General features: G+C 63.5%; 51 protein-coding genes and 1 pseudogene (2 of these 52 cut by a window edge). 22 read left to right on the top strand and 30 right to left on the bottom strand.

All coding sequences use genetic code 11. The features are described from left to right. Together LOY54_RS03530 and glyA are read left to right on the top strand one after the other, a co-directional pair. Positions 1-586: the 3' portion of an EAL domain-containing protein gene (locus LOY54_RS03530; RefSeq protein ID WP_093387881.1), read on the top strand. 3,245 nt of this gene lie to the left of the window's left edge; only the last 586 of its 3,831 coding nucleotides appear in the window; its start codon lies off the left edge, out of view; its stop codon occupies positions 584-586. A 161-nt stretch (positions 587-747) separates the two neighbouring features. Beyond that, complete coding sequence (glyA, locus tag LOY54_RS03525; protein WP_093387878.1) at positions 748-2,001, top strand: serine hydroxymethyltransferase; 1,254 nt, start codon at positions 748-750, stop codon at positions 1,999-2,001. A gap of 119 nt (positions 2,002-2,120) precedes the next feature. Here glyA and yjiA read toward each other — a convergent pair whose 3' ends face one another. The 3 genes from yjiA to LOY54_RS03510 form a co-directional block, all read right to left on the bottom strand. Beyond that, entirely contained in the window at positions 2,121-3,077 is a 957-nt protein-coding gene (gene yjiA / locus LOY54_RS03520; RefSeq protein WP_093387875.1) for a GTPase, read from the bottom strand. Positions 3,078-3,167: 90 nt separating this feature from the next. Further along, positions 3,168-3,365, bottom strand: coding sequence for a YbdD/YjiX family protein (locus LOY54_RS03515; RefSeq protein ID WP_010226397.1), 198 nt, complete (start codon positions 3,363-3,365; stop codon positions 3,168-3,170). Positions 3,366-3,383: 18 nt separating this feature from the next. Then, the gene (locus LOY54_RS03510; protein WP_258609311.1) at positions 3,384-5,450 is read right to left on the bottom strand and encodes a carbon starvation CstA family protein; all 2,067 of its coding nucleotides are present in this window, start codon (positions 5,448-5,450) and stop codon (positions 3,384-3,386) included. Between the two features lie 182 nt (positions 5,451-5,632). Here LOY54_RS03510 and LOY54_RS03505 point away from each other — a divergent pair, with 182 nt between their 5' ends. After that, the gene (locus LOY54_RS03505; RefSeq protein WP_258609309.1) at positions 5,633-5,998 is read left to right on the top strand and encodes a PilZ domain-containing protein; all 366 of its coding nucleotides are present in this window, start codon (positions 5,633-5,635) and stop codon (positions 5,996-5,998) included. Between the two features lie 262 nt (positions 5,999-6,260). Next, a complete protein-coding gene (locus LOY54_RS03500) occupies positions 6,261-7,781 on the top strand; it encodes a nucleobase:cation symporter-2 family protein (protein ID WP_045195912.1) in 1,521 nt (506 codons plus the stop codon). A 54-nt stretch (positions 7,782-7,835) separates the two neighbouring features. On the opposite strand, the gene LOY54_RS03495 is transcribed toward LOY54_RS03500, so the two are convergent. The 9 genes from LOY54_RS03495 to radA all read right to left on the bottom strand — a co-directional run bounded on the left by LOY54_RS03495 (position 7,836) and on the right by radA (position 19,586). Beyond that, on the bottom strand, positions 7,836-9,161 hold the full coding sequence (locus LOY54_RS03495; RefSeq protein ID WP_258609301.1) for a TolC family outer membrane protein: 1,326 nt from the start codon (positions 9,159-9,161) through the stop codon (positions 7,836-7,838). A 5-nt stretch (positions 9,162-9,166) separates the two neighbouring features. Beyond that, positions 9,167-10,501: an HlyD family type I secretion periplasmic adaptor subunit gene (locus LOY54_RS03490; protein WP_258609292.1), complete on the bottom strand. Its 1,335-nt coding sequence runs from the start codon at positions 10,499-10,501 to the stop codon at positions 9,167-9,169. Positions 10,502-10,503: 2 nt separating this feature from the next. Beyond that, a complete protein-coding gene (locus LOY54_RS03485; protein ID WP_258609290.1) occupies positions 10,504-12,279 on the bottom strand; it encodes a type I secretion system permease/ATPase in 1,776 nt (591 codons plus the stop codon). 160 nt (positions 12,280-12,439) lie between these two features. Next, positions 12,440-13,057 (bottom strand): heme acquisition protein HasA, encoded by a 618-nt coding sequence (locus LOY54_RS03480; RefSeq protein ID WP_045195906.1) that lies wholly within the window; start codon positions 13,055-13,057, stop codon positions 12,440-12,442. An 82-nt stretch (positions 13,058-13,139) separates the two neighbouring features. Then, on the bottom strand, positions 13,140-15,830 hold the full coding sequence (locus LOY54_RS03475; protein ID WP_408980578.1) for a TonB-dependent hemoglobin/transferrin/lactoferrin family receptor: 2,691 nt from the start codon (positions 15,828-15,830) through the stop codon (positions 13,140-13,142). Between the two features lie 178 nt (positions 15,831-16,008). Next, the gene (locus LOY54_RS03470) at positions 16,009-16,467 is read right to left on the bottom strand and encodes a hypothetical protein (protein ID WP_258609288.1); all 459 of its coding nucleotides are present in this window, start codon (positions 16,465-16,467) and stop codon (positions 16,009-16,011) included. Positions 16,468-16,542: 75 nt separating this feature from the next. Further along, positions 16,543-17,541: a FecR domain-containing protein gene (locus LOY54_RS03465; protein WP_258609286.1), complete on the bottom strand. Its 999-nt coding sequence runs from the start codon at positions 17,539-17,541 to the stop codon at positions 16,543-16,545. Positions 17,542-17,609: 68 nt separating this feature from the next. Continuing rightward, entirely contained in the window at positions 17,610-18,113 is a 504-nt protein-coding gene (locus LOY54_RS03460; protein WP_045195901.1) for an RNA polymerase sigma factor, read from the bottom strand. A 105-nt stretch (positions 18,114-18,218) separates the two neighbouring features. Next, the gene (gene radA, locus LOY54_RS03455; RefSeq protein ID WP_045195900.1) at positions 18,219-19,586 is read right to left on the bottom strand and encodes a DNA repair protein RadA; all 1,368 of its coding nucleotides are present in this window, start codon (positions 19,584-19,586) and stop codon (positions 18,219-18,221) included. A 175-nt stretch (positions 19,587-19,761) separates the two neighbouring features. On the opposite strand from radA, the gene mscL reads away from it, so the two are divergent. Further along, on the top strand, positions 19,762-20,175 hold the full coding sequence (gene mscL, locus LOY54_RS03450) for a large-conductance mechanosensitive channel protein MscL (RefSeq protein WP_213602487.1): 414 nt from the start codon (positions 19,762-19,764) through the stop codon (positions 20,173-20,175). A gap of 48 nt (positions 20,176-20,223) precedes the next feature. Here the strand turns inward: mscL and LOY54_RS03445 are convergent, their stop codons facing one another. Next, positions 20,224-21,000, bottom strand: a complete 777-nt coding sequence (locus tag LOY54_RS03445; RefSeq protein ID WP_093387852.1) for a ferredoxin--NADP reductase — start codon at positions 20,998-21,000, stop codon at positions 20,224-20,226. A 344-nt stretch (positions 21,001-21,344) separates the two neighbouring features. Here LOY54_RS03445 and LOY54_RS03440 point away from each other — a divergent pair, with 344 nt between their 5' ends. Both LOY54_RS03440 and LOY54_RS03435 read left to right on the top strand, forming a co-directional pair. Continuing rightward, complete coding sequence (locus tag LOY54_RS03440; protein ID WP_258609284.1) at positions 21,345-22,049, top strand: autoinducer binding domain-containing protein; 705 nt, start codon at positions 21,345-21,347, stop codon at positions 22,047-22,049. 94 nt (positions 22,050-22,143) lie between these two features. Continuing rightward, positions 22,144-23,268 (top strand): methyltransferase, encoded by a 1,125-nt coding sequence (locus LOY54_RS03435; protein ID WP_258609282.1) that lies wholly within the window; start codon positions 22,144-22,146, stop codon positions 23,266-23,268. Between the two features lie 120 nt (positions 23,269-23,388). On the opposite strand, the gene LOY54_RS03430 is transcribed toward LOY54_RS03435, so the two are convergent. The 3 genes from LOY54_RS03430 to LOY54_RS03420 are packed head-to-tail and all read right to left on the bottom strand — an operon-like array spanning position 23,389 to position 26,007. Then, positions 23,389-23,544, bottom strand: coding sequence for a DUF2474 domain-containing protein (locus LOY54_RS03430; protein WP_258609274.1), 156 nt, complete (start codon positions 23,542-23,544; stop codon positions 23,389-23,391). Between the two features lie 12 nt (positions 23,545-23,556). Next, entirely contained in the window at positions 23,557-24,564 is a 1,008-nt protein-coding gene (gene cydB, locus LOY54_RS03425) for a cytochrome d ubiquinol oxidase subunit II (protein ID WP_045195891.1), read from the bottom strand. Between the two features lie 3 nt (positions 24,565-24,567). After that, positions 24,568-26,007 (bottom strand): cytochrome ubiquinol oxidase subunit I, encoded by a 1,440-nt coding sequence (locus LOY54_RS03420; RefSeq protein ID WP_045195889.1) that lies wholly within the window; start codon positions 26,005-26,007, stop codon positions 24,568-24,570. 361 nt (positions 26,008-26,368) lie between these two features. Between LOY54_RS03420 and LOY54_RS03415 the strand changes: the two genes are divergently transcribed. After that, a complete protein-coding gene (locus tag LOY54_RS03415) occupies positions 26,369-27,586 on the top strand; it encodes an MFS transporter (protein WP_045195887.1) in 1,218 nt (405 codons plus the stop codon). A gap of 32 nt (positions 27,587-27,618) precedes the next feature. Here the strand turns inward: LOY54_RS03415 and LOY54_RS03410 are convergent, their stop codons facing one another. Both LOY54_RS03410 and LOY54_RS03405 read right to left on the bottom strand, forming a co-directional pair. After that, on the bottom strand, positions 27,619-28,167 hold the full coding sequence (locus LOY54_RS03410; protein WP_258609272.1) for a DJ-1 family glyoxalase III: 549 nt from the start codon (positions 28,165-28,167) through the stop codon (positions 27,619-27,621). A 38-nt stretch (positions 28,168-28,205) separates the two neighbouring features. Continuing rightward, complete coding sequence (locus tag LOY54_RS03405) at positions 28,206-28,685, bottom strand: N-acetyltransferase (RefSeq protein WP_258596351.1); 480 nt, start codon at positions 28,683-28,685, stop codon at positions 28,206-28,208. Positions 28,686-28,893: 208 nt separating this feature from the next. On the opposite strand from LOY54_RS03405, the gene LOY54_RS03400 reads away from it, so the two are divergent. Beyond that, positions 28,894-30,189, top strand: a complete 1,296-nt coding sequence (locus LOY54_RS03400; protein ID WP_045195880.1) for an NCS2 family permease — start codon at positions 28,894-28,896, stop codon at positions 30,187-30,189. Further along, entirely contained in the window at positions 30,186-31,271 is a 1,086-nt protein-coding gene (gene trmA / locus LOY54_RS03395) for a tRNA (uridine(54)-C5)-methyltransferase TrmA (RefSeq protein ID WP_258609270.1), read from the top strand. The genes LOY54_RS03400 and trmA overlap by 4 nt, the downstream gene beginning before the upstream one ends. 41 nt (positions 31,272-31,312) lie before the next feature. Here trmA and LOY54_RS03390 read toward each other — a convergent pair whose 3' ends face one another. Continuing rightward, positions 31,313-32,485 (bottom strand): alkaline phosphatase family protein, encoded by a 1,173-nt coding sequence (locus LOY54_RS03390; protein ID WP_258609268.1) that lies wholly within the window; start codon positions 32,483-32,485, stop codon positions 31,313-31,315. Positions 32,486-32,656: 171 nt separating this feature from the next. Between LOY54_RS03390 and LOY54_RS03385 the strand changes: the two genes are divergently transcribed. Next, positions 32,657-33,517, top strand: a complete 861-nt coding sequence (locus tag LOY54_RS03385; RefSeq protein ID WP_408980554.1) for a shikimate dehydrogenase — start codon at positions 32,657-32,659, stop codon at positions 33,515-33,517. Between the two features lie 59 nt (positions 33,518-33,576). Here LOY54_RS03385 and LOY54_RS03380 read toward each other — a convergent pair whose 3' ends face one another. Together LOY54_RS03380 and quiC are read right to left on the bottom strand one after the other, a co-directional pair. Continuing rightward, positions 33,577-34,245 carry a TetR/AcrR family transcriptional regulator gene (locus tag LOY54_RS03380; protein WP_045195875.1) on the bottom strand — a complete coding sequence of 223 codons (669 nt, stop codon included), beginning with the start codon at positions 34,243-34,245 and terminating at the stop codon, positions 33,577-33,579. Positions 34,246-34,322: 77 nt separating this feature from the next. After that, complete coding sequence (gene quiC / locus LOY54_RS03375) at positions 34,323-36,233, bottom strand: 3-dehydroshikimate dehydratase QuiC (protein ID WP_093387831.1); 1,911 nt, start codon at positions 36,231-36,233, stop codon at positions 34,323-34,325. A gap of 209 nt (positions 36,234-36,442) precedes the next feature. Between quiC and LOY54_RS03370 the strand changes: the two genes are divergently transcribed. Then, positions 36,443-37,783, top strand: a complete 1,341-nt coding sequence (locus LOY54_RS03370; protein ID WP_408980553.1) for an MFS transporter — start codon at positions 36,443-36,445, stop codon at positions 37,781-37,783. Here the strand turns inward: LOY54_RS03370 and LOY54_RS03365 are convergent. From LOY54_RS03365 to LOY54_RS03355, 3 genes are all read right to left on the bottom strand, one after another. Continuing rightward, complete coding sequence (locus LOY54_RS03365; protein WP_258609266.1) at positions 37,780-38,658, bottom strand: DMT family transporter; 879 nt, start codon at positions 38,656-38,658, stop codon at positions 37,780-37,782. The genes LOY54_RS03370 and LOY54_RS03365 overlap by 4 nt on opposite strands. A gap of 18 nt (positions 38,659-38,676) precedes the next feature. Next, positions 38,677-39,483 carry a sugar phosphate isomerase/epimerase gene (locus LOY54_RS03360; protein WP_195885636.1) on the bottom strand — a complete coding sequence of 269 codons (807 nt, stop codon included), beginning with the start codon at positions 39,481-39,483 and terminating at the stop codon, positions 38,677-38,679. A gap of 111 nt (positions 39,484-39,594) precedes the next feature. Beyond that, positions 39,595-40,371: an IclR family transcriptional regulator gene (locus LOY54_RS03355; RefSeq protein ID WP_045195862.1), complete on the bottom strand. Its 777-nt coding sequence runs from the start codon at positions 40,369-40,371 to the stop codon at positions 39,595-39,597. Between the two features lie 172 nt (positions 40,372-40,543). Here LOY54_RS03355 and LOY54_RS03350 point away from each other — a divergent pair, with 172 nt between their 5' ends. Then, a complete protein-coding gene (locus LOY54_RS03350; RefSeq protein ID WP_258609264.1) occupies positions 40,544-42,256 on the top strand; it encodes an FAD-dependent oxidoreductase in 1,713 nt (570 codons plus the stop codon). Positions 42,257-42,324: 68 nt separating this feature from the next. On the opposite strand, the gene pcaG is transcribed toward LOY54_RS03350, so the two are convergent. Beyond that, the gene (gene pcaG / locus LOY54_RS03345; protein ID WP_258609262.1) at positions 42,325-42,930 is read right to left on the bottom strand and encodes a protocatechuate 3,4-dioxygenase subunit alpha; all 606 of its coding nucleotides are present in this window, start codon (positions 42,928-42,930) and stop codon (positions 42,325-42,327) included. Positions 42,931-42,941: 11 nt separating this feature from the next. Beyond that, positions 42,942-43,661 (bottom strand): protocatechuate 3,4-dioxygenase subunit beta, encoded by a 720-nt coding sequence (gene pcaH, locus LOY54_RS03340; RefSeq protein ID WP_258609260.1) that lies wholly within the window; start codon positions 43,659-43,661, stop codon positions 42,942-42,944. Between the two features lie 200 nt (positions 43,662-43,861). Here pcaH and LOY54_RS03335 point away from each other — a divergent pair, with 200 nt between their 5' ends. From LOY54_RS03335 to LOY54_RS27530, 3 genes and pseudogenes are all read left to right on the top strand, one after another. Further along, positions 43,862-44,746 (top strand): neutral zinc metallopeptidase, encoded by an 885-nt coding sequence (locus LOY54_RS03335; RefSeq protein ID WP_045195853.1) that lies wholly within the window; start codon positions 43,862-43,864, stop codon positions 44,744-44,746. Between the two features lie 198 nt (positions 44,747-44,944). Beyond that, positions 44,945-46,009: pseudogene (locus LOY54_RS27535) on the top strand (methyl-accepting chemotaxis protein); the annotation flags it as partial. Then, positions 46,001-46,864, top strand: coding sequence for a methyl-accepting chemotaxis protein (locus tag LOY54_RS27530; RefSeq protein WP_371128692.1), 864 nt, complete (start codon positions 46,001-46,003; stop codon positions 46,862-46,864). The pseudogene LOY54_RS27535 and the gene LOY54_RS27530, both read left to right, overlap by 9 nt. A 69-nt stretch (positions 46,865-46,933) precedes the next feature. Here the strand turns inward: LOY54_RS27530 and ggt are convergent, their stop codons facing one another. The 3 genes from ggt to LOY54_RS03315 form a co-directional block, all read right to left on the bottom strand. Then, positions 46,934-48,601 carry a gamma-glutamyltransferase gene (ggt, locus tag LOY54_RS03325; RefSeq protein ID WP_093387817.1) on the bottom strand — a complete coding sequence of 556 codons (1,668 nt, stop codon included), beginning with the start codon at positions 48,599-48,601 and terminating at the stop codon, positions 46,934-46,936. Between the two features lie 117 nt (positions 48,602-48,718). After that, positions 48,719-49,615: a LysR family transcriptional regulator gene (locus tag LOY54_RS03320; protein WP_045195847.1), complete on the bottom strand. Its 897-nt coding sequence runs from the start codon at positions 49,613-49,615 to the stop codon at positions 48,719-48,721. Positions 49,616-49,682: 67 nt separating this feature from the next. Then, positions 49,683-50,273, bottom strand: a complete 591-nt coding sequence (locus tag LOY54_RS03315; protein ID WP_045195845.1) for an NAD(P)H-dependent oxidoreductase — start codon at positions 50,271-50,273, stop codon at positions 49,683-49,685. A gap of 191 nt (positions 50,274-50,464) precedes the next feature. Here LOY54_RS03315 and LOY54_RS03310 point away from each other — a divergent pair, with 191 nt between their 5' ends. Then, positions 50,465-50,779 carry a putative quinol monooxygenase gene (locus tag LOY54_RS03310; protein WP_093387814.1) on the top strand — a complete coding sequence of 105 codons (315 nt, stop codon included), beginning with the start codon at positions 50,465-50,467 and terminating at the stop codon, positions 50,777-50,779. Here the strand turns inward: LOY54_RS03310 and LOY54_RS03305 are convergent. Then, the gene (locus tag LOY54_RS03305; protein WP_258609257.1) at positions 50,769-51,533 is read right to left on the bottom strand and encodes a sulfite exporter TauE/SafE family protein; all 765 of its coding nucleotides are present in this window, start codon (positions 51,531-51,533) and stop codon (positions 50,769-50,771) included. The genes LOY54_RS03310 and LOY54_RS03305 overlap by 11 nt on opposite strands. 77 nt (positions 51,534-51,610) lie before the next feature. Between LOY54_RS03305 and LOY54_RS03300 the strand changes: the two genes are divergently transcribed. The 5 genes in view from LOY54_RS03300 to LOY54_RS03280 are tightly spaced (at most 47 nt apart) and all read left to right on the top strand, a layout consistent with a single transcriptional unit that may run on beyond the window. After that, the gene (locus LOY54_RS03300) at positions 51,611-52,543 is read left to right on the top strand and encodes a LysR substrate-binding domain-containing protein (RefSeq protein WP_258609255.1); all 933 of its coding nucleotides are present in this window, start codon (positions 51,611-51,613) and stop codon (positions 52,541-52,543) included. Between the two features lie 47 nt (positions 52,544-52,590). After that, positions 52,591-53,196 carry a CDP-alcohol phosphatidyltransferase family protein gene (locus LOY54_RS03295; RefSeq protein WP_258609253.1) on the top strand — a complete coding sequence of 202 codons (606 nt, stop codon included), beginning with the start codon at positions 52,591-52,593 and terminating at the stop codon, positions 53,194-53,196. Positions 53,197-53,226: 30 nt separating this feature from the next. Continuing rightward, positions 53,227-54,981 (top strand): bifunctional alpha/beta hydrolase/class I SAM-dependent methyltransferase, encoded by a 1,755-nt coding sequence (locus tag LOY54_RS03290; RefSeq protein WP_045195835.1) that lies wholly within the window; start codon positions 53,227-53,229, stop codon positions 54,979-54,981. Beyond that, positions 54,981-56,300 (top strand): phosphatase PAP2/dual specificity phosphatase family protein, encoded by a 1,320-nt coding sequence (locus LOY54_RS03285; RefSeq protein ID WP_258609251.1) that lies wholly within the window; start codon positions 54,981-54,983, stop codon positions 56,298-56,300. The genes LOY54_RS03290 and LOY54_RS03285 overlap by 1 nt, the downstream gene beginning before the upstream one ends. After that, positions 56,297-56,447: the 5' portion of a hypothetical protein gene (locus LOY54_RS03280; protein ID WP_258609249.1), read on the top strand. Its footprint extends 308 nt past the window's final position; only the first 151 of its 459 coding nucleotides appear in the window; it begins with the start codon at positions 56,297-56,299; its stop codon lies off the right edge, out of view. The genes LOY54_RS03285 and LOY54_RS03280 overlap by 4 nt, the downstream gene beginning before the upstream one ends.

Here is a 56,447-nt window from a genome sequence, read left to right as displayed (position 1 = left end):
TGTCGGCGACTGGGTACTCAAGGAAGCCAGCCGCCAGCTCAAGGCCTGGCACCAGGCCAAGGTGCGGGTGCCAAAGGTGTCGGTGAACATTTCGGCGCGGCAATTCTCCGACGGTCAACTGGGCGAGCGCATCGCCACCATCCTCAAGGAAACCGGCCTGCCGCCGGCATGCCTGGAGCTGGAGCTGACCGAAAGTATCCTGATGCGCGAGGTCAACGAGGCCATGGTGATCCTCGACAGCCTGAAGAACCTCGGCCTGAGCATCGCCGTTGACGACTTCGGCACCGGCTATTCGTCGCTCAACTACCTCAAGCAGTTCCCCATCGACGTGCTGAAGATCGACCGCACCTTCGTCGACGGCCTGCCTGAGGGCGAGCAGGATGCACAGATCGCCCGGGCGATCATCGCCATGGCCCACAGCCTGAACCTGGCGGTGATCGCCGAGGGCGTCGAGACCCACGAACAGCTGGAGTTCCTGCGTGAACACGGCTGTGACGAAGTGCAGGGCTACCTGTTCGGGCGACCGATGCCGGCGCATCAGTTCGAGGCGCAGTTCAGCAACGAAACCCTGTTCATGTTCGAATAGCCCCATCGCGGGTCTGTGGGAGCGGGCTTGACCCGCGATGAATTCACCACCGATCCCTGAATGAGCCCCACTTGTCTGCGACATGATGCCCTTTCATATGCCAGACAAAAGCTGATGAGGTAGAATGCCCGCCTATTTCAGCACGATCCTTGAGGACCGCCATGTTCAGCCGTGATTTGACCATTGCCAAGTACGACGCCGATCTCTTTGCCGCCATGGAGCAAGAAGCTCAGCGCCAGGAAGAACATATCGAGCTGATCGCCTCGGAAAACTACACAAGCCCCGCTGTCATGGAAGCCCAGGGCTCGGTGCTGACCAACAAGTACGCCGAAGGCTACCCAGGCAAGCGCTACTACGGCGGTTGCGAATACGTCGACGTGGTCGAGCAACTGGCCATCGACCGTGCCAAGGAGCTGTTCGGCGCCGATTACGCCAACGTCCAGCCGCACGCTGGCTCGCAAGCCAACAGCGCCGTCTACCTGGCCCTGCTGTCGGCCGGCGACACCATCCTGGGCATGAGCCTGGCCCACGGCGGTCACCTGACCCACGGCGCCAACGTCAGCTCCTCGGGCAAGCTGTACAACGCCATCCAGTACGGCATCGACGCCAACGGCCTGATCGACTACGACGAAGTCGAGCGCCTGGCGGTCGAGCACAAGCCGAAGATGATCGTTGCCGGTTTCTCGGCCTACTCGCAGATCCTCGACTTCCCACGCTTCCGTGAAATCGCCGACAAGGTCGGTGCCTACCTGTTCGTCGACATGGCCCACGTTGCCGGCCTGGTCGCTGCAGGCGTGTACCCGAACCCGGTGCCATTCGCCGACGTGGTCACCACCACTACCCACAAGACCCTGCGCGGTCCACGTGGCGGCCTGATCCTCGCGCGTGCCAACGCCGAGATCGAGAAGAAGCTCAACTCCGCAGTATTCCCGGGCGCCCAGGGCGGCCCGCTGGAGCACGTGATCGCCGCCAAGGCCATCTGCTTCAAGGAAGCGCTGCAGCCTGAGTTCAAGACCTACCAGCAACAAGTGGTGAAGAACGCCCAGGCCATGGCCGGTGTGTTCATCGAGCGCGGTTTTGACGTGGTCTCCGGCGGTACCCAGAACCACCTGTTCCTGCTGTCGCTGATCAAGCAGGAAATCTCCGGTAAAGACGCCGACGCCGCCCTGGGTCGCGCCTTCATCACCGTCAACAAGAACTCGGTACCGAACGACCCACGTTCGCCGTTCGTCACCTCCGGCCTGCGCTTCGGCACCCCGGCTGTGACCACTCGTGGCTTCAAAGAGGCCGAGTGTAAAGAACTGGCAGGCTGGATCTGCGACATCCTCGCCGACCTGAACAACGAAGCGGTGATCGACGCCGTTCGCGAGAAGGTCAAGGCCATCTGCGCCAAGCTGCCGGTATACGGCAACTAAGCTCAGTTGTGATGTGAAAAAGCCCGGCTCTAGAGCCGGGCTTTTTTGTACCTGTAGGAGCGGGCTTGCCCCGCGATGCAATAGTGATCGCACCATCGCATCGCGGGGCAAGCCCGCTCCTACAGAGTCAAAGCCTCAAACCCTTCGCGAATCTTCGCCTCCGGCAAATCGTCGGCAATGAACACCATCACACTCTCGCGCACTTCCCCCTCTGCCCACTCGGTATCCCAATCAAAGCCATAAAGCTTGAGCACCCCCTGGAACACCAGGCGCCGATCTTCGCCGGCAATGTTCAGCACGCCTTTGTAGCGAAGCAGTTGCTTGCCGTGCTCTTCAAGCAACTGGTTCATGAACTCGCTGAGGCGGTCGATATCCAGCGGCAGGTCGGTGCGCAGGACCATGCTGGAGATCCGGTCGACACTCGGCGCCGCTACTACCGGGCGCACGTTCAGACTGGCATTGAGGTTGAAACCCCTCACATCGAGCAACTCGGCCAGATCGATCTTGCCGTGTTCCACCACCCGGATCGGCGCACGGCGGTTGATCCGCCCCAGGCGCTCGCTCAGGGCCTGGAAGCTGGCGGCGTCGACCAGATCGGTCTTGCTCACCAGCAGGCGGTCGGCAAAACCGACCTGGGCCTGGGCAATGGCCTGGGTCAGGTGCTGATCGGCGTGCGCGGCATCCACCAGGGTGATGATGCCGTCGAGGATGTAGCGCTCGCGCAGCTCTTCATCGATGAAGAAGGTTTGCGCCACCGGCGCCGGGTCGGCCAGGCCCGTGCATTCGATCACCAGCCGGTCAAAGGCGATCTCGCCGCTGTCCAGGCGCTCGAGCAGCAGGAACAGCGCCTTGGTCAGGTCGGTGTGGATACTGCAGCACACGCAGCCGTTGGCCAGGGTCATGACCTGCACCGGCTCATCGCCGAGCAGTTGGGTATCGATGCCGGCATCGCTGAATTCGTTTTCGATCACGGCAATCTTCAGGCCGTGCTCGGCCTTGAGCAGGTGGCGCAGCAAGGTGGTCTTGCCGGCGCCGAGAAAGCCGCTGAGCACGGTAACGGGAATTGGAGGTAACAAACCGAATACTCCTGAACGCTGAAAATGACTGTGGGAGCCCGGCGCGAACCGGGCTCCCACAGCTTTGTCACTGGCCTTGCATGCCGCTTTTCAACAGCACTTTGGCCCACCCTTGCCGCCGTAACGTGCCTCCTGGCGTTCGCGGAAGAACTCCTCGTAGGTCATTACCGGCTTGTCCGGGTGCTTGGTCTGCATATGCTCGACGTAGTTGTCGTAGTCGGGCATGCCGACCATCAGGCGGGCTGCCTGCCCCAGGTACTTACCCAGTCGACCGAGATCGTTGAACATCACTGCATTCCTCTTGGGTTACGCATCCGGCAGGGCCTGGAACGGGGACTCTTTGTCAGTCCGCTCTTTTTTGCCCAGGGCAGCGATGCCGACCTTGAGGGCGAAGAACAGAATGCTGAAGACCACGAACAGGAACAGGCCGGTCAGGGCCGCGTTGGTGTAGGCGTTGAAGATCACGTGCTGCATCTGGCCGATGTCCTTGGCCGGGGCCAGCACCTGGCCGGCGTCGAGCGCGGCGCTGTACTTGTTGGCCAGGGCCAGGAAGCCAACCGCCGGGTTCGGGTCGAACAGCTTGATGAAGCCGGCGGTGGTGGTGCAGATCAGCAGCCATACCGCAGGCAGCAGGGTGACCCAGATGTAGCGCTGGCGCTTCATTTTGATCAGCACCACCGTGCCGAGCATCAGGGCGATACCGGCGAGCATCTGGTTGGAGATGCCGAACAGCGGCCACAAGGTGTTGATACCACCTAGCGGATCGATCACGCCCTGGTACAGCAGGTAACCCCAGAGCGCCACGCAACCGGCGGTGGCGAGCAGGTTGGCGCCCAACGATTCGGTGCGTTTGAGCGCAGGCACGAAGCTGCCCAGCAGGTCCTGGAGCATGAAGCGCCCGGCACGGGTACCGGCGTCCACCGCGGTGAGGATGAACAGCGCCTCGAACAGGATCGCGAAGTGGTACCAGAAGGCCATGGTGTTTTCACCCGGCAGCACCTGGTGAAGGATCTGCGCGATACCCACTGCCAGGGTCGGCGCACCGCCGGCACGGGCCAGGATGGTGTGCTCGCCGATGTCCTTGGCGACTGCTTCGAGGGCATCAGGGGTGATGGCAAAGCCCCAGCTGCTGACGGTTTGCGCTACCGAGACGACATCAGAGCCGACCACCGCGGCCGGGCTGTTCATGGCGAAGTACACGCCTGGCTCGATCACCGAAGCGGCAACCATGGCCATGATCGCCACGAACGACTCCATGAGCATGCCGCCGTAGCCGATGTAGCGGGCGTTGACTTCGTTATCCAGCAGCTTGGGCGTGGTCCCTGAGGAAATCAGCGCATGGAAGCCCGATACCGCGCCGCAGGCAATGGTGATGAACAGGAACGGGAACAGGGTGCCCTTCCACACCGGGCCGGTACCGTCGGTGAACTGGGTCAGCGCCGGCATTTTAAGCTCCGGGGCGATGATCAGGATGCCGATGGCCAGGCCAACGATGGTGCCGATCTTGAGGAAGGTCGACAGGTAGTCACGCGGCGCCAGCACCAGCCAGACCGGCAGCACGGCGGCGACGAAACCGTAGCCCACCAGCATCCAGGTGATCTGCACGCCGGTAAAGGTGAACGCCGGGCCCCAGACCGGGTCGGCGGCAACCTGGCCCCCCAGCCAGATCGACAGCAACAGCAGCACCACGCCGATCAGCGAGATCTCGCCGATATGGCCCGGGCGGATGTAGCGCATGTAGATGCCCATGAACATCGCGATCGGGATGGTCGCCATCACCGTGAACATGCCCCACGGGCTCTCGGCCAGGGCCTTGACCACGATCAGCGCCAGCACCGCGAGGATGATGATCATGATCAGGAAGCAGCCGAACAGGGCGATGGTGCCCGGGATCCGGCCCATTTCTTCACGGACCATGTCACCCAGCGAGCGGCCGTTGCGGCGGGTGGAGAGGAACAGGATCATGAAGTCCTGTACCGCACCGGCCAGCACCACCCCGGCAATCAGCCAGAGCGTACCGGGCAGGTAGCCCATCTGCGCCGCCAGCACAGGACCGACCAACGGGCCGGCGCCGGCAATCGCGGCGAAGTGGTGGCCGAAAAGAATGTGTTTGTTGGTCGGCACGTAGTCCAGACCGTCGTTGTTGACCACCGCCGGGGTGGCCCGACGCGGGTCCAGCTGCATCACCTTGGTGGCGATGAACAGGCTGTAGTAGCGGTAGGCGACCAGGTAGATGGCCACCGAGGCGACGACGATCCACAAGGCGTTGATGGCCTCGCCACGACGCAGGGCAACCACACCCAGCGCACAGGCTCCTATGACTGCCAGCGCCAGCCACGGAATGTGGCGTAGCAGGCTATTATTGTTGTTCATGGTTTGCTTCCAGCTAGTGGATAAAAGACAGCCTTTCGAGTCTAGCGATACTGGCAGGAAAGGCCAGCCCCCACGTTGGTCTAGAGCCCTCCAGCGTGGTTGAACAAATCTCGTTATGCGCCCTTGCGCGGGCCTTGGCAAGTGCTGAGCTATAGTCAGGAAGAACCCCGGAGTGCCTGAACATGAGCGACCACCAAGAACGTCGACGTTTCCAGCGAGTTTCCTTCGACGCGCCCACCGAACTGCGCCAGGGAGCGCGAAGCTGGCCGGTCGAACTGCTTGACCTCTCCCTCAAGGGCTTGTTGGTCAAATGCCCCGAACCCTGGGACCCCGACCTGACCCAGGATTTCGAGGCCATTGTGCATCTGGACAAGCAGACCAAAGTGCAGATGCAGGTCGAGCTGCGCCATGAAGAAGGCACTCAACTGGGCTTTATCTGCCTGTACATCGATATCGATTCAATGGCCCATTTGCACCGTTTGGTGGAACTGAACGTAGCCGACAGCACCGAAATGATGCGTGAACTGCGGGAATTGATCGAAGATTAGAATCAGTTAGCGCCCTAACTACCTACCCCTCCTCTGCTTTTCTGTCCATCTGGACAGCTTTTTCAGCCTCCCTGTCATTTCTCACGCAGCCTTGCGAGGGCTGCGCGCGGCTGTTGGAACGATCTCTGCATCCAGCCCTGAAGCCAAACCATGGGTAGGACTGTTCCTACGCAAATCTAAAAATTGTATACAATTGTTCTGGCATTAACGTGTAGGACTTGTCTACAGTAGCGCCACAACAATAAAACTGAGAACTTGCCCCATGAATACGTCCTCCCCTAGCACGTCTTCAGCCCAGCGTCCCGAAGACGAGAACCTGGGCCTTGGCGCCAACCTGGCTTATGGCCTGCAGCATGTTCTGACCATGTACGGCGGTATCGTCGCCGTGCCGTTGATCCTCGGCCAGGCAGCCGGCCTGGGCCCTGCCGACATCGGCCTGCTGATCGCCGCCTCGCTGTTTGCCGGTGGCCTCGCCACCCTGCTGCAAACCCTCGGCCTGCCGTGGTTCGGTTGCCAGCTGCCGCTGGTGCAGGGCGTGTCGTTCGCCGGTGTGGCGACCATGGGCGCAATTCTCAGCAGTGAAGGCGGCGGTGGCTTGCCCGGGGTACTGGGCGCGGTCATGGCGGCGTCGCTGATCGGCTTTCTGATTACCCCGGTGTTCTCGCGGATTACCAAGTTCTTCCCGCCGCTGGTGACCGGCATCGTCATCACCACCATCGGCCTGACCCTGATGCCAGTGGCCGCGCGCTGGGTCATGGGTGGCAACAGCAAGGCCCCGGATTTCGGCAGCATGGCCAACATCGGCCTGGCCGGACTGACCTTCGTCATCGTCCTGGTGCTGAGCAAGCTGGGCAGCGCGACCATCTCGCGACTGTCGATCCTCCTGGCCATGGTCATCGGCACCCTGATTGCCTGGTCGCTGGGCATGGCTGACTTCAGCAAGGTCCTCGACGGCCCGCTGGTGGCGATGCCAACGCCGTTCCACTTCGGCATGCCGACCTTCCACATCGCCGCCATCCTGTCGATGTGCATCGTGATCATGGTGACCCTGGTGGAAACCTCGGCGGACATCCTCGCGGTCGGTGAAATCATCGACACCAAGGTCGACTCCAAACGCCTGGGCAACGGCCTGCGCGCCGACATGGCCTCGAGCATCCTGGCGCCGATCTTCGGCTCCTTCACCCAGAGCGCCTTCGCCCAGAACGTCGGCCTGGTGGCCGTGACCGGGGTCAAGAGCCGCTACGTGGTGGCCACCGGCGGGGTGATCCTGGTAGTGCTCGGCCTGCTGCCGATCATGGGCCGGGTGATTGCCGCGGTGCCGACCTCGGTACTCGGTGGCGCCGGCATCGTGCTGTTCGGCACCGTTGCCGCCAGCGGTATCCGCACCCTGTCCAAGGTCAGCTACAAGAACAACGTCAACCTGATCATCGTCGCCGCCTCCCTGGGCTTTGGCATGATCCCGATCGCTGCGCCGAACTTCTACGCGCAGTTCCCCAACTGGTTCGAGACCATCTTCCACTCCGGCATCAGCTCGGCAGCGATCATGGCTATCGTCCTCAACCTGGTGTTCAACCACTTCACCACCGGCAACTCCGACCAGCAGTCGGTGTTCGCTGCCGCTTACGAACGCACCATCCACTACTCGGACATCTCCGCCCTGCGCGATGGTGACTACTTCGAAGATGGCAAGCTGTTCAACGCCGAGGGCATAGAAGTGCCGGTGATGAGCGAGGGCGAGCATGGAGAACCGCCGGCGCGACGAGAGACGGTTTCGGAACACTGAATGAGTTAGCGGTTGAATCTTCGGGGCCGGTGCACATGCACCGGCCTTTTTGTTTCAGCGCGAAGCAAAGTAGCCATTCAATTGCTGCAAATCCTGCGGCTCCAGCACCCCGGCCAGATAACGTAACTGCAGCCAGGCGCGCAGGTAGTCGTAGCGCGCCTGGGCCAGGTCGCGGCGGGCGCTGTAGAGCTGCTGCTCGGCATCGAGCACGTCGAGGTTGACCCGCTCACCGCCGGCCACGCTTCTGCGCGTAGCGCTAATCAAGCCGCGGGCGGATTTGACTGCCAGTTCATAGGCACGGATCTTCGCCGTGCTGCTGGCGCAGAGATTGAATTGCTTGCGCAGCTGGTTGACGGTATCGGCGATATGCCCGTCGAGGCTGAAACGCGCACTGTCACGCTCGGCAGCTGCCTGGCGGGTCGCGGCCGACACCCCGCCGCCGGCGAACAGCGGCAGGCTGATCTGGATGCCGATGCTGTCGGTGTCATAGCGCTGGTCGTAGCTGCTTTCCGAGCTTGAGCTGGATTTGCCGCTGCTGGCATAGGCGCTCAACGTTGGCAGGTGACCGGCGCGCTGGCGCTCGACGGCGTAGTCGGCGGCAACCAGGGCGTGTCGTTGGGAGGCCAGCTCGGCGTTGTGGGCAACCGCCAGGTCGCGCCAGCTTTCAAAACCCAGGGGCTGCAAAGGTTGAACGCGAAATTCGCCACTCAAGGGCGCCAGGTCGGCGACTTCCAGCGGTTCGCCGATGATCGCCTGCAGGCTCCGCAAGGCCGCATCGAGGTTGTCGCTGGCTTCGATTTCCTGGGCCTGGGCCAGTTCGTAACGGGCCTGGGTTTCCAGCAGGTCGGTGCGGGTGCCCTCGCCGCCCTTGAGCAGGCGCCGGTTCAATTGCAGTTGCTCGGCATAAGCGCGCCGCTGGGCCTGGGCCAGGGCGATCTGTTCGTTGGCGAACAAGGCTTCACTGTAGGCGGCGAACACCCGCACCGCCAGTTCCTGGCTGCGGCTGCGAAAGCGCTCGTCGGCCAACAGCGCCTTGGCCACGCCCTGGCGGTACTCGGCCCAGGCGCCATAGTCGAACAGCGGCTGTTGCAAGGTCAGGGTCGAGGAATAGCTGCGGTAATCACGCTGGCTGGTGACGTTGCCGCGGGCGTTGGTCTGGGTCACTTCGGAGTCGTTGCGGGCATTGTTGTAGCGGTAGGACAGGTTCGGCAGCAGCGCCGCGCGGCCAATGGCGCGGCTCTCAAGGCCGGCATCGCGTTCGGCGATGGCGGCATGGAAGACCGGATCGTTACGCACCGCCAGGGCATAGGCATCGCCCAGGTCGACGGCGGCGGCCGAAAGGCTGGCACCCAGCAACAGCAGGCAGCACATCGCACGCATCGACATCATTCCTCCGCCAGGGCGACATGCACCCGGTCGGTCAAGGGCTTGAACAGATAATTGAGCATCGAGCGCTCGCCGGTACGCACGAAGGCTTGCACCGGCATGCCGGGGCGAATGTCCTGGCCGGCCAGTTGCTGCAAGCCGGCATCGCTGACCTTGGCGCGCACCTGGTAGTAAGGTTGCTGGGTTTGCTCATCGACCAGGCGATCGGCCGAGACCAGGGTCAGTTCGCCATCGACGCGCGGAGTTTTGCTCTGGTTGAAGGCGACGAACATGATCTCTACCGGCAGGCCCGGATGCAGGCGATCGACCAGCTCCACCGGGGCGCGAGCATCGATCAGCAAGGGCGCGTCCATCGGGACGATCTCCATCAGTTGCTGACCACGGGCAATCACCCCGCCATTGGTGAACACGCTCAGGCCCACCACCGTGCCGCTGGCCGGGGCGCGCAGCTGGGTGTTGGCCAGTTCGAAGGCGGCGCTGCGCAGGCGGTTGCCGAGGTCTTCAGCACTGGACTGCATGTCGCTCAGCTGCTGGCCGACTTCGCGCTGGTATTCCTGCTGACGTTGGGCCATGCGCAGTTTCAGCTCCAGGACCTGGCGGCGGCTGCGGCCGATATTGCCCAAGTCTTCGGAAATCGCGCCGTTGATCTGCGCGTACAGGCGTTCGCTGTCGAGCAGGCGGTTACGCGGGATATAGCCGTCACGGGCCAGTTCGCGCAGGCCCTGCAATTGCTCGGCAAGCGCGGCGCGCTGTTCTTGCTTGTGGCTCATCGAGCCCTGCACGCCGGCCAGCATGGCCTCGGCGCCGGCGATGTTTTCGCGCAGGCCGGCCAGCTCCATGTCCAGCGACTGGCGTCGGCTGCTGCGCAACTGGCGCTGCAGTTCCAGGGCGGTGGCGACCCATGGCTCGCTGGCCAGTGCCTGCAACTCGGCCGGGAAAGTGATGCTTTCCAAGCCGTCACGCTCAGCTTGCAGGCGCGCCTCGCTGGCCCGGGCGTTGACGTATTGCACCCGCAACGAATCATGCTGGGCCTGGGCCTGGGTGGCGTCCATCTGCACCAGCACCTGGCCGGCGCTGACGCTGTCGCCATCGTGCACCAGCAGGCGTTCGATAGTGCCGCCGGTGGGATGCTGCACCGCCTGGCGGCTGCCGGCGACCACCACGTTGCCCGCCACCGGCACGCCTTTGTCCAGCGGCGCCAGGGCTGCCCAGAGGATGAAACCGCCAAAGCCGCCGATCACCAGCCAGCGGCCCAGGCGGCTGTGACGGCGGGCATCGAGGCTCAGCAGGTTGTCGGGAATGGCTTGAGCGTGAAGCGACTGAGGGGCGGTCATGATCAGGATCTCGGGGTGCCATAGCTCATGCTGACGCTGGCCGCGCTGCGCAGCGCCGGAGTCGGAGCAGGCGTGGGAATGCCGGCTGGCTTGTGGCTGCGCTGCAAATCCTGCAGCACCCGCGCGGTCGGGCCGAAGGCCTGCATCTGGCCGTTCTGCAGCACCAGCAGCTTGTCTACTGCGGCCAGCAGGCTGGATTTGTGGGTAATCAGGATCAGCGTGCGCTGTTGCGCCTTGACCTGGCGGATCGCCTCGAGCAAGGCGCGTTCGCCGAAGTCATCGAGGTTGGAGTTCGGTTCATCGAGCACGATCAGTGCGGGTAGGCCGTATAGCGCCCGGGCCAGGCCGATGCGCTGGCGCTGGCCACCGGAGAGCCCCGCCCCGCCTTCACCAAGCTGGGTGTCATAGCCATTGGGCAGTTTCAGGATCAGCTCGTGGACACCGGCCAGTTGCGCAGCAGCCACCACCTGGTGCGAATCGACTTCACCCAAGCGGGCGATGTTCTCGGCAATGCTGCCGGCGAACAACTGCACGTCCTGGGGCAGGTAACCGATGTGCGCGCCGAGCAGGCCCTTGTCCCATTGCTGTAGCTCGGCGCCATCCAGACGCACCTTGCCGGCAGCCGGAGTCGCCGCGCCAACCAGCAAGCGCGCCAGGGTCGACTTGCCCGAGCCCGACGCACCAATGATGCCCAGGCTGTCGCCGGCCGCCAGTTCGAAGCCGAGGTTGGCCAGGCACGGCTTGCGCGTGCCCGGCTGCAGGGCGCTGAGTTGCTCCACCAGCAAGCGCCCGCAGGGTGCCGGCAACGGCATGCCGAGCGCACGCGGCGGTTGCTCGCTGAGCAAGCTGTGCAAGCGCTCATAGGCCTGGCGGGCCGAACCCCACTGGCGCCACACGGCAATCAATTGGTCGATTGGCGCCAGCACCCGGGCCATAAGGATGGAGCCGGCGATCATCATCCCCGGGGTAATCAGTTGCTCGATCGCCAGCCACGCGCCCAGGCCCAGCACCAGCGATTGCAGGGTCAGGCGCAGGCTCTTTGACACCGCAGTCACTGCCGCCGTGCGCTCGCTGCCCAGGTTCTGGCGCAGGAGAAAACCATGGTGCAAGCTGGCCCAGCGCTGGCGCACCGCCGCCAGCATGCCCATGGCTTCCATCACTTCGGCATTGCGCAGGTTGGCGCCAGCCTGTTGCCCGGCCTGCTGCGCCAACTGCCCGGCTTCGGCGAACGGCGCCTGAGTCAGGCGCTCGTTGACCCAGGCGAGAATCGTCAACAGCACCGCGCCCACCAGCGCCATCAAGCCCAGCCATGGGCTGAACAGAAACATCACCAACAGGTACACCGGGAACCACGGCGCATCGAAAAAGGCGAACAGCGCCTGGCCGGTGGCGAACTGGCGCAAGGTGGTCAGGTCGCTCAGCACCTGGTTCGCTGCACCCTTGTGGCCGGCCAGACTGGCTTGGTAAGCGGCCTCGAACACCCGCGGGTTCAAGCGCATGTCCATTTGCGTGCCAAGGCGGATCACCACCAGGCTGCGTACCCATTCCAGCAGGCCCATGAAGGCGAACAAGCCCAGCACCATCAGGCTGAGCATCAGCAGGGTCATCTCGTTGCCCGAGGACAGCACCCGGTCGTAGACCTGCAGCATGTACAGCGCCGGCGCCAGCATCAGCAGGTTGATCACCGCAGTGAACAGGCCGATGTTGGCAAAGCCGGCGCGGCAGGCCTTGAGCGCCTGCAACACTTCGTTGGCAGGGCGGGAGCGGGTGGCTTTCATGAACGTCCTCGACAGGGCAAGCCTGCGGGCGATTGACCTCGCCGGCGCAGGCTCGCAGAATTCGCACCACCGCCACCTGGGCCCGGCAAAGACGCAGGCGGCGGGGTAAGCAAGCAGCGAATGGAGGAGTGATCTTCCATTCGCTTTTTTTTGCCCGGGGTCAGGCGGCCAGGGCGAAGTCTTCGGCCAGGGCCTGGACACCCACGACATCGGCCGAGGCCACGCTCAGCGGGCCGGCAGCCAACGCAGCACTGACCACGTCGAAGCTGTCGTCGGTAGACACGCCGTAGCCGGCCAGCAGGTTGTCCAGCACGCCTTCCAGGGCCGAGGTGTTGCCCTGCATCAAGCCGTAGATCACGCTCTGTACTTCGTTGCCGGCACGACCGGCGCCCAGCGCGGCGTCCAGGTCCAGGCCGTTGAAGCTGACCACGTAGTTGCTCAGAGTGAAGTCGCTACCGCTACCGCCGCCCAGCACCTGGCCCAGGGAAACGTTGTCCAGTTCGCCCCACAGGTAGTGGTTGAGGTTGTCACCGGCTGGCAGGCCGCGGTCGAACACATAGTGCAGACCATTGGCAGTGTTGCTGTCGGCGATGAATGCGTAGTCGGAGCCCTGGCTACCATGGGTAGCGTACTGGTCGCCGCTCAGGCTGCCGTTGCTGAAGCCGCCGGTATTGCTTTGTCCATGACCTGCAGTGACGAAGCCCGAAGTCCAGAACGCCAGGTAGTCATCGATCGACGAGCTGGAGAAGGCGGCATCGTAAGTAACGGAAAGAGTCATAACGGTTCCTCGTTGCATTGCATGATTGCGAAGGCGTATTCCCTGCCTTCGTGTCGCCCGACATGGGCAAACCCGGTGTGGATCAGAATTTGTATTCGAGCATTGCGCTCAAGGTCCGGCCGCGGGCCAGCGACAGGTTGTCGGTGTCGCCCATGGCCACGAAGTAGGCTTCGTCGGTGGCGTTCTCCAGCGACAGCGCGAGGTTCAGGCTCGGCGTCATCCAGTAGCTGGCGTACAGGTCGTAGACCTTGTATTTGGGCCACTGCGCCTGGTCGATCAGGCGGTAGCCGTGGTCGTTGAGGTTCTCACCATTGCCCTTGCTGTAACGCAGGCGGGCGCCGACATCGAGGGTGCGGTCCAGAAAGCGCATGCCGACCGTCAGCGACCCTCGGTCTGCCGGCATGTAGCTGGCGTTGCCCATGATGTGACCGCAGCTGACTGTCTGATCGAGGTCGGCAGCGTCCTCGGCCCGCGAAACGCGCACTGGCAACATGATCACGCGGCTGCCGACCCGCACCGGGCGCAGCACCGTCCCGGCGCTGACCAGGCGCTGCCCTCCCCCCATGTACAACTGCTTGGAGCAGAAATCGTTGCTGCCAATCATGTGGGTATAACTGAGCTGGCTGTAGTAACGCCCGGCGTCGTAGTCGAGGCTGTATTCGACCCCGCGAAAACGCGTCTGCTCCAGGTTGTTCTGATACGCCGAGCGCCCGAGTGAAGTCCCCAGTGCAGAGGCGCCGGGCACATCGGCGTTGACATCCATGAACGAGAAATTGTCGATGCGGGTGTCGAAATAGGCGACCTTGGCGCCAAAGCGATCACCTTCCTGCAGCAGCGATTCCTTGAACAGGTTCACCCCCAGTTCCCAGTTGTGCGACTCCTCGGGCTTGAGGAAGGGGTTGGGATAGAGCATCTCGCTACCGCCACCATGGGGACGACCGCTCATGAATACTTCAGTCACTGACGGCGGACGCCAGCCACGTCCCCAGCGGGTGTAGACCTGCATCCAGTCGACACCGGGCTTCAGCGCAATGCCGAAGGTGGGCGAGAAACGGCCCTGCTCCTGTTCTTCGTCAAAGATCAGGTGAGTCTGCACGCGCTGAAGGTTTTCACCCGTGACACCCCTTGGGTACATCCAGGTGGTGATGCCGGTTTCGCCGGTGAGGCGGTAACGGTCGTAGCGCAATCCGGCATCGACCGTCAGCCAGTCGCCATGCTCGTACTGCACATCGCCGAACAGGCTGGCCATGATGCGCTTGCCTTCAGGCGTGGCCCCCTGAACGTAAGGCAAAGCCTGTTCGTTGAGTGCCGGGACCCGATCGGTTTTCGGTTTGAAGCGATCCTGGAAGAATTCGGTGCCGTAGTTAAAGGTGAGCTTGTCGGCGTCCCCCAAATAGAAGCGCGAAGTATTTTCCAGTTGCAGGCCCCAGGTATCGGTCTGAAAACGATCGTCATACGCCTCGACGCGGTTGTTGCTGCTGGCCGAGGCGTCATTACCGGCGTTCCAGCGATCCTGGCGGGTCGAAACGAAATACAGCTTGGCCTTCAGATCGACCAGGTCGTTGTCCGGGCTGTAGCTGTAGTCGAGCGAGGCGTTGCGGGCGTTGAAATCACTGCTGCCGGTGCGCTTGTAATAGAACTGCCGAGTCTGATTGTCGTAATAGGTCCAGGCGTCTTTGCTGTCCGTGTCGGTTTCCATGTAGTTGAGCTGCAGGCGCTGGTCGTTGGGCAGGTTCAGGCCCAGCTTGAGCAGTTGCGAGCGCGTGACGCTACCGGTCTCGCCGACCTCGGAGTGCAGCCAGTCCTTCCAGGCTTCGGGGTAGCTGGTCTTGCCGCGGATCTGGGTGCCGAGGTTGTCAGCGTTGTTGGTGCCGGCGCGGTAATCACCGAAGTGCCGCTCACTGACGCCCAGCAGTACATCGCCTAGCTCATTGCCGAAGGCAAACAATGCGCTGCCATTGAAGTTTGTGCCATTGCCCAGCTCACCGATGCCGTTGCCGGCGCGCAGGCGGCCACCGTACTCCTTGTCGGGGCCGAGAAAATCACGGGCCTGGACCGTGTTGAAGCTGGCGATACCGCCAATAACACCAGCACCGCCCATGCCCGCCTGGGTACCTTTTTCGATCTCGATGGAGCTGATGAACTCCGGGTCGATGAACATCACCCCGTTGCGCTGCTGATGGCCGTTGACGTTGAAGTTCTGGCGCATGCCGTCGATGTTCATATTGACCCGGCCATAGTCCTGCACGCCGCGAATGTTCACCGACAGCCCGGGGTCGCGTTGGTTGACCGCGGTGTAGACGCCGGCGGTTTCTTCGAGCATGTCAGCGGCGTGGCGCGGTGGGCGCTTGTCGATCTGCTCGCGGGTGATGACGCTGACCGAACGCGGCGTCTGGTAGACCCAGTCGGCATCGCTGTTGGAGTCGACATGGGTGGTACCCAGCTCGAGGGTCTGGCCATCATCACTGACCCGCTCCAGGCCGACCCGGTCAGTGCCGCTGAAGCGATAGCGCACGGGCGAACCGCGCAACAACAGGCCTAGCCCTTGCTGAGCCGAGTGCTCGCCGCGCAAACCCTCACTGCGCAGGCCAGCCAGTTTGCGGCTGTCGAAAAACACCTGGACCCCAGCCTGTTCGGCGAAGGCCAGCACGGCGCTGTCCAGCGCCTGGGCGGGAATGTCAAAGCGGATCAGGGCAGTAGTTTGGCTCGGGTGAGCGGGCTCGGCGGCCTGCACGCTACCGATCCCCATCGGCAAGGTCCAGGCCGCCAGCATCAGGCTGCTGGCAAGGGCTACCCGACCGAACGGCCGGGTGCGTCGTTGTTGTTGATTGCTCACGTCTGTTGCTCGCTGTGTTGGCGTTTTCTAGTAATGAAAATCAATCTCAACAAACAGACGTGCAACGCGGGAAAAGTCAGTAACGAAAATTCAAAAGAATTTCAGGGTGCTTGTTTCAGACGCCGCAGGTGAGCGCCGACAGCCCTTGTTGGCGGGCCTTGTCGCTGGTTTCGATGATCGATGCGGTGACCGCGACCTCATCACCACTGGCCGACATGTCACCGTCTTCGGCCACGCGGTAGCCCAGTTGGCGAAACAGCGAACGCACCTGCTCGGGCGGCGCATCAAAGTAGATCCCGTGCCATTCATAGCCGATGAACACCGCTGTGACCTTGATGCCGTGGAAGGGCAGATCGACCGGGTAGCTCACCTCCTCTTCCTGCGCCTGGGCAGGCAACGCCTGACGTTTGGCGATGGCCTTGTCGTAGTACGGCTCAAGCTTTGCGCCGAACTCGCACGTAGCGGGATCGAATTGCACCAGGTCGTCGGCCGCCAGCACGTGAGTGCTGGACACTCCGAACAGCAAGGCGCCACAGATGGATGAAGCAACACACGCGAGAAAACCACTGGCCATATCCCTGCCTTGAGATCGTCGTCAAAACGCCAGTTTCGTGGAAAACAGCGCGACCGACAATCGCCGGCGCAGCGATCAATAGATCAGCGTCAGCCCGGGCAGGTCGAGGCGGCTGGCCTTGAGCTCTTCAGTCAGCATGGCCAGCGCGGCATCGAGGTTATCCAGGCGAAACATGCCGCTGACCTCACGCCGGGCCAGGGCCTGGTCGCTGATCAGCACATGACCGCTGCGATAGCGATTGAGCTGTGCGGCCACCTCGGCCAGCGGTTCGCGCTCGAACACCAGCACGCCGCGCTGCCAGGCGCTGGCGCGACGCACGTCCTGCTCAGGCCATGGGCGAATGCCATGGGCGGCGTCGTAGCGCAGGCTTTGGCCTTCCTTGAGCACCTGCTCGGAACTGCCCGCTTGCGGGCTGGCCTGCAAGGTCACGGCAACACTGTGTTCGAGCATGCCGACCCAGGTGCCGCCGTCAGGCTCGGGGCCCACCACGAAACGCGTGCCCAGGGCGCGACTGCTGCCCCCTGCCCGCTCGACCACAAAGGGCCGTTGTTCAGCGCCAGAAACCGCTGCAACGGTGAACACTGCTTCACCGGCCAACAGGCGCACGCGGCGCTCGCTGTCGTTATAAACCAGCTCGATGCCACTCTGGCTGTCGAGGTCGACCTGGCTGCCATCGGGCAGCGTCACCTGGCGAACTTCACCCTTGGCCGTGGCGTAGTCGGCGCGCAATGCCAGCGCCAAGTTCGGCGCCTGCTCCACGCCCACTACCGCCAGCACCAGCAACGCCGCCGTACTCAGCGCCCAGCGCAGGCGTGAACGGCGCCGACGCCCGGCCAGTGGCCGAGCCAGCGCCGGGGCTGCCATTGGCGCGGACTGGTGAATGCGCCCAAGACGGCCGAGATCAGCCCAGGTCGCCTGGGCAAAATCCAGCGCCTGGGCATGGCGCGGATCACAGGCCAGCCAGCGCGCCAGCGCCTGCGTCTGCTCGGGGTTCAACGGGCCGGCGCAGCGCAGCACCGCCCACTCGGCGGCCTGCTCGCGAATGGCTTGCTCTGGCGAGTTCTGGCTGGTCACACGGTTCTCTCGAATTCTGGTTATGTGAGTGCTGACGTCTGAAGGCGCATTTCCCAGTAAACCGTTCGTCATCCTGGTTCCTGCAGACACTGCATCACATAGGCCAGGGCCTTGGCCAGATGCTTCTGTACCGAGCTGTCGGAAATATCCAGCGCCCGCGCCACCTCTGCGTGGGTCATGCCCTCAAGGCGGTTCAGACGAAACACTTCCTGGGTGCGTGGCGGCAAGTCGGCCAGGGCCCGGCGCAGGCGGCGCATGTGCTGCTCGGTGGCGGCGTTTTCGTCCAGGCCCGGGCTGTCTTCGACGATGGTTTCCAGTGCTTCGTGGGGCACCGAATCGGTCTTGCGCCGTTGCTGCTGGCGCACATGATCGATCATCAGGTTGTGCGCGGTGCGATACAGGTAGGCCGGGGTGTTGTCGATTCGTTCGCGGCCCTGTTGCTCGGCCAGGCGCAGGAAACTTTCCTGCACCAGGTCGGCAGCCAGCTGCGGGTCACGCACCTTGCGCGTCAGCAACCCCTGCAAGGTTTTCGCGTGCTTGAGGAACAGCCGCTTCAAGTCGGACTCCGCCACGCGAACTCCCTGTGGATGGCCGGAAAGAAGGCGGTATGCTACTCGTTAGTGAGAATCAGTTGCAACTTCACCCCGGCACGCCTTGCACGTGCCGGGATGCGAAGATCACTCGAACAGCGCGTCCAGCGCCTGTTCAAGGCGGGTCACGGCAATCACCTGCAGCCCAGGCGGCGCTTCCTTTGGGGCGTTGCCCTTGGGCACGATGGCGCGCTTGAAGCCATGCTTGGCCGCTTCCTTCAAACGCTCCTGGCCGCTCGGCACCGGGCGCACTTCGCCAGACAAGCCAACCTCGCCAAACACCAGCAGGCCGTTGTCCAGCGGGCGGTTGCGCAGGCTGGACATGATCGCCGCCATCAGCGCCAGGTCGGAGGCCGTCTCCAGCACCTTGACCCCGCCGACCACGTTGAGGAACACGTCCTGGTCATGGGTAGGGATGCCGCCATGGCGATGCAGCACCGCCAGCAGCATGGCCAGGCGGTTCTGGTCCAGGCCCAGGGTGACCCGCCGCGGGTTGGACAGGTGGCTGTCGTCGACCAGGGCCTGAACCTCCACCAGCATCGGCCGGGTACCTTCCCAGGTGGCCATGACCACGCTGCCCGGTACTTCTTCCTGAGCACGCGTAAGAAAGATCGCCGAGGGGTTGGAGACTTCCTTCAGGCCACGGTCGGTCATGCCGAACACGCCCAGCTCGTTGACCGCGCCAAAACGGTTTTTCACCGCGCGCAGCAAACGCAAGCGGCCGTCGGATTCGCCCTCGAAATACAGCACGGTATCGACCATGTGCTCGAGCACCCGTGGCCCGGCCAGCGCGCCTTCCTTGGTCACGTGACCGACGAGGAAGATCGCCGTGCCGCTCTGCTTGGCATAACGCACCAGCAAGGCTGCGCTTTCGCGCACCTGGGAAACACCGCCAGGCGCCGACTGCAACTGCTCGGTGAAGATGGTCTGGATCGAGTCTATGACCATCACCTTGGGCTTCTCCAGCCGGGCGGTGGCGATGATGGTTTCGATACAGGTTTCGGTCATCACCCGCAGCTTGTCCTGGGGCAGGCCCAGGCGCCGGGCGCGCATCGCCACCTGCTGCTGGGACTCTTCGCCGGTGACGTACAGCGCCGGCATGCGCGTAGCGATGTTGCACAGGGTCTGCAGGAGGATGGTCGACTTGCCGATGCCCGGATCACCACCGATCAGCACCACCGAACCGTCGACCAGGCCGCCGCCGAGTACCCGGTCGAGTTCGGCACTGGCGGTAGTGAAGCGCGGGATTTCCTCGACACTGACTTCGGCCAGGGTCTTGATCTGCGCCTGCTGCCCGGCCCAGCCGGTGCGCCCGCTCGGTGCTGCGGCCGCGCCACTCTCGAGCACGGTCTCGACCAGGGTGTTCCAGGCACCGCATTCAGCGCATTGCCCGGCCCATTTCGGAAAGGTCGCGCCGCACTCGGTGCAGCCGTACATGCGCTTGGCCTTGGCCATGGGGACGGTCCTCTGGAAAAAGGCACCATCATAGCCGACCTCGGGCGCCCCGGCGGGCAGAGAAAACGACAAAACTATTCGGTATAACCGCAGTCTGTTGCAGCAGCGCGGAGCATGAAGCGCGTAGCTGAATTACACTGCGTTTACCCAACTCATCTGTTACAAGGAATAAACCATGGGCGTGCTCAATGAATTCAAGGCCTTCGCGGTCAAAGGGAATGTCGTCGATATGGCCGTCGGTATCATTATCGGCGCCGCCTTTGGCAAAATCGTTTCATCTTTTGTAGGTGACGTGATCATGCCACCGATCGGTTTGCTGATCGGCGGCGTCGATTTCAGCGACCTGGCGGTCACCCTCAAGGCCGCCGAAGGCGACATACCGGCGGTGGTGCTGGCCTACGGCAAATTCATTCAGACTATCCTCGACTTCATCATCGTCGCCTTCGCGATTTTCATGGGCGTCAAGGTCATCAACCGCCTGAAACGCGAAGAAGCCGCCGCGCCGACCCTGCCGCCGGTGCCGACCAAAGAAGAAGAGCTGCTCACCGAAATTCGCGACCTGCTCAAGTCGCAGAATCGGCAACCCTGAACCCAGGGCTAAAAAAACGGCGCCTGCGGGCGCCGTTTTTGTTGGCGCTTACCAGTAGGTCTCGACCGCGACCTGACCGGGGCGGCGGCTGAGGCTGAGGTTCATGTCGCGCTGCTTGAGCACTTTGCGGGTGTCGTCGATCATCTGCGGGTTGCCACAGAGCATTACCCGCGAATGTTCCGGAGTCAGCGCCAGGCCCGCCGCGCGTTCAAGCTCGCCGTTCTCGATCAGGGTGGTAATGCGCTGGTTCAGCGCTCCCGGATGCTGCTCGCGGGTGACGATCGGGATGAACTGCAACTTGCCGGCGTACTCGGCCAGGTAGTCGCGCTGCTCCAGGCCGGCGATCAAATCCAGGTAGGCCAGCTCGCGGGCCTCACGCACCGAATAAACCAGTTTGATCGACTCGAATCGCTCCCACACTTCGAAGTCCTGGAGGATCGACAGGAATGGCGCGATACCGGTGCCGGTCGCCAGCAGCCAGAGGTCGCGGCCATCAACGAAGCGGTCGAGGGTCAGGTAACCGAAGGCCTGGCGATCGATCAGCAGGCTGTCGCCGGCGCCCAGGCGGCTCAGCTCACTGGTGAATTCGCCGCCCGGCACTACGATGGAAAAGAAATCCAGATGCTCGTCGAACGGTGAGGACACCATCGAATAGGCGCGCCAGACCACACTACCGTCTGCCTTGGTCACCCCAAGACGGGCGAACTGCCCGGCACGAAAACGAAAGCCCTGGTCGCGGCTGGTCCGCAGGCTGAACAGGCTGGGGGTCAGCGGCTGGACGTCGAGCAGCGTCTGGCGGGTGAACTTTTCAGCACTGGCAGTCATGGCTTGCTCCAAAAAACAGATGCCCCAGTGTCGCGCAAACGCCGAGGGATAAACACCGTTGGTTTGTAGTGGCATCAACCGCGGGCGCGGTACCAGCAGCACAAGCGACGCCGAAGGGAGAAAAACCCCTTGTCACAACACTTCAACAGCGACAGGAGAAAATCACTGCACGATGCCGGTAATAGCCCAATGATTTCGAACTGATATCAAGAAGATCGCTAAAGAACAGGCCTGCCAAAATGTTCACATTTCTATAGCCAAAAAACCCAACAAAACCGTGGGACATTTCCTACACTACTTTGCACCCTGCCAGATCTTGGATCCACCCCCTTGAGATCGCCCCCATGCCGCACTGGAAAGAACAGCAACTCGAGCAGTTGCTAGCCGAAACCGATGAACAACGGATGTTTGACCTGGCGGTTTCCCTGGCCCAGCAACTGGACATGGAGTACCTGTGTTTCGGCATGCGCGTGCAGATCGCCACTTTCGCGCCGCAAATGCGATTCTTCAACAACTATCCCGACGCCTGGAACGAACGCTACCAACGTTGCAACTACGTGGACATCGATCCCACCGTCGCCCATTGCCACCACTCCCTGATGCCGTTGCTGTGGTGCGATGATGTGTTCCGAGAGACACCGGAATTTCGCGAAGAGGCAAAATCCTTCGGCTTGCGCCACGGCTGGAGCCAGTCGGCCCACGACATGCGTCACAACGAAAGCATCCTCAGCATCGCCCGCAGCCAGGGCGCAATCAATCTAGACGAACTCTATGACAAGGCCGGCCAGACCATCTGGCTGTGCAACCTGCTGCACACGCTGATGATTGACCGCCAACCCGGGCAAGCAACCCCGGCGTACAACCTTTCGGAGCGGGAAACCGAAGTGCTCAAATGGTCGGCCGCCGGCAAGACCGCCGCCGACATCGCCTGCATCCTCTCGCTGTCGCAGAGCACGGTGAACTTTCACATCCGCAGCATCATCACCAAAACCAACGCCAGCAACAAAGCCGGCGCAATCGCCATTGCGGCGATGCGTGGCATGATCTGAGCCAACGCCCCCGTACCTTCGCAAAGCACGGTAGAATCACGGCCCTGTAAAGCGCGCCGCGCGCACGCACATCAATGCCCCAGAGCCTTACACCATGCCCCTGCTGACCAGCCCCTTCGCCGAACTCGACCTGCTTCGCCAGCCCGAACAAGCCAACGACCCCCTGCAAGCCTTCGATGCTGCCGACGAGTACCTGCTGGAGCACCTGGCCGCGCAGGCACCTGCCGCCGATACCCGGGTACTGGTGCTCAACGATAGCTTCGGCGCCCTGGCCATCAGCCTGGCGCCGCATGTCTCGGTGCTCAGCAGCGGCGACTCGCACCTGGCGCATCTGGCCCTGGAAAAGAACCTGGTGCGCAATGGCCTGGCCTTCGACGCGGTGCCGTTCGTGGCGGCCAGTAGCACCTGGCAAGGCCCGTTCGACCGGGTACTGGTACGCGTGCCAAAGACTCTTGCCCTGCTCGAAGAGCAACTGATTCGCCTGCAAGGCCAACTGGCGCCCGGTGCCCAGGTTGTTGCCGGGGCCATGATCAAGCACCTGCCACGGGCTGCTGGCGATTTACTGGAGAAATACATCGGCCCGGTGCAGGCATCGCTGGCGCAGAAAAAGGCCCGGCTGCTGATTGCCACCTTCGAGGCCAAGCCGGCGTTCGTTTCGCCCTACCCGACCCGCTACCAACTCGACGCGCCCCCCCTGGTGCTGCTCAACCACGCCAACGTGTTCTGCCGCGAAGGCCTGGACATCGGCACCCGGGCGTTCCTGCCGCACCTGCCCAAGGACCTCGGCGATGCACGGGTCGCGGACCTCGGTTGCGGCAATGGCGTGCTGGCCATCGCCAGCGCCCTGGCCAACCCGCAGGCGCAGTACACCCTGGTCGACGAGTCATACATGGCCGTGCAGTCGGCACTGGAAAACTGGCAGGCGGCGTTGAGCCCGCGTGAAGTCACGGTGCGCGCCGACGACGGCCTGGCCGGGCAGCCAGCGCAGTCGCTGGATGTGGTGCTGTGCAATCCGCCGTTCCATCAACAGCAGGTAGTCGGTGACTTCCTCGCCTGGCGGATGTTCCAGCAAGCGCGCGAGGCGCTGGTGGTCGGTGGTGCGCTGTATATCGTCGGCAATCGCCACCTGGGTTATCACAGCAAGCTGGCGCGCTTGTTCCGTGGGGTCGAGCAGGTGGCGGCGACGCCCAAGTTCGTGGTGCTCAAGGCGCGTAAATAGGCCAGTACCGCGTCGCCTGAGTCGCGGGTCAAGCCGCTCCCACAGGGCAAAAAAAACCCTCCGCAGCTGATGCTGCGAAGGGCTGTAAATCCGCCGCAAGGCGGGATGGGAAATTTCGTTTCAGTGCGTGCTCAATCCGGCCGCACTCATGAACAGGCGCATCAGCCAGGCGACCAGGGCCAGGCTCACCACGCTGCCGACCCAGATCGCCACCAACCAGCCCAGGCGCTGCCAGAGCGGTTTCTTCTCTTCGTCAATCGTGCCGTTGCCAGTCATTGCCATGCTCCCCTAGTGGTAGCCATCTTCGTGGGTCACCTTGCCGCGGAACACGTAGTAGCTCCAGAAGGTGTAACCGAGGATGAACGGGATGATGAACAAGGTCCCGACCAGCATGAAGCCCTGGCTTTGCGGCGGCGCGGCAGCGTCCCAGATCGAGATCGACGGCGGGATGATGTTCGGCCACAAGCTGATGCCCAGGCCGCTGTAGCCGAGGAAGATCAACACCAGGGTCAGCAGGAACGGGGTGTAGTGTGCGTTACGCGCCACCGCCCGGAGCAAACCGTAAAGGGTTACCAGGACCAGGATCGGTACCGGCAGGAACCAGAACAGGTTGGGCAGGCTGAACCAGCGCTCGGCAATGTCCGGGTGGGCCAGCGGCGTCCAGATACTGACGATGCCGGTCACCGCCAGCAGCACCAGGGCCAGCGGCCGCGCCAGGTCGTGCATCTGCAGTTGCAGCTTGCCTTCGGTCTTCATGATCAGCCAGGTGCAGCCGAGCAAGGCGTAGGCAACGATCAGGCCCAGGCCGCAGAACAGGCTGAACGGGGTCAGCCAGTCGAGGCTGCCGCCAGCGTAGCTGCGATCGACCACCTCAAAGCCTTCGATGAAGGCGCCCAGGGCCACGCCCTGGAAGAAGGTAGCCGCCAGCGAGCCGCCGATGAAGGCCTTGTCCCACAGGTGACGCTTGGCTGCAGTGGCCTTGAAGCGGAACTCGAAGGCCACGCCGCGAAAGATCAGCCCGATCAGCATCAGCATCAACGGCAGGTACAGCGCTGAAAGCACCACGGCGTAGGCCAGCGGGAAGGCGCCGAACAGCGCCGCACCACCGAGCACCAGCCAGGTTTCGTTACCGTCCCAGACCGGGGCGACAGTGTTCATCATCACATCGCGGTCTTGCTCGCCCTTGACGAACGGGAAGAGGATGCCGATGCCAAGGTCAAAGCCGTCCATGACCACATACATCATGATGCCGAAGATGATGATGATGGCCCAGATAAGCGGAAGATCAACACCCATGGTTCAGTTCCCCTTGTTCAGGCTGGCGTGCTCGCCATTGTCATGATCGTCATCGGCGGCAGACAGCGGCCGTGCCGGGGTGCGTTGCTGGCCGGGGCCACCCGGGTTGGTCTCGTCGCCTTCACCGGTTTTCGGCCCTTTGCGCACCAGGCGCATCATGTAGCCAAGGCCGGTACCGAACAGCGCGAAGTAGACCACCACGAACATCACCAGGGTCAGGCCGAGCTGGCCGTAGCTGTGGTTCGAGGCGCCATCGGCGGTGCGCATCAGGCCGTAGACCACCCAGGGCTGGCGACCGATCTCGGTGGTGAACCAGCCGGCGAGGATCGCGATCAGGCCGGAGGGGCCCATCCACAAGGTCAGGTACAGGAACGGCCGCGAGCTGTAGAGCTTGTCGCTCTTGCGCAGCCACAGGCTCCAGAGGCCGACGAAGATCATCAGCATGCCAAGGCCGACCATGACCCGGAACGACCAGAAGACGATGGTCGAGTTAGGCCGGTCTTCTTTCGGAAACTCCTTCATCGCCGGCACTTGCTTGTCCAGGCTGTGGGTCAGGATCAGGCTGCCCAGCGCCGGGATTTCCACCTTGAAGCGGGTGGTCTCGGCTTCCATGTCGGGGATACCGAAGAGGATCAGCGGGGTCGGTTCGCCTGGCTTGTTTTCCCAGTGGCCTTCGATAGCAGCGATTTTCACCGGCTGGTGCTTGAGGGTATTGAGGCCGTGGAAGTCGCCGATCACCGCTTGTACCGGGGCGACGATCAGGGCCATCCACATGGCCATCGAAAGCATCTTGCGAATCGCCGGGTTATCGCGGCCGCGCAGCAAGTGCCAGGCGGCCGAGGCGCCGACGAAGAACGCTGTAGCAACAAAGGCGGCAGTCGCCATGTGCGCCAGGCGGTAAGGGAACGACGGGTTGAAGATCACCGCGAACCAGTCCACCGGCACGACGACGCCGTTGACGATTTCGTAGCCCTGGGGGGTCTGCATCCAGCTGTTGGAGGCGAGGATCCAGAAGGTCGAGATCAAAGTGCCGATGGCCACCATGACCGTGGCGAAAAAGTGCAGCCCACGGCCCACGCGGTTCCAGCCAAAGAGCATGACGCCAAGGAAACCGGCTTCAAGGAAGAAGGCGGTGAGAACTTCGTAAGTGAGCAGCGGCCCGGTGACGGAGCCAGCGAAATCGGAGAACTTGCTCCAGTTGGTGCCGAACTGGTAGGCCATGACCAGGCCGGAGACCACCCCCATGCCGAAGTTGACGGCAAAGATTTTCGACCAGAAATGGTAAAGGTCACGGTAGACGCTGTTGTTGCTCTTCAGCCACAGCCCTTCGAGAACAGCCAAGTAGCTCGCCAGGCCAATGGTGATGGCCGGGAACAGGATGTGAAAGGACACGGTAAACGCGAACTGAATTCGGGCGAGATCTAGAGCCTCTAATCCGAACATAGTGCTTCCTCTGTCAGGTAATCCGGCGTCAGGCGGTGGCCTTGGCGCCAACTGCCCCCACGGTAGTTGAGTGCGGCAAGTTGGAATTGTTCTGTAAACATCACATCGCAGGGAATTCGGCCGTCTGGCCATGCCGTTGCAAATGAAACAATTGATCCAGATCAACGGATGCCTGAAAGGATAGTCCTGAACGGGCTGTGCGCTTGTGTGGTTGATTGCCGCGTGACCGGTTGTCTCACCCCCTTTACCGCGCCCCAAAACAGTGCGCTTACCGCACACAGGTGCCATTCCTCGCAACCTGCTGTTACAAAGTGGTGATAACCTGCAGCGTCGATCCCTGCGCCGAGGCTCTGTTTCGCCGATGTCAGACCCCGTTTTGCTGCTGCGTCATCACCGTCCCTTCCTGGCCTTCTGGCTGGCCCGGGTATTTACCGCCAGCGGCTTTCAGATGCTTACCGTGGCGATCGGCTGGCACCTCTACCAATTGACCGGCAATGTCCTCGACCTGGGCCTGGTGGGCCTGGTGGAATTCGCCCCGCGGGTGCTGTTCATGCTGCACACCGGACACGTCGCCGACCGCTATGACCGGCGCCGGGTCGCCGCCCTGTGCCAGAGTGCCCAGGCCATGATCGCCCTGGTGCTGGTGGTCGCCAGCAGCACCCACAGCGTCAGCCGCGAACTGATCTTCCTGCTGGCGTTCTTGCTCGGTAGCGCACGCTCCTTTGAAATGCCGGCGACCCAGGCGCTGCTGCCCAATGTGGTGCCCTCCGAGCTGTTTCCACGTGCCGTGGCTGCTTCTGCCTCGGCGATGCAGGCGGCGACCATCGTCGCGCCGGCGGTGGGCGGTTTTCTCTATGCCTTTGGCAGCGTCTGGGTGTACGGGCCGACGGTAGCGTTGTACCTGATTGCCTGCGTGTTGACCCTGGGCCTGGTGTCGCGCCAGCAACCAGGCAACCAGGGCCGCGCCAGCCTCGAATCGTTGATGGCCGGCATTCGCTTTATCCGCAGCCGCCCGGACATCCTCGGGGCGATCTCCCTGGACCTGTTCGCCGTGCTGCTGGGCGGCGCCACCGCGCTGTTGCCGGTGTTTGCCAAGGACATCCTGCTGACCGGCCCCTGGGGCCTGGGCCTGCTGCGCTCGGCGCCGGCGGTGGGCGCCCTGCTGATGTCGCTGTGGCTGGCGCGCTTTCCGGTGGAGCGCAAGGTCGGGCGGGTGATGTTTACCGCTGTCGGCGTGTTCGGGGTGGCGACCATTGCCTTTGGCCTGTCCACTTCGTTCTGGTTTTCCCTCGCCGTGCTGGCGGTGCTGGGCGCCGCCGACATGATCAGCATGGTAATACGCGGTGCCTTCGTGCAGCTGGAAACACCGGATGAAATGCGCGGCCGGGTCAGCGCGGTGAACGGGCTGTTCATCGGCGCCTCGAACCAGCTTGGCGAGTTCGAGTCAGGAGTGACTGCGCACTGGTTCGGCACGGTACCGGCGGTAGTGCTGGGCGGGGTCGGCACGCTGCTGGTGACCGGGGTGTGGATCAAGCTGTTTCCGACCCTGGCTGGGCGCGATCATATGCATAAGCAGTGAGGGCCTGTGGGAGCGGGCTTGCCCCGCGATAGTCACACCCGCAGCTCAGCCGCCACCCGCTTGCGCAGCACCCTGCCCTCCAGTTGCTCGACCAACACCAGGGCAAATTCCAGCGCCGCCGCCGACCCCTGGGCGGTGATGCAATTACCGTCCACCACCACCGGCTGATCGACAAAGCTGCACCCGGACAACCCCTGGCTGACAGCCGGGTCACAGGTCATGCGTCGCTGGCGCAACACACCACAGGCCTGCAGCGCCAACGGCGCTTCGCCGATCGCGGCAAAAAACTTGCCGGCCCTGGCCTGATCCTTGACCTGCTGCGCCAGTGGTTGGTGCGCGGCCATGTGCTGTGCGCCTTTTTCGCCCCCGGGCAAGACCATCAGGTCGAACGGCTGGGCCAGCAGGTCGACCAGCATGCCGTCGGCGGTCAAGCGCGTGCCGCGGGCACAGGTGAGCATCCGCCGGCCTTCGATACTGGCCACCACCACTTCGATCTCGGCGCGGCGCAGCACGTCGATCAGGGTCACGCTCTGCAGGTCATCCACGCCTTCGGCGACTACGATCAGGGCTCTGTGGGTCATCAACTGCTCTCCGCCGGGTATCCCACAAGCTTAGTCGCTCACAGCAACAGGGTCAGTTGACGCTCGTGGCCCTGGCGCGCGCGGTAGCCATCGCCGCTGTCGACCCAGCCGCTGGCCAGGTACAGCGCCAGGGCGGCGTGGTTGTCCCGGTCTACAGAAAGCTGCAGGCAGCGCACCTCGGGCCACGCCTCGCGCACCAGGCCCGGCAACGCCTGCATGAAAAATCGCCCCAGGCCCTGGCCCTGCAAGCGCTGATCGACTTGCAAGGCATTGATCGTCGCCGCATCGGCCCGGGCCCAGGGCGCCAGGAACACCCCGCGCTGAAGCAGCAAGAAGGCCCGCGGCAGGTTGTCCAGCAGCAGCGCCACGCCACGCCGGTCGGGGCTGTCGCCACTTTGCAGGGTGTACAAGGCGCTAGCCATATCGCCGGCAAAGCGCAGTTGCTCAGGCCGCACCTGGATGTCGAGCAGTTGCTCGCGCTGGGCCGGGTTAAGGTCGCGGTAGTCGGTCAGGTGCACAGCATGGTCAACTCGGGATGGGGGGAACGGCGCAGAACCTGCAGATATCTGCAGTGTATCGCGACATTAATTACCGCTGCCCGAGCATGCTGGTATGATGCGCGGCTTTTTTCCGACCCAGGGAAAAACCACAGTCTCCCGGTACAGTCTGTGCTTTGCTAACTGGGTCGATACATTCACGGCGCCGGGAGCGCCACGGGGAGCAGGCATGCTGGAAAGGCTGTTTCAACTAAAAGCACACGACACCAATGTCCGCACCGAGATTCTCGCGGGCGTGACCACCTTCCTGGCCATGGCCTACATCCTGTTCGTCAACCCGAGCATTCTCGGCGAGACCGGCATGGACAAGGGCGCGCTGTTCGTCGCCACCTGCCTGGCAGCGGCCATCGGCTCGACCACCATGGGCCTGATCGCCAACTACCCGATCGCTCTGGCACCGGGCATGGGCCTGAACGCCTTCTTCACCTACACCGTGGTCCTGCACATGGGCCACACCTGGCAGGTGGCCTTGGGCGCGGTGTTCATCTCGGCGGTGTGCTTCTTCCTGCTGTCGATCTTTCGCATCCGCGAATGGATCGTCAACAGCATCCCGTTGCCGCTGCGTTCGGCAATTGCCGCCGGTATTGGCCTGTTCCTGGCGCTGATCGCCCTGCATAACGCCGGCATCGTCGTCGATAACCAGGCCACCCTGGTGGGCCTCGGTGACCTCAAGAAACCGGCGCCGATCCTCGCCACCCTGGGCTTCTTCCTGATCGTTGCGCTGGAGGCCATGAAGGTCCGCGGCGCGGTGCTGATCGGCATCCTGGCGGTGACCGTGGCCTCGATCGCCCTGGGCGTGACTCCATTCAACGGCGTGGTGTCGATGCCGCCGTCGCTGGCGCCGACCTTCCTGCAGCTGGACATCAAGGGCGCGCTGGACGTCGGCCTGATCAGCGTGATTTTCGCCTTCCTGTTCGTCGACCTGTTCGACAACTCCGGCACCCTGATCGGCGTCGCCAAGCGCGCCGGCCTGATGCGCAAGGACGGCCACATGCCGAAAATGGGCCGGGCGCTGATCGCCGACAGCACCGCGGCGATGGCCGGTTCCCTGCTGGGCACCTCGACCACCACCAGCTACATCGAATCTGCAGCCGGCGTCAGCGCCGGTGGCCGCACCGGCCTGACCGCCATCGTGGTAGCCATTCTGTTCCTGCTGGCGCTGTTCTTCGCACCGCTGGCCGGCAGCGTGCCTGCCTTCGCCACGGCACCGGCGCTGTTGTTCGTCGCCGTGTTGATGGCTTCGGGCCTGGCTGAAATAAACTGGGACGACATTACCGAAGCCGCGCCGGTGGTGGTCACTGCCCTGGCCATGCCGCTGACCTACTCGATCGCCAACGGCATCGCCTTCGGTTTCATTGCCTGGACCGCGATCAAGCTGCTTTCCGGCCGCGCCCGTGACCTCAACGCGGCACTGGTGATCCTCTCGGTCCTGTTCGTTATCAAACTGGGCTGGTTCAACGCATGAGTGCTGTCTTCGACCCTTCGACCTACACCCAGCAGCTCGACGCCAAGGTCGCGCGCCTGCGCGAGCTGCTGGCGCCGTTCGCGGCGCCCGAGCCTGCGGTATTCGACTCGGCGCGCGAGCACTATCGCCTGCGCGCCGAGTTCCGCCTGTGGCGCGAAAACGAGCAGCGCTTCTACGCGATGTTCGCCCCGGGCGAGAAACACACGCCGATCCTGATCGAAGACTTCCCGATTGCCAGTCTGCAGATCAACGACCTGATGCCACGGCTCAAGGCCGCCTGGCAGGCCAGCTCGGCGTTGAGCTTCAAGCTGTTCCAGGTGGAGTTCCTCACCACCCTGGCAGGCGATGCAATGATCACCCTGTGCTATCACCGTCCGCTGGACGAGCACTGGGAGCGCGCCGCGCAGCAACTGGCCAGCGACCTGGGCGTGAGCATCATCGGCCGCTCCAAGGGCAAGCGCGTGGTGATCGGCCGCGATTACGCGGTCGAAGAGCTGCAGATTGCCGGGCGCACCTTCCGCTACCGCCAGCCTGAAGGCGCCTTCACCCAGCCCAACGGCGCGGTCAACCAGAAGATGCTCAACTGGGCCTATGAAGCCCTGGGCGAGCGCCAGGACGATCTGCTCGAGCTGTACTGCGGCAACGGCAACTTTACCCTGCCGCTGGCCACCCGGGTGCGCAAGGTACTGGCCACCGAGATCAGCAAGACCTCGGTCAATGCCGCCCTGCACAACCTCGACGACAACGCTGTGGATAACGTGCGCCTGGTGCGTCTGTCGGCTGAAGAGCTGACCGAAGCGCTGAACGAAGTGCGTCCGTTCCGCCGCCTCGAAGGCATTGACCTCAAGAGCTACCAGTTCGCCAGCGTGTTCGTCGACCCGCCGCGCGCCGGCATGGACCCGGATACCTGCGAGCTGACCCGGCGCTTCGACAACATCCTGTACATCTCCTGCAACCCGCAAACCCTGGCGGCCAACATCGCCCAGTTGCACGACACCCATCGCATCGAGCGCTGTGCGTTGTTTGACCAGTTCCCGTATACCCATCACATGGAGAGCGGGGTGTTGCTGGTTCGCCGTTGAAGCTATCGCGGGTCAAGCCCGCTCCTACAGGAGCGGGCCCTTCAGCCGAGCCCCGAACACATCAACAACGGCACCAGCTGATCCTCATCGGTCAACGCCCCATGGTGCCCGCGCCATTGGCTGGCGTGCTTTTCCACCTCGCTGCGAATAATCCCGCCCGCCCCGTTCGGAACCACGATCAGATCGCCAATCCGCGCCTCCGCCTGGCTTAGCAGCACATCGCCGAACAGCCCCTTGGCAATCGCCTGGGCCTTGCTCAACACGTGATAGCCCTCCCCCAGACGATTCTGCCAGCGCTCGTGCACGCGGTCCTGCTGGTGCGCGTGGGTGTACAGGTAGCGCGCGCGAATATCCCCGGCCATCGCCCGCACGCCCTCCTGCAGCGCCGGGTCCAGATCAAAGTCGCGCACCTGTTCACTGTCCAGCGCCAGCATGCCGTGGTCGGCAATCACCATCAGCCGCGCCTGCTCAGTCAAGGATTGGGCGATGGCCCGGGCCAGCTGGTCGGCAATCTGCAGTTGCTTAAGCCAGCCCTCGGAGCCTGGGCCGAACAGGTGCCCGGCAAAATCCAGGTCGCCGAAATAGGCGAAGCAGAACGCCGGCCCCGGCACGGCCAGGGCGGCATTGACCAACTGCGGATAAGCGTCATAGGCCGGCGCAGGGAGGATCTTGCCGGCCCGGTAAATCGCCCGAGTGAAGTCGGAACTGGCATAGCGCCCGAGCATCACCGTGCTGATGGCGATGCCCTGGGCCGCCGCCTGGCTCCAGGCATCGGCGGGCACGATAAAAGTCTCCGGCGGCGGCGCGCCACTGGCCTGCGCCTCGACCTGCAAGGGCGAGGTGGTCCAGGTCAGTGGCGACAGTTCAGTGTGCTCATCCAGGGCAAAGCCGCAGCCGACGATACCGTGGGCGCCGCTGCCCAGCCCGCAAGCCACAGAGGCCAGGCTGGTCGCCGTGGTGGCTGGAAAGCCTACCTTGAAGTGGCTGTCCGGCTGCATCAGCGAGGCAAGAAACGGCGCATGCCGGGCGTGGGCCTGCAGCAGGTTCCAGCCCAGGCCGTCGATCAGCAGCAGGCAGGTGCTGCGCGAATGGTCGAGGCGAAAGGCATTGCGAAAACCGTGGCCACCCAGGGCCGCGAAAATCGACTGGGTGAGGTTGGCCAGGCCCGGCCAGGTTTCACCCAGCGACTGCAGGTCGTTGATCGGCGTTGCCATGTTGCCCTCCGTGGTCAGGTGCAAAGCAACAGGTGTAGCACAGGCTGTGCGATCAGCGCACAGAAAACACCCCTGCGGCCTTGCGCCCGATTGACCAAATTAACCATTCGGTACATTTTTAAGCGAAGGCACTCCCGCTTCATCACCAAGAATAACAACGGAGTTTTCAACATGGCTTTGGCCTCTTCTTCCGGCATTCTTGCCGGCCTTATCGGCGCGGGCATCCAGGCTTCGCGCACCCCGGCGCTGCACGAGCACGAAGGCGCCGCGCAAGGCCTGAACTACCTGTACCGGCTGATCGACCTGGACCAGCTCAAGCTCGACAGCAGCGCCCTCGAAGAGCTGCTGACCGCGGCCGAGCACATGGGCTTCACCGGCCTGAACATCACCTTCCCGTGCAAGCAGGCGATCCTGCCGCTGCTCAACGAACTGTCACCGCAAGCGCGCGGTATCGGCGCGGTGAACACCGTGGTATTCAAGGACGGCAAGCGCATCGGCCACAACACCGACTGCCTGGGTTTTGCCGAGGGCTTTCGCCGTGGCCTGAGCGACGCGCCGCGCCGCCAGGTGGTGCAGATGGGCGCCGGTGGCGCCGGCGCTGCGGTAGCTCATGCGCTGCTGGAAGAAGCGGTCGGGCAACTGAGCGTGTTCGATGTCGAACCGGCCCGTGCCCAGGCCCTTGTGGACAACCTCAACCAGCACTTTGCCGGCAGCCGCGCCAGGGTCGGTCATGACCTGCAAAGCGCCATGGCCAGCGCCGACGGCCTGGTCAACACCACGCCCATGGGCATGGCCAAGCTGCCGGGCATGCCGGTGCCCAAGGCGCTGCTACGGGCGGATCTGTGGGTGGCGGAGATTGTTTACTTTCCGCTGCAAACCGAACTGCTGCGCCAAGCCCGGGCCCTGGGCTGCCGCACCCTGAGCGGGGCGAACATGGCGGTGTTCCAGGCGGTGAAGGCGTTTGAACTGTTCAGCGGGGTGAAGCCTGATGCGGCGCGGATGATCGAGCACTTCAACAGTCTGGGTGACTGAAAAGCATCGCGGGGCAAGCCCGCTCCTACGGTAGGAACGGGCTTGCCCCGCGAAAATACTCAGGCCTGCAAAAATCTAAGCACCGACTCGCAAATCATCTGCCGATGCCGGTCCTTGACCGCCTTGTCCTCGAAGTCCACCTGGAAGATCTCGCCAAAGGTGTGCCGGTTCGACACCCGGTAGAAGCAGAACGAGCTGATCAGCAGGTGCACATCCAGCGCCTCCAGCCCCTGGCGGAATACCCCCTCGCCCGCGCCGCGCTTGAGCACTTCATCCAGCGCCGTGAGTACGGTCTTGTTCATCGAGCGAATCGCCGCCGAGCGCTTCACGTACTCGCCGTGGTGCATGTTCTCGTTGCAGACGATGCGCACGAAATCGACGTTGCGATCATGGTGATCGAAGGTGAATTCCACCAGCCGGCGGATGCCCAGGCGCGGCTCGAGTTCGGCCAGGTGCAGGTTGCTTTCAGTGCTGCGAATATCGCCGTAGAGCTTCTCCAGCACCTCGACGTACAACTGCTCCTTGCTGTTGAAGTAGTAGTAGATCATGCGCTTGGAGGTTTGCGTGCGCTCGGCGATCGCATCGACCCGGGCGCCGGCCAGCCCCTGCTGGACGAACTCGCTGATCGCCGCCTGGAGAATGTTCTCGCGGGTCTTTTCCGGATTGTTCTTGCGGCCCTTGCGCGGCGCTTGTTCGGGGGCTGCGCAGAGTGCTGGGGTAGTCGTCATACGGGACTCATGGCCATCGGTTAACCCGGCAATTATGAGCCCCGGGTGCTGAGTAAGGAAGCCTCGGTGCCTGCGCCCTACAACTTGGCCTGGGCCGGCGCGCCGGCGCGGGCCTTGGCCATGGCGGCCAGGCGCACGGCGACGTTGGCCGCGCCATAGCCGCTGTAACCGTTACGCCGCTGCAGCACCTCGAAGAAGAAGCGCTCCTCAAACGGCTCGGTGTACACATGAAACAGCTCACCGCCCTGGGCATCGCGGTCGTAGAGCACGTTGTAGTAAGCCAGTTCGCTGAGGAACTCGTCGTCGAAATCAAAGCGTGCGGCAAGGTCGTCGTAGTAGTTGAGCGGAATGTCGAGCAAAGCCACCCCCGACTCCTTGGCCTGTTTGACCGCAGTAAAAATGTCCTCGCAGTCAAAGGCAATGTGGTGCACGCCAGAACCGCGGTAATGCGACAAAGCATGGGCAATCGCCGTATTACGGTTTTCCGAAATATTCAGCGGCAGGCGGATCGAGCTGCAACGGCTGCGCAAGGCGCGACTCTTGACCAGACCATAAGGGTCGGGCAACACCACTTCGTCGTCGGCAGTAAAGTCCAGCACGCTCTTGTAGAACAGCGCCCAGCTGTCCAGGCCGTCGGCCGGCAAGGCCAGGGCCATATGGTCGATGCGGGTCAGGCCCAGGCTGCTGCCCGCTTGTGGCTGCAGGCTGAAGTCGGTGTCATAGATAGTCCGGCCCTGGGCATCCTGGTCGACCAGGTAGATCAAGCTGCCGTCCGGCGCACGCACCGCCGCCAGCTCGCGCTCGTTGGGGCCGACCAGGCCGCGATAGGGCTGGCCATGGTAGGCCACGGCACGGGCCAGGGCCTGGGCGCTGTCCTTGACCCGGATCGCCGTGGCGCACAGCGACGGGCCATGACTCTCAAAGAAGTTATGGGCGAAGGAATAAGGCTCGGCGTTGAGGATCAGGTTGATGTCGCCCTGGCGCAGCAGGCTGACATTCTTCGAACGGTGCACGCCGGCGCGGGTAAAGCCCAGGCGCTCCAGCCAGTTGCCGAGCTTGGCCCCCAGGGCGTCGTCGACGGCGAACTCGAGAAACTCGACGCCATCGTAGGCGCTGGCACGTGGTGGGGCGAACAGCAGGTCGTCGCTGGCCGGCGCTACGCGGTCTTGCTCAAGGCGCTGGCGGGTCTTTTCTTCCAGGTACAGCAGCGAGCGCAGGCCATCGGCGGCATTGGCCCGAGGCGGTGCGGCGCGAAAGCCATCGTTGAAGATCTCCAGCGACAGCGGGCCGCTGTAACCGCTGGCCAGGATCGGCGCGAGAAAACCCGCCAGGTCAAACTCGCCCTGCCCCGGAAAGCAGCGAAAATGCCGGCTCCACTCCAGCACGTCCATGGCCAGGAGCGGCGCGTCGGCCATCTGCACGAAAAAAATCTTGTCCCCTGGCACTTGTGCGATAGCCCGCGGGTCGCCCTTGAGCGACAAGGTGTGGAAGCTGTCGAGGATCATCCCCAGGCTTGCGTGGTCAGCCGTTTTGACGATGTCCCAGACCTGCTCCCAGGTGTTCACGTGGCGGCCCCAGGCCAGGGCTTCGTAGCCGATGCGCAGGCCACGGGCCCCAGCGCGCTCGGCCAGCAGGCGCAGGTCGTCGATCAGCACCTGGCGCTCACCCAGGGAATCGGCGGCGACATTGCTGCACACCAGCACCAGATCGGTGCCCAGTTCCTGCATCAAATCGAATTTGCGTTCCGCGCGTTCCAGGTTGCGCGCCAGGCGATCGCGGCGGCAGCCCTCGAAATCGCGAAACGGCTGGAATAGGGTAATCGCCAGGCCCAGATCGGCGCAGCGCTGGCGAATTTCGCGCGGGCTGCCGGCGTAGTACAGCAGGTCGTTCTCGAAGATCTCGACCCCATCGAAGCCCGCGGCGGCGATGGCTTCGAGTTTTTCTGGCAAAGTACCGCTCAAGGATACGGTGGCGATCGAACGCTGCATTATTCTGGCTCCGATGGGCAGGCAAAAACCGGTGGAGGAATTATTGGTGTTGAGCAAATTTTGCTCAATGCAAAAGGTACGAACTAGTTAGTTTTGTGTTCGATTATCGCCCAATATAGCGTTCAGTCAATTGACCCTTTTTTGACCACAGGCGCACCATTTCGACACCAAGGCTTGACCCATAAACATAAAAATACGGGTAACCCGCGATGATCCACTCTCAATCCACCCGCATGGCCCAGCCCCTGGGTACTACTGCGCACGCCGGCATCGGCGACAAGCTGCGTGGCGCCATGGCCGTCGGCAAGACCCGCTGGGTCATGCTCGCGCTGGTGTTCTTCGCCACCACCTTGAACTACATCGACCGCGCCGCCCTCGGGGTGATGCAGCCGATTCTGGCCAAGGAGATGAGCTGGACGGCGATGGACTACGCCAACATCAACTTCTGGTTCCAGGTCGGTTACGCCATCGGCTTCGTGCTGCAAGGCCGGCTGATCGACCGGGTCGGCGTCAAGCGCGTGTTCTTCTGCGCCGTGCTGCTCTGGAGCCTGGCTACCGGCGCCCATGGCCTGGCCACCTCGGCGGTGGGCTTCATGGTCTGCCGGTTCATTCTCGGCCTGACCGAAGCGGCCAACTACCCCGCCTGCGTCAAGACCACCCGCTTATGGTTCCCGGCCGGTGAACGCGCCGTGGCCACCGGTATCTTCAACGCCGGCACCAACGTCGGCGCCATGTTCACGCCGATGCTGTTGCCGTTGATCCTCACCGTCTGGGGCTGGCAAGCGGCGTTCATCGGCATGGGCGCCCTGGGCCTGGTCTGGGTAGTGTTCTGGGGCCTGAAATACTTCAACCCGGAAGATCACCCGAGCGTCAGCAAAGAAGAACTGGCCTACGTGCAAAGCGAAGTGGAACCGGAACAAGCCCGCGTGCCGTTCTCACGAATCCTGCGCATGCGCGGCACCTGGGCCTTCGCCCTGGCCTACTCGATGACCGCGCCGGTGTTCTGGTTCTACCTGTACTGGCTGCCGCCGTTCCTCAACCAGCAATACAGCCTGGGCATCAGCGTCACGCAGATGGGCATCCCGCTGATCGTCATCTACCTGAGCGCGGATTTCGGCAGTGTCGGCGGTGGCATTCTTTCGTCGTTCCTGATCGGCCGCGGCATGGCCCCGGTCAAGGCGCGGCTGCTGTCGATGCTGCTGTTCGCCACCACCATCATCGGCGTAATCTTCGCCGCCGGCGCCAGCAGCCTGTGGGTCGCGGTGCTGGCGATTTCCCTGGCCATCGCCGCGCACCAGGCCTGGACTGCCAACATCTGGAGCCTGGTCATGGACTACACGCCCAAGCACATGATGAGCACGGTGTTCGGTTTCGGCGGCATGTGCGCGGCCATCGGCGGCATGTTCATGACCCAGCTGGTCGGCTACATCCTGACCACCACCCACAACAATTACACCCTGCTGTTCACCATGATCCCGGCCATGTACTTCATCGCCCTGACCTGGATGTACTTCATGGCCCCGCGCAAGGTGCCGAAGGTCGAGGCCTAACGCCGCCGTTGCAACCAGGCGGCGCCCAGGCCGCTGAGGCAGATCAAGGCAATCCCCACCAGCCCGGCCATGTCCGGGCTGTGTCCGAACAACACCAGGCCGAGAACACCGGCGAACACGATCTGACAGTAACTGAACGGCGCGAGCATGGCCGGTGGCGCATGCCGGAACGCCTGGGTCAGGAACAGGTGCGCGGTCATCCCGCAGGTGCCCAGGGCCACGGCCATCAGGCCATGGATGAAGCTTGGGGTCTGCCAGAACATCGGTACCACGGCGCTCATCACCAAGGTGTTGAGCAGGCCGGTGAAGAAGTTGCTGGTGGTCGGGCTGTCGGTGCCGCTGAGCTTGCGCGTCAGCAACTGGTAGAAGCAGAAGCACAAGGCCGAGCCAAATGGCAGCAACACTGCCGGGGTAAACAAGGCCCCGCCCGGGTGGATGATCACCGTCACCCCGACAAAACTCACCAGCACCGCCACCCATTGCCTGCGTGTGACCTTCTCGCCCAGCAGCGGCAGCGACAGCGCCGTGACCAGCAACGGCGCGAGGAAGTTGACCGCCGTCGCCTCGGCCAGCGGTATGTACTGCAGGGCGGTGGTGAACAACAGGCTGGTGCCCAGCAGGCACAGCGCGCGCAAGGTCTGCAGCCCCGGTCGCCGGGTGCGCAACACGCGCAGGCCCGACTGCGGCAGGAAGATCACCATCATCAGCAGGGTGTGCACCAGGTAACGCGCCCACACCACCCAGAGAATCGGATAGAACCCCGCCAGGTACTTCGACAAGGCGTCGTGGCTGGCGAACAGAAAGGTCGCCAGCACCACCAGGGCAATGCCCTTGAGCGGTTGGCTGACAGCGTCGAGCGCAGTAGGACGGGGCATCGATAAAAGCTCGCAGGTTCAGAGTTGACGGAGCAACTGACAGGTCTTGTCCAGGGCCATCTGTGCCCGCTGCAAGGCGCTCAGGCCCTGGTCGCGAACGGGAATTTCCAGGCTCAGCGCAATGTTCTGCGGCAGGCTACGCAACAAGCCGGGCAAATCGCAATTGCCATCGCCGGGAAACCGCCGCTCGTTGCGCGCCTGACGCAAGATCTCGGCCATATCGTGCGGACGCGGCCCGGCCACGTCGCACAACTGTGCATAGCGTAGCCGCGAGGCCGGCACCTGGCGCAACTCATCCAGCGACGAGCCGGAGCGGTCAAAGTGAAAGGCATCGACCAGCACCCCGCCATTGTCGCGCCCGGCCTGCTCGACGATGCGCCAGGCCTGGGTGAGGTTCTTGGCGTCGGTCCAGGGCATGAACTCCAGGTGCGGATGCAGGCCATAATCTGCGGCCAGGTCGCAGAGGGCCGCAAAATTGTCGCTCTGGCGTTGCTCGTCAGGATCGTTGCCGGCCACCAGCAACTCGCTGGCGCCGAACTCGGCGCCGACCGCCAGCAGGGCTTCGAAGTCGGCCACGCAGGTCTCGGGCTTGAGCCGCAAAATCTCCACATCCAGCACCTGGATGCCAGTATCGCGCAGGCGCGCGGCGGTCTGCCGGCGCAGGCCGGCGTCGGCCACCAGCGGGAAGTGATGCTCCTCGGCCGTGGCCGGTTCCAGGCGCAGGCCGACATGGCTGTAGCCTGCGCGGGCAGCAACCTCGACCATGTCGACAGGCGACAGCTCGAGTACCGTCAGGGCGGCAAGGGACATCACGCGTTGGCTCATTGTTGTTTTCTCGGCGAATTGAATTTGGAAATATTTAGAACTTAGTTCCAATTTCAATGCAAGCGAAAAAACGGATCGCGAGTGCAGGAGCGGGCTTGACCCGTGATGCTTCTAGACAAACAACTCAGAAGCAGGACTTGCCGCCGACAACTCCGCCACCGCCGCCAGCAACACCGGCGCCAGCTCGTGCATGCGTGCCTCGCTCATCCGCGCACTGGGCCCGGCAACGCTGAGCACGCCAACCGCATGGCCATCCAGCGGGTGCCGCACCACCGCCGCCAGCGCCGACATCCCCACTGCCGAACTCTCCACCACCCAGGCATAGCCATGCTCGCGGGCAACGCGCAGGCGTTCGAGCAGCTCGGCATTGGACTTCGGCGCGTTGGGGCCGAACTGCGCCGGGTCGGCGATGCCCTGGCGCTCCACCAGCAACAAGGCCTGGGCATCGCTCAGGCTCGACAGCCACGCATGCCCGGAGGCGGTGTAGAACAACGGCGCATCACGGCCCATATCCGGGTCGTAGCGCAAGCCGGAGCGGGCGCCCTGGGCCTTGGCGATCCAGGTCTGGCGTTCGCCGTCGATCACCCCCAGGCGCACCAGCTCGCCGGTCTGCTGGGCCAGTTGATCAAGAATCGGCTGGACGATATCGGCGCCACTGCTGGCCAGATAGCGAAAACCCATGGCCACCAGGCGAGTGCTCAGGTGATAGCGGCTGCTCTCGGCGTTCTGGCGCACATAGCCCAGGCGCATCAGCTCGGCGAGCATGCGATGGGTGGCGCTCTTGGGGATGTCCAGCTCTTCGGCCAGGGTCTGCAGGGGCAGCCCGCGCGGGTCGCTGGTGAGGCGTTCGAGAAGGCTGAACGCACGTTCGATCTGACTGCCGGCCATGGTCATGGTCCCTGAAATTTGTGCCGATTCTAAAGAGCCCCGGCGAAAGCGCAAATCACTGTCCGATCTTCGCCCACTTTGTCGTGGCACGCCTTGGCTGGGCGACAAATCAAACCATAGAATATGGAATCATATTCCAAAATATAACAAAACTGCCTGGAGGATACTGCTCATGCCCGTCGATACCCCGCTGGTCGAATGCGATGTACTGGTCATCGGCTCCGGCGCCGCCGGGCTGGCCGCCGCCGTGACCGCCGCCTGGCATGGCCAGAAGGTCATCGTGGTTGAGAAGGACCCGGTGTTCGGCGGCGCCACGGCCTGGTCCGGTGGCTGGATGTGGGTACCGTGCAACCCGCTGGCGCAGCGCGCCGGGATCATCGAGCAGCGCTCGCAGCCGCGCACTTACCTGGAGCATGAACTGGGCGAACGTTTCGATGGGCCGATGATCGATGCGTTTCTCGAAGCGGCGCCCAACATGGTGTCGTTCTTCGAGCGCCATACCGCCCTGCAATTTGCCGACGGCAATGGCATCGCCGACATTCACGGTAATACCCCTGGCGCCGGCACCGGCGGGCGTTCGGTAATTGCCGCCCCCTACGATGGCCGCCAGCTGGGCAAAAAGCTGCTCAAGCGCCTGCGCAAAACCATGCGCGAAACCTCGTTCATGGGCATGCCGATCATGGCCGGCAAAGACCTCGGCGCCTTCCTCAGCCTCACCCGTTCCTGGCGCTCGCTGCTGCATGTGAGCAAGCGTTTGAGCCGCCACCTGCTCGATCTGGCAACCCACGGCCGGGCCCTGCAACTGGTCAACGGCGTCGCCCTGGTCGCGCGGCTGGCCAAGTCGGCTGAAGACCTTGGCGTGTTGCTCTGGGAATCGGCAGCGGCTCGGCAGTTGCTCCGCGAGCATGGCCGGGTCAGCGGTGCGCTGATTGAAACCGCGCGCGGGCCGATCCAAATAAATGCGCGCAAGGCCGTGGTGCTGGCCGCCGGCGGCTTTGCCAACGACATCGAACGGCGCAAGGCGCTGTTCCCGCGTACACCCACCGGCCACGAACACCTGGCGCTGCCGCCGCTGGGCGCCAATGGTGACGGCCTGCGCCTGGGCGAAAGCGTTGGCGGCCAGGTGGCTGACGACCTGCACAGCCCGGTGGCCTGGGCGCCGGTATCGCGGGTGCCTTACAAGGACGGCAGCAGCGGGCATTTCCCGCACATCATCGAACGGGCCAAGCCCGGTATCATCGGCGTGCTCGCCGACGGCAAGCGCTTCGTCAACGAGGCCGACGGCTACTACGACTATGTCAGCGCCATGGTCGCCAAGGCGCCGGGGGACAAGGTCGAATCGTGGCTGATCTGCAGCCATGCCTTCCAGCGCCGTTATGGCCTGGGCATTTCACGGCCGTTTCCGTTGCCGCTGCAGCCGTTGATCAAATCCGGCTACCTGAAGACCGGCGACAGTATCGAAGCCCTGGCGCGGGCCTGCGGCATTGACCCTCAAGGCCTGGTGGCAACGGTCGCCGAGTACAACCGGCATGCCCGCAACGGCGAAGACCCGCACTTCGGCCGCGGCTCCACCCCTTACAACCGCAAGCAGGGCGATGCCTTGCACGGACCCAATCCGTGCGTGGCGCCGATCGAGAACGGGCCGTTCTATGCGGTAAAGGTCGAACCGGGCTGTTTCGGCACCTTCGCCGGGCTCAGGACCAACACCCATGCGCAGGTGCTGGATGAAAAGCGTGAGGTGATTGCCGGGTTGTATGCGGTGGGCACCGACATGGCCAGCATCATGGGCGGGCACTATCCGGCGGGCGGGATCAACCTGGGGCCGGCGGCGACGTTCGGCTATATCGCCGGGCGGCATATTGCCGGGGTGACGGAATACGAATGATCGCGGGGCAAGCCCGCTCCTACACAACACTGTAGGAGCGGGCTTGCCCCGCGATAGATATACCGCGATCAGAAATCGAAGAACACCGTCTCGCCTTCACCCTGAATGCGGATATCAAAGCGATACGCCAGCTTGCCATCTACCTCGCAACGGGTCGCCACCAGGGTCTCGCGCCGCTGCGGCTGCTCGATCAGGTTGAGCACCGGGCACTGGGCATTGGCCTGGGCTTCGTCATCGAAGTACAGGCGCGTCTGCAGGTGGATATTGATACCCCGGGCAAACAGGCTGACGTTGATGTGCGGCGCCATCGGCACGCCGGCGGCGTTCTTGGCCACGCCCGGCTTGATGGTGTGCAGGGTCCACTCACCGGCATCGAAGGTGGTGGCGGTACGGCCAAAGCTGTTGAAGGTTTTTTCCAGGTTGAAATCGCCCTGGTAATTGCCGTTGTGGTCGGCCTGCCAGAACTCCAGGAACGAGTCGCGCACCAGATGGCCGTTGCCGTCATAGACGTTGCCGAACACCAGGATGTGTTCGCCCGGCGCGTCGGCTTGCGCCATGCAGTTCCAGATTTCCTGGTCGCGGGTCGGGTTGCCGGCGGCCTCCAGGGCCAGGCCGATATGCACGTAGGGGCCGGCGGTCTGCGAAGGGGTTTCCGGCAGCAGTTCGATAGGCATGGGGCGCCTCCTCAGCAGTTTTCGAAGTGGGTCTTGCGCTGTCCGCGCAACACGATGTCAAAGCGATAGGCCAGGCAATCCATGGGGTTGGCATTGCTCATGTCCAGCCGGGCGATCAGGCTCTGCACCGCGTCAGGGTTGGCAATCGACTTGACGATCGGGCACATCGGGATCAACGGATCGCCTTCGAAATACAGCTGGGTGATCAGCCGCGTGGCAATCGACGGACCGCTGATCGACACATGGATATGCGCCGGGCGCCAGTCGTTGGGACCATTGCGCCATGGGTACGGGCCCGGCTTGATGGTGCGGAAGTTGTAAAAACCTTCACTGTCGGTCAGCGCACGGCCGACACCGCCGAAGTTGGGGTCCAGCGGCGCCAGGTAGCGGTCGTTCTTGTGCCGGTAGCGGCCACCGGCGTTGGCCTGCCAGATCTCTACCAGGGTGTGCGGGATTGGTTTGCCGTGCTGGTCGCAGACGCGCCCGGCAAGGACGATGCGCTCACCGATCGGCAGGCCGCCGTTATTGAAGTTGAGCAGCAGGTCATGATCGTTAGGGCCGAATTTCAGGTGGGAGAAATCCGGACCGGTGCTTTCGCTGATCGACTGCGGGATGCTCACCAGGGCCTGGCGCGGCGAGCGCGCGACGGAGGTCTTGTAATCTGGGGTCAAGGCTTTCGGGTGCCAGTTGCGATCACGGATAGCGAAGCGACTGTTGTCTTGTGCAGACATGCCGTTCTCCTGTCTTGGAATTATTGGAGGGCCTGGGCGTGGCAGGCGAGCTTGCAGTTTCCGGTATGCAGGGTCCGGCGAATACTGAAAAGAACAGCGCCATTCATAACCAAATGGTTATGTATAAATCAGGAATCTGACAGAGCCCCGCGCCGTGAACTAATCTTTGTCCTCATGTTTCCAAGCTCCGGAGAGCACTCATGCAATGGCGAAAAGGCAGGCGTAGCGACAATGTGGTCGATGCCCGTGGCGAGGGCGGTGGCGGCATGCGCTTCGGCGGTGGCAAGGGCCTGAGCATCGGCGCGATCCTGTTGATTGTCGGGATTGGCTGGATCACCGGCCAGGACCCGCTGCAGATCCTCGGCCAGCTGGCCGGGCAGATGGGCCAGCAACAGACCGCGCCAGTGACCACCGGCACCGGCAAGGCACCACCGGCCAATGACGAGCAGGCGGAATTCGTAAGGTCGGTGCTGGGCGACACCGAAGACACCTGGAAGGCCATCTTTGCCCAGGCCGGCCGCCAGTATAAAGACCCCAACCTGATCCTCTTCAGCGGCCAGATCAACTCAGCCTGCGGCTTTGCCTCTTCGGCAGTCGGGCCGTTCTACTGCCCGGCCGACCAGAAGGTCTACCTGGACATGAGCTTTTTCCGTGAAATGGAACAGCGCTTCTCGGCCGCCGGCGATTTTGCCCAGGCTTACGTGATCGCCCACGAAGTCGGCCACCATGTGCAAACCCTGCTGGGCGTTTCGGCCAAGATCCAGGCCGCACGCCAGCGCGGTGAGCGCATGGAAGGCGACAACGGTTTGCTGGTACGCCAGGAACTGCAGGCCGACTGCCTGGCCGGGGTCTGGGCCTACCAGGCGCAAAAACGCCTGAACTGGCTGGAACCGGGCGATATCGAAGAAGCCCTGAACGCCGCCAACGCCATCGGTGACGACCGCCTGCAGCAGCAGGGCCAGGGCCGCGTAGTACCGGACTCGTTCACCCACGGCACCTCGCAACAGCGCCAGCGCTGGTTCAAGACCGGCTTCGCCAAGGGCGATATCAACCAGTGCGACACCTTCGGCGCACGCTCGCTCTGAGCCATTTTGCGGCCGCCTGAAGCCTCGGGCTGGCCGCAGAAATCCCCTGTTACCTACCGCTGATCATTTTTGCTGAAAAAGCGTTTCAGCTCCGGCGCAAGCCGCCGATAAACCCTGCTCAGAACATCGGCTGGCCATCAATAACAACAACCTTCCACCGATTCGGATCAAGAAGCACAACGTTCCTGGAGGGATTGCATGAATAGCTGGTTTGCCAACATCAGCGTCAACCTGAAACTCGGCCTGGGCTTTGGCCTGGTGCTGTTGCTGACCGGCCTGCTGGCCCTGACCGGCTGGAATAGCCTGGGCAGCCTGATCGATCGCAGCAACTGGATGAGCGACATTACCCAGCTCAACAGTGACCTGACCAACCTGCGCATCACCCGCCTGCAGTACATGCTGACCAATGGCGACGACGCCGCGGCCGGCAACGTCCAGGTCAAGCTCAATGCCTTCAGCGAGCAGCAGCAAAAACTGCTCAAGAGCTTCAAGAGCCCGGAGAACATCAAGCTGCTCCAGGAGCTGGGCCAGACCATCAGCGAATACCAGGTGTCGATCAACAAGATGCGCGCCGGTTACAAGACCAGCCTGGCCGCACGCGACTCGATGAACCAGGCCGCAGCCCGCGCTATCGAACTGATCGAAGCGATCAACCGCGACGTGCTGGCCCTGCCCGAGGGTGACGCCAGCCGCCTGGAGCAGTTCCGCACCATCACCCAGGCCAAGGAGCAACTGCTGCTGGTTCGCCTGGCCGTGCGCAGCTACATCGCCGACATCAGCAGCGAGACCGAGCAACTGGCCCTGCGTCAGCTCGATACCGCCCTGGCCGAAATCGCCGGCCTGAACCGCCAGATGCCAGGCGAAGCGACGCGCATCAAGCAGTTTGAATCCGCAGTGATGGCCTACCGTGACGCTGTACGCCAGTTCCGCGACGCCACTGCCGATATCGCCGTAGCGCGTCAGGAAATGACCGTTCAAGGCGCCGATATCGTCAAGACCAGCGACGCCCTGTACCAGATCCAGCTGGACCGCCGCGACAGCGAGAGCACCCAGGCCCGCTCCCTGCAGCTGACGGCCACCTTGCTGGCACTGCTGGTCGGCATCCTGGCTGCGGTAATCATCACCCGTCAGATCACTCGCCCGTTGCGTGAAACCCTGGCCGTGGTCGAGAAGATCGCCGCCGGCGACCTGACCCATAACATGCGCGTCACCCGCCGTGACGAACTGGGCGTGTTGCAGCAAGGCATCCAGCGCATGGGCTCGACCCTGCGTGACCTGATCACCGGCATCCGCGACGGCGTCACGCAGATCGCCAGCGCTGCCGAAGAACTCTCGGCTGTTACCGAAGAGACCAGCGCCGGGGTCAACAGCCAGAAAGTTGAAACCGACCAGGTCGCCACCGCCATGCACGAAATGGCCGCCACCGTGCAGGAAGTTGCGCGCAATGCCGAGCATGCTTCCGAGGCTGCCACCGAAGCCGATGGTCAGGCCCGTGCCGGTGACCAGGTTGTCGCCGAAGCGATCAGCCAGATCGAACGCCTGGCCGAAGAGGTGCACCGCTCCACCGAGGCCATGGGCCTGCTGCAACAGGAAAGCCAGAAGATCGGCAGCGTCATGGACGTGATCAAGTCGGTGGCCGAGCAAACCAACCTGCTGGCCCTCAACGCGGCCATCGAAGCGGCCCGCGCCGGTGAAGCAGGGCGTGGTTTTGCCGTGGTCGCCGACGAAGTTCGCGGCCTGGCCCAGCGTACGCAGAAGTCCACCGAAGAAATCGAAGAGCTGGTCGCCGGCCTGCAGAGCGGTACCCAGCAGGTGGCCAATGTCATGCTTGGCAGCCGCAACCTGACCGACAGCAGCGTCGAGCTGACCCGCAAGGCCGGTGCTTCGCTGGAAAGCATCACGCGTACGGTGTCGAACATTCAGTCGATGAACCAGCAGATTGCGGCGGCGGCGGAGCAACAGAGCGCAGTGGCCGAACAGATCAGCCGCAGCATTCTCAATGTTCGCGATGTGTCCGAGCAGACCGCCGCGGCCAGTGACGAGACCGCGGCGTCGAGCGTTGAACTGGCGCGGCTGGGCAACCAGTTGCAGACCATGGTCAGCCACTTCCGCGTTTAAACGCATCGCGGGTCAAGCCCGCTCCTACAGGTTTGTAGGAGCGGGCTTGACCCGCGATCAACTCAACACCTATTTAACGATCTGCCCCACACCCCGCCCACGCGGATCGGAAGCGGTTTCCAGCGCCGTGCCATTAACCCGGATCGCCTGGATGTCGCCCATCTCCCAACCCTGATCTTCCAGGGTGTAGCCCATCTTCTTCAGCTCTTCAGCAACCTTGCCGTTAAGCGGTGCAAAAGCATCGAAATAAATCGTGTCCTTGGGCAGCAACTGGTGATGCACGCGCTGCGCAGCCACGGCTTTTTCCAGCGGCAGGTTGTAGTCATAGAGGTTGTTCAACACCTGGAAGATCGAGGTAAAAATCCGCGAACCACCGGGGGTACCCAGTACCAGGGTGACATTGCCATCGCGGGTCACCAGGCTCGGGCTCATCGACGACAGCATGCGCTTGCCCGGCTCGATCGCGTTGGCGTCGCCACCGACCACCCCAAAGGCGTTGGCCACGCCCGGCTTGGAGCTGAAGTCGTCCATTTCGTCGTTGAGCAAAAAGCCTGCGCCCTTGACCACCACACCGCTGCCATAGTCCCAGTTCAGGGTGTAGGTGTTGCTGACCGCATTACCGTCCTTGTCGACGATGGAGAAGTGCGTGGTCTGGTGCGGTTCAAGGCCCGGGCGGACTTTCTCGGTGTCCGAGATGGCCGTCGGGTTGACCTCCTGGGCGCGCTTGGCGATGTAGTCCTTGGCGATCAGTTGCTCGACCGGCACCTTGGAGAACGCCGGGTCACCGAGGTAGTCGGCGCGGTCGGCGAACACGCGTTTTTCGATCTCGGCCAGCAGGTGGATGTAGCGCGCCGAATTCAGCTCGACGCCCTTGAAGTCGGCGGCGCGCGCTTCCTTGATGCCCAGCAGCTGGGCCAGGGCGATGCCACCCGAACTTGGCAGCGGCGCGGTATAGACCGTGTTGCCACGCCAGTCGATCTTCATTGGCTCACGCCAGACGGCTTTGTAGTCCTTGAGGTCGTCCTTGCTGATCAGGCCCTTGTCGGCCTGCATCTGCGCCACCAGCAGGTCGGCGGTCTTGCCCTGGTAAAACTCGCTGACACCCTTGTCGGCAATGCGCTCCAGGGTTTGCGCCAGCTCCGGCTGCTTGAAAGTCTCGCCGACTTTCATGCTGCCGAAATAGTCGTTGAAGTTGGTGCTGTCCTTGAACAGGCCCAGGGCGTCTTCGCGGTACTGGTACTGTTTGGAGGCGACCTTGAAGCCGTTCTTGGCATAACCGACCGCTGGGGTCAGCAGTTCGGCCCACGGCAGCTTGCCGAATTTCTGATGCGCCTCCCACAGCCCCATCACCGTACCGGGCACGCCGGCAGCGCGGGAACCGACCAGGCTGAGGTTCTCGATGATCTCGCCCTTGTCGTCCAGGTACATGTTGCGGCTGGCGGCCTTCGGCGCGGTTTCGCGGTAGTCGAGGAAGTAGGCCTTGCCGTCAACATACAGGGTCATGAAACCACCACCACCGATGTTGCCCGCCTCGGGGTAGGTGACCGCCAGGGTGAAGGCGGTGGCCACGGCCGCATCCACCGCGTTGCCGCCTTTTTTCAGGATATCGGCGGCGACCTGTGCACCATATTGATCGGGTGCCGCAACTGCACCGCCCTCCAGGGTAACCGCGTAAGCCGCGTTACTGGCGAGGATCGCGGCGCCGAGGGCCAGGGATCGGAACATCACAACGCGCATGAGAGCTTCCTTAGTGTTGTTTTCGTTGAACAGCCATTAAGGCTGATGTCAGACAAGTTATCAAACACCGTAGGAGTTTTCGCCGCGCATAGGCAGAAGCTGTCGCAGATGGACGCTTCAGCAGGCGTAGATCGCCAGCTTGTTCTGAATGAAATCGAGAAAGCACTGGATGCGCAGCGCCAGCTGGGTGTTGCGGTAGTACACCGCATTGATCGGCTGGCGATAGCCGCTGTTGTGCTCGGCCAGGAGCACCTGCAGGCGCCCGCTGCGGATGTCTTCATGGGTCATGAAGTGCGACAGGCAGACGATGCCCTCACCGGCCAAGGCCAGTTCGCGCAGGGTTTCACCGCTGGAGGCCGACAGCGCCGGGCGGATCAGCAGGCGGTCGCCTTCGGCATGGCGCAGCGGCCAGTGGTTGAGGGTTTCGGTCTGGGTAAAGCCAAGCAGCGCGTGGCCTTGCAGGTCTTCAACCCGCTCGGGCGTGCCATGCCGGGCCAGGTACTCGGGGCTGGCCAGCAGGTTCAACGGGCTGCAACCGAGGGCGCGGGCATGCAGGCTGGAGTCGGCCAGCTCGCCGATGCGAATGGCGACGTCGGTGCTCTGCTCGATCAGGTCGATGATCAGGTCGCTGGTGTTGAGCTCCAGTTGGATCTGCGGGTACAGCGCGCGAAACTCACCGACCCAGGGCACGATGGCGTGGAGCATGAACGGCAGCGCGGCGTTGATGCGCAAGCGCCCGGACGGCGTCTGGTGGTGCACCGACAGGTGCTCTTCGAGCTCGTCCATCTGCTGCAGGATCGACTTGGCCCGCTCGAAGAAAAACCGCCCTTCTTCGGTCAGGTCCATGCGCCGGGTGGTGCGGTTGATCAGGGTGGTGCCGAGCTTGGTTTCCAGGCGCGACAGGGTCCGGCTGATCGCCGACGGCGTCTGCCCGCCCTGCTCGGCGGCCGCGGAAATCGAGCCGCACTCGATCACCGAGACGAACACCTGCAATTCATCGGACCTGGCTTTCACGGCTGTACCCCGGGGTTGGCAACAGCCGTGATAGATAGCCGCTTGGCGCGGCTTGCGCAAGGCTTCATCAGGCCTGGGTCTGGAAAACCTCGGCCAGGTGCTGCTCGTAGGCGGCCACAGCGGCCTCGACGTTGGGGCGCTTCATCACATCCACCGCAAGGTAAGTCGGCAGGCCGCTCATGCCGAGGAACTGGTTGGCCTTGTGGAACGGGAAGTACACCGCGTCCACGCCCTTGCCTTCGAAGAAGTCGGCCGGGTCGTCAAACGCCTGCTGCGGTGCGTTCCAGGTCAGCGACAGCATGTACTGTTTGCCCTGGATCAGGCCACCGCTGCCGTACTTTTGCGACGCATCGGAACGGGTACGGCCGTCGTTGGCGTAGAGGCTGCCATGGCCAGCAGTGAAGACTTCGTCCAGGTACTGCTTGACGGTCCAAGGGGCGCCCATCCACCAGCCGGGCATCTGATAGATGATGACGTCGGCCCAGAGAAATTTCTGCACTTCTTCGGCGTTGTCGTAGCCGCCATCGATGTAGGTGGTTTTCACATCGAACCCTGCGCGGTCCAGGAAGGCCAGCGCGGCTTCGTGCAGGGTTTCGTTCAGGCGGCCATCGGAGTGGGCGAACTTCTTGCCACCGTTGAGCAACAGGACTTTTTTCATGGGGTGCCTCATCTATGTTCGATCAGGGGCAAAGAAGCCTGTGACCGAGTGAATTTGATGGCGGCAGATTAGAGGCAGGCCTCGCGGGGAAACAGCCGTGCCGGGGCAAAATACATTTGCCTAAAAAGCACGAATCAAGCGCTTATTGTTGCCATAGAATCGTTTCACTTCTTCCATTCAGAGGCATCTCCATGAGCGAGCAGTACGGTTTCATCCTCAAAGCCAAGACCCGACCGCAAATGTCCGAAGCCTTCGAAACGCTGTTTCGCGCCTACGTCGAGCCCAGCCGCCAGGAGCCGGGCTGCATCGAATACCACATGCTGCGCGACCAGCAGGACCCAAGCCTGTTTGTGTTCTACGAGATCTGGGCCAGCAAGGCCGCACTGGATGTGCACTCGGCCCTGCCGCACATGGCGGCGTTCTTCGAAAAACGCATGGACTACCTGGAGCGCGACTTCGATATCCAGCTGATCGAGATGCTCAGCCCCTCCTCGGCTAGCCGTTGAGCAACAGGTGGGTGCCAAGCAGCGCCAGGCCGATAAAGAAGCAGCGCTTGAACAGCACCGCGCTGATGCGCTGACGCAGCCACTGGCCGCCGAGCATGCCCAGCAGCGCCGGCGCCAGCACCAGCAATGACGCGCCCAGGGCCTGGGCGCCGAGCGCATCCTGGCCGGCCAGGCCGATTGCCAGGGCCAGGGTCGAGACGCTGAATGACAGGCCCAGGGCCTGGACCATTTCCTCGCGACTCAGGCCCAGGCTTTGCAGATAAGGCACTGCGGGAATCACAAAGACTCCGGTGGCCGCCGTGATCACCCCGGTGATCAGCCCGCAAAACGGCCCGATCCAGGACTCATGCGCAGGCGCCAGGCTCATCCCGCGGCCGAGCAGGCCGTACAACGCATACACCAGCAACGCCCCTCCCAAGGCATGTGCCGCCCAGGCGCCACTGTTGATGCCCAGCCAGGCGCTACCGAGCAAGGTGCCGATAAAGATCAGCGCCAGCATCGGCCACAGCCGTTTCAGCAAGGCGCGCAGGTGCCCGCCAAAGGCCAGTTGCCAGAGGTTGGTCAGGGTCGAAGGCACAATCAGCAAGGCCGCTGCCTGCGCCGGAGACATAGCCATGCCGAGCAGGCCCATGGCGATGGTCGGCAGGCCAAGGCCGATCACACCCTTGACCGCACCGGCCAGCACGAAGGTGACAATGACCAGCAGCGACAGCGCTGGACCGATATCCTGATAGAAGCCAAAGAAGGTAGTCATGGCACTATCCTGCACCCTGCCACCCAGGCTGAAAATCTGCCATATACTCAGTCAGACTATTGCCCAGGAAGAGGCTGATGCATTTCGACCTGATTGACCTGCGCCTGTTCCAGCACACCCTGGAGTGCGGCAACATCACCGCCGGCGCCCAGCGCAGCCACCTGTCGCTGCCCGCCGCCAGCGCGCGCATCCGCGCCATGGAAAGTTCGCTGGGTACGCCGCTGCTTGAACGCAACCGTCGCGGGGTGCAGGCCACGCCTGCCGGGCAGGCGCTGCTGCAGCATGCGCGGCTGATCGCCCAGCAGGTCGAGCGCCTGCAGTTCGACCTCGGGCAATACGCCCAGGGCCTGCAGGGCCAGGTGCGGCTGTTGTGCAATACCGCAGCGCTGACCGAATACCTGCCGGAATTGCTCGCCGGGTTTCTCCGGCAATACCCGGCCATCGATATCGACATCCACGAACTGCCGAGCCTGCGCATCGTCCAGGCCATCACCCAGGGTGTGGCCGATATCGGCATCATCTCCAGCGCGGTGGCCAGCGAACACCTGCAAACCCTGGCGTTTCGCGACGACCCGCTGATGTTGATCATGCCGCCCGCCCACCCGCTGGCCGCCAACCCCAACCTGCGCTTTGCCGACACCCTCGGCCACGGCTACGTTGGCCGGCAAGCCGACAGCGCCCTGGCCCTGCACCTTGAAGAACAAGCCCTGCATCTGGGCCGGCGCCTGCAGGTGCGGGTGCGCGCTGAAGGGTTTGACGGGGTGATCCGCATGGTCGCCCACGGCGCTGGCCTGGGCATCGTGCCGATGGCCGCGGTGCAGCGCTGGCAGGGGCTATTGCCGTTGCACAGCCTGGCGCTGAACGAGCCCTGGGCAAAACGCCAGCTGCGCCTGTGCAGCCGGGATTTTGCCAGCCTGCCCGGGCATGCCCAGGCCTTGATCGACTGCCTGAGTGCCAGCGCTATTGCTCCGGCAGGGGCAATCCACCGACAATCGCCCCCGCGGACCTAGCTGTTGCTGCACTGATCGCCAACCGAGTCGTAAAAGGGAGTTTCACCGTGCCGTCGATCTACCAGCTCAAACCCCGCTTCCAGGCGCTGTTGCGCCCGACGGTCGAGCGCCTGTACCAACGCGGCGTCACTGCCAACCAGGTAACCCTGAGCGCCGCCGTGGTTTCCGTTCTGCTCGGCCTGTTGCTGGCCTGGCTGCCACACCTCACCTGGCTGTTCGCCCTGGTGCCGGTATGGATGCTGCTGCGCATGGCCCTCAATGCCATCGACGGCATGCTCGCCCGCGAGTTCGGCCAGCAATCGAAGCTCGGCGCCTACTACAACGAACTCTGCGACCTGGTCGCCGACAGCGCCCTGTACCTGCCCTTCGCGCTGCTGCCGGGGGTGTCGTCGGCGCTGGTGGTGATCGTCGTGCTGGCGGCGCTGATCAGCGAATACGCCGGGGTCATGGGCCCGTTGGTCGGCGCTGAACGCCGCTACGACGGCCCGATGGGCAAAAGCGACCGGGCCTTTGCCTTCGGCGTGCTCGGTGCCGGCGTTGCCAGCGGCCTGTTGCCGGCCAGCTGGCTCAAAGGCGTGCTGCTGGTGATCTTGCTGCTCTCGCTCTATACCCTCTACAACCGGGTCAGCCGCGGTCTGGCGCAAACCCGCTGAAGCACTTTGTGCCAGATAAGGATATTTGCCATGCGCAACGCGCAATCGCTGCACTTCACCACCCACGACGGCGTCGAACTGCATTACCGCCACTGGCCCGCCGAGGTCGCTGACGACCAGCCACGGCGTGCCGTGGTGTTGTTCCACCGCGGCCACGAACACGGCGGGCGCATGGCCCATCTGGCCGATGAGCTGCAACTGCCCGACCACGACTTCTTCGCCTGGGACGCCCGTGGCCACGGCCAGTCGCCTGGCGCCCGTGGCGACAGCCCAAGCTTTGCCTGCAGCGTGCGCGACGTGCAGACCTTCATCGAGCACATCGCCCGCGAGCACGGCATCGCCGAAGAGGACATGGCGGTGCTGGCGCAAAGCGTCGGCGCCGTACTGATCGCCACCTGGGCCCACGACTACGCGCCCAAGGTACGCTGCCTGGTACTGGCCTCGCCGGCCTTCAAGGTCAAGCTCTACGTGCCTTTCGCCCGCCCGGGGCTGAAGCTGATGCGCGCCTGGCGCGGCAACTTCTTCGTCAACAGCTACGTCAAGCCGCGCCTGCTCAGCCACGACCCCGAGCGCATCGCCTCGTACGAAAGCGACCCGCTGATCAGCCGGCCGATTTCGGTGACCATGCTGCTTGGCCTGTATGAAGCCGCCGACCGCGTGGTGGCCGATGCCCAGGCGATTCAGGTGCCGACCCAGCTGTTGATTTCCGGCGCCGATTTCGTGGTCAAGCGCAAACCCCAGGAGCAGTTCTTCGAACGCCTGGGCAGCGTGCACAAAGAGAAACACATCCTCCCCGGATTCTTCCACGACACCCTTGGCGAGCGTGACCGCAGCCATGCCCTGGCGCGGATCCGGCGGTTTATCGAGCACTGCTTCAGCCTGGCGCCGCAGCGCCCTTCGCTGCTCGCTGCCGACCAACTGGGCGCCAGCTGCGCCGAAGCCGAAAGCCTGGCCGCGCCGCTGCCGCGCAACTCGCCGGCCGATCTTTACTGGCGCGCCACCCGCGCCGGCCTGCGGCTGGGCAAGGGTTTGTCGGACGGGGTCAAGCTGGGCTTTGACACCGGCTTCGACTCGGGCAGCACGCTGGACTACATCTACCGCAACCAGCCCACCGGCAAGGGCGCGATCGGGCGCATGATCGACCAGAACTACCTCAACGCCATCGGCTGGCGCGGCATCCGCCAGCGCAAACTGCATGTCGAAGAGCTGCTGCGCCTGGCCATCGAACGCCTGCGCGAACAGGGCAAGCCGGTGGATATCGTCGATATCGCTGCCGGCCATGGCCGCTACATCCTCGAAGCATTGCAGGGCCTGGAACGCAAGCCGGAGTCGATCCTGCTGCGCGACTACAGCGAGCTCAATGTCCAGCAGGGCAGCGCGCTGATCGCCGAAAAGGGCCTGGCCGACATTGCCCGCTTTGTCCAGGGCGATGCCTTCGATGCCCAGAGCCTGGCCAGCCTCGATCCACGCCCGACCCTGGCGGTGGTTTCGGGCCTGTATGAGCTGTTCGCCAGCAACCAGATGGTTGGCGACTCCCTGAGCGGCCTGGCCCAGGCGGTGGAGCCCGGTGGTTACCTGGTGTACACCGGCCAGCCCTGGCACCCGCAGCTGGAGATGATCGCCCGCGCCCTGACCAGCCACCGCGCCGGCCAGGCCTGGGTGATGCGCCGGCGCAGCCAGGTGGAAATGGACCAACTGGTCGAGGCGGCCGGCTTTCGCAAGGTCTGCCAGCGTATTGATGAGTGGGGCATCTTCAGCGTCAGCCTGGCCCAGCGGGTCGTTTGATGAGCACGGCACGCGAGCCAGGCTTGATCAAGCGCGGGGTGCTCTGGCTGCTGTTGCTGGGGCCGTTGTTCTTTCTCAGCTACGGCCTGACCAACACCTACACCGCCGGGCGCAGCGACGTCGGCAGCCTGGTGTTCGCCTGGGAAGGCCATATCCCGCTGTGGCCCTGGACCATCATCCCCTACTGGTCGATCGACCTGCTTTACGGGCTGTCGTTCCTGTTGCCGCTAAGTCGCCTGGAGATGGACCGCCACGCCCTGCGCCTGCTCAGTGCGCAAGTCATCTGCATCCTCGGGTTTCTGCTCTGGCCGTTGCGTTTTACCGTTGAGCGGCCCGCGCTGGATGGCCTGTTCGGCTGGCTGTTCGATGTGCTGATGGGCTTTGACAAACCCTTCAACCAGGCGCCATCACTGCACATCGCCTTGCTGGTGATCATCTGGGCGATGTTTGCCCGGCATATCCACGCCAGGCTGCCGCGCTTGCTGGTGCATGGCTGGATGGCGTTGATCGGCGTGTCGGTGCTGACCACCTGGCAACACCACTTTATCGACCTGCCCAGCGGCGCGCTGGTGGGGGTGCTGTGTTGCTGGCTGTGGCCGGTTGCGGGTCAGCCGGTACTGCGCCCTATGCAACTTGCCCGTGGTCCGCAGCGCTGGCGCCTGGCCTTGCGTTACTTCGCCGGCGCCGCCCTGCTGGGTGGTCTGGCGTTGTACCTTGCAGGCGTTGCCCTGTGGTTGTTGTGGCCGGCGGTGGCGCTGCTGGTGGTGGCACTCAACTACGCGCAACTGGGCGCCGAAGGTTTTCAGAAAGGCGCCGACGGCCAGCTGTCGTACGCCACGCGCTGGCTGCTGGCGCCCTACCTGATCGGCGCCTGGCTCAATTCGCGCTGGTGGACCCGGCGCCATCCGCAAGCGGATGAAGTTTGCGACGGCGTGTACCTGGGGCGGATTCCGGGCAAGGGGCAAGCGGCGCAGTTCGCCGCCATCGTCGACCTGTGCGCCGAACTACCCGCCTCGGTTGCCCCGGGCCAGGCTTATCGTGCGCTGCCCAGCCTCGACCTGGTGGTGCCCACGGCCGAGCGCTGCCGGGAAGCGGCGGCGGCCATCGAACAGCTGCGTGCCCAGGGCCCGGTGCTGGTCTGTTGCGCGCTCGGTTATTCGCGAAGCGCCAGCGCCGTAGCCGCCTGGCTGGTGCTCAGCGGCCGTTGCACCAATGCCGGGCAAGCGCAACAGCGCATCAGCCAGGCTCGCCCTGGGGTGGTCCTGCACCCGCAGCACCTGCGGGTAATCGAACGCCTGCAAACGGAGCCTTGCCTGTGAGCGATGAAATCCACCTGGCCGTGGTTGCCAGCCTGCTCAAGCGCGGCCGCCAGGTCGAGCGCCTGGCCGACGGCATCAGCCTGCTGGCGGTGCTGCTTGGCCTGGCGGCGCTGCTGATCGGCTCGCCTGCCCCGGGATACTGCGCAG

It is taken from the genome of Pseudomonas sp. B21-032 (genome assembly GCF_024748965.1).
Classification (GTDB): Bacteria; Pseudomonadota; Gammaproteobacteria; order Pseudomonadales; family Pseudomonadaceae; genus Aquipseudomonas.
Note: the sequence above shows the minus strand (reverse complement) of the source record. Positions and strands in the feature narration are given on the sequence as shown.

Excerpts from the sequence above, each read along its gene's own strand:
- LOY54_RS03510 (WP_258609311.1), bottom strand. The coding sequence starts at position 5,450 with ATGAACAACAATAATAGCCTGCTACGCCACATTCCGTGGCTGGCGCTG.
- radA (WP_045195900.1), bottom strand. The coding sequence starts at position 19,586 with ATGGCCAAGGCCAAGCGCATGTACGGCTGCACCGAGTGCGGCGCGACC.
- LOY54_RS03445 (WP_093387852.1), bottom strand. The coding sequence starts at position 21,000 with ATGACTGCCAGTGCTGAAAAGTTCACCCGCCAGACGCTGCTCGACGTC.
- quiC (WP_093387831.1), bottom strand. The coding sequence starts at position 36,233 with ATGCAGCGTTCGATCGCCACCGTATCCTTGAGCGGTACTTTGCCAGAA.
- LOY54_RS03400 (WP_045195880.1), top strand. The coding sequence starts at position 28,894 with ATGCTGGAAAGGCTGTTTCAACTAAAAGCACACGACACCAATGTCCGC.
- LOY54_RS03365 (WP_258609266.1), bottom strand. The coding sequence starts at position 38,658 with ATGCCCCGTCCTACTGCGCTCGACGCTGTCAGCCAACCGCTCAAGGGC.
- LOY54_RS03440 (WP_258609284.1), top strand. The coding sequence starts at position 21,345 with ATGCCGCACTGGAAAGAACAGCAACTCGAGCAGTTGCTAGCCGAAACC.
- LOY54_RS03480 (WP_045195906.1), bottom strand. The coding sequence starts at position 13,057 with ATGACTCTTTCCGTTACTTACGATGCCGCCTTCTCCAGCTCGTCGATC.
- LOY54_RS27530 (WP_371128692.1), top strand. The coding sequence starts at position 46,001 with ATGGGCTCGACCCTGCGTGACCTGATCACCGGCATCCGCGACGGCGTC.
- LOY54_RS03495 (WP_258609301.1), bottom strand. The coding sequence starts at position 9,161 with ATGCGTGCGATGTGCTGCCTGCTGTTGCTGGGTGCCAGCCTTTCGGCC.
- LOY54_RS03415 (WP_045195887.1), top strand. The coding sequence starts at position 26,369 with ATGTCAGACCCCGTTTTGCTGCTGCGTCATCACCGTCCCTTCCTGGCC.
- LOY54_RS03500 (WP_045195912.1), top strand. The coding sequence starts at position 6,261 with ATGAATACGTCCTCCCCTAGCACGTCTTCAGCCCAGCGTCCCGAAGAC.
- LOY54_RS03385 (WP_408980554.1), top strand. The coding sequence starts at position 32,657 with ATGGCTTTGGCCTCTTCTTCCGGCATTCTTGCCGGCCTTATCGGCGCG.
- LOY54_RS03410 (WP_258609272.1), bottom strand. The coding sequence starts at position 28,167 with ATGACCCACAGAGCCCTGATCGTAGTCGCCGAAGGCGTGGATGACCTG.
- LOY54_RS03380 (WP_045195875.1), bottom strand. The coding sequence starts at position 34,245 with ATGACGACTACCCCAGCACTCTGCGCAGCCCCCGAACAAGCGCCGCGC.
- cydB (WP_045195891.1), bottom strand. The coding sequence starts at position 24,564 with ATGGGTGTTGATCTTCCGCTTATCTGGGCCATCATCATCATCTTCGGC.
- glyA (WP_093387878.1), top strand. The coding sequence starts at position 748 with ATGTTCAGCCGTGATTTGACCATTGCCAAGTACGACGCCGATCTCTTT.
- LOY54_RS03515 (WP_010226397.1), bottom strand. The coding sequence starts at position 3,365 with ATGTTCAACGATCTCGGTCGACTGGGTAAGTACCTGGGGCAGGCAGCC.
- LOY54_RS03335 (WP_045195853.1), top strand. The coding sequence starts at position 43,862 with ATGCAATGGCGAAAAGGCAGGCGTAGCGACAATGTGGTCGATGCCCGT.
- pcaG (WP_258609262.1), bottom strand. The coding sequence starts at position 42,930 with ATGCCTATCGAACTGCTGCCGGAAACCCCTTCGCAGACCGCCGGCCCC.
- LOY54_RS03290 (WP_045195835.1), top strand. The coding sequence starts at position 53,227 with ATGCGCAACGCGCAATCGCTGCACTTCACCACCCACGACGGCGTCGAA.
- LOY54_RS03470 (WP_258609288.1), bottom strand. The coding sequence starts at position 16,467 with ATGGCCAGTGGTTTTCTCGCGTGTGTTGCTTCATCCATCTGTGGCGCC.
- pcaH (WP_258609260.1), bottom strand. The coding sequence starts at position 43,661 with ATGTCTGCACAAGACAACAGTCGCTTCGCTATCCGTGATCGCAACTGG.
- LOY54_RS03485 (WP_258609290.1), bottom strand. The coding sequence starts at position 12,279 with ATGAAAGCCACCCGCTCCCGCCCTGCCAACGAAGTGTTGCAGGCGCTC.
- LOY54_RS03305 (WP_258609257.1), bottom strand. The coding sequence starts at position 51,533 with ATGACTACCTTCTTTGGCTTCTATCAGGATATCGGTCCAGCGCTGTCG.
- ggt (WP_093387817.1), bottom strand. The coding sequence starts at position 48,601 with ATGCGCGTTGTGATGTTCCGATCCCTGGCCCTCGGCGCCGCGATCCTC.
- trmA (WP_258609270.1), top strand. The coding sequence starts at position 30,186 with ATGAGTGCTGTCTTCGACCCTTCGACCTACACCCAGCAGCTCGACGCC.
- LOY54_RS03310 (WP_093387814.1), top strand. The coding sequence starts at position 50,465 with ATGAGCGAGCAGTACGGTTTCATCCTCAAAGCCAAGACCCGACCGCAA.
- mscL (WP_213602487.1), top strand. The coding sequence starts at position 19,762 with ATGGGCGTGCTCAATGAATTCAAGGCCTTCGCGGTCAAAGGGAATGTC.
- LOY54_RS03300 (WP_258609255.1), top strand. The coding sequence starts at position 51,611 with ATGCATTTCGACCTGATTGACCTGCGCCTGTTCCAGCACACCCTGGAG.
- LOY54_RS03370 (WP_408980553.1), top strand. The coding sequence starts at position 36,443 with ATGATCCACTCTCAATCCACCCGCATGGCCCAGCCCCTGGGTACTACT.
- LOY54_RS03505 (WP_258609309.1), top strand. The coding sequence starts at position 5,633 with ATGAGCGACCACCAAGAACGTCGACGTTTCCAGCGAGTTTCCTTCGAC.
- LOY54_RS03430 (WP_258609274.1), bottom strand. The coding sequence starts at position 23,544 with ATGACTGGCAACGGCACGATTGACGAAGAGAAGAAACCGCTCTGGCAG.
- LOY54_RS03355 (WP_045195862.1), bottom strand. The coding sequence starts at position 40,371 with ATGGCCGGCAGTCAGATCGAACGTGCGTTCAGCCTTCTCGAACGCCTC.
- LOY54_RS03350 (WP_258609264.1), top strand. The coding sequence starts at position 40,544 with ATGCCCGTCGATACCCCGCTGGTCGAATGCGATGTACTGGTCATCGGC.
- LOY54_RS03475 (WP_408980578.1), bottom strand. The coding sequence starts at position 15,830 with ATGCTGGCGGCCTGGACCTTGCCGATGGGGATCGGTAGCGTGCAGGCC.
- LOY54_RS03390 (WP_258609268.1), bottom strand. The coding sequence starts at position 32,485 with ATGGCAACGCCGATCAACGACCTGCAGTCGCTGGGTGAAACCTGGCCG.
- LOY54_RS03420 (WP_045195889.1), bottom strand. The coding sequence starts at position 26,007 with ATGTTCGGATTAGAGGCTCTAGATCTCGCCCGAATTCAGTTCGCGTTT.
- LOY54_RS03490 (WP_258609292.1), bottom strand. The coding sequence starts at position 10,501 with ATGACCGCCCCTCAGTCGCTTCACGCTCAAGCCATTCCCGACAACCTG.
- LOY54_RS03435 (WP_258609282.1), top strand. The coding sequence starts at position 22,144 with ATGCCCCTGCTGACCAGCCCCTTCGCCGAACTCGACCTGCTTCGCCAG.
- LOY54_RS03360 (WP_195885636.1), bottom strand. The coding sequence starts at position 39,483 with ATGAGCCAACGCGTGATGTCCCTTGCCGCCCTGACGGTACTCGAGCTG.
- LOY54_RS03285 (WP_258609251.1), top strand. The coding sequence starts at position 54,981 with ATGAGCACGGCACGCGAGCCAGGCTTGATCAAGCGCGGGGTGCTCTGG.
- LOY54_RS03315 (WP_045195845.1), bottom strand. The coding sequence starts at position 50,273 with ATGAAAAAAGTCCTGTTGCTCAACGGTGGCAAGAAGTTCGCCCACTCC.